Genomic DNA, 57,671 nt, shown 5'->3' on the forward strand with positions numbered 1-57,671 from the left:
CCAGCGCACCATTGAGCAGGATGCCGGCTTTGGCCTGCGCCAGATTGTAGACATTGCTCTAAAGGCCCTCTCCCGGGTGTCAATGATACTACCACGGCTATCATCGGCATCGACCACCTGGGGGCTGTGCTCGCACAACTGGCCGACCGTCGTTTCGAAGTACCTTTCCGCACTGACCAGCAGCAGGTGCGCATCCTGGCCGTGCGCCCCACGTTTGAGAAATATGTGGCCACGGCCTTTGACCAGATACGGCTCAGTGCCGACGGCAACGTGGCCGTTTACCTGCGCTTGCTCACGGCGCTGGCGACCATTGGGCAGCGCGCCCGGACGGAGAGCAGGCGCCAGATCCTGCGCCAGCAAGCCGACCTGATTGCCGAAGCCGCCCGCCGCACCCTGGACACGGATTATGAGCGGAAACAGGTGCGAGAGCGGCTGGCGGATTTAACTCGTCAAGTTGTGGGGAAGAGCCTTTGAAAGTGCGGTTTCGCGTGCTGTATTAGACCATTTCCTGTCTTAAAATGCATGACACAGCTTGTTATCAAGTTGTTATAAATCAATATGTTAATCATTGTTTAAAATGTTGATTACCAGGTAGCACTTTGGGGTATAGGCCCATCTATCCTCCAGAAACGTGGCTGTTGTGGATGGAGCGGGTAGGCTCCGCTTATTTTAACCTTGTCCTTAACTGTGCAGTAAAGAAGAAGGCGGGTTGCTGTTCGGCTGCCTCTACCAGTAACACTTTCTGCGCATGGACGACTCTACCCCCTTTGCTCGCAAGACCCTTACCGTTATCGGTTTGATGGTAGCCGTGCTCGGGCCTTTGGCGCTGCTGCTGTACGCCTTTCCGGTATTATTCCTGGTACTGGCCGGGGTGTTGATAGCCATTTTCCTACGGGGGCTCAGCAGCCGGCTTAGTGCCCGCACCCGCATGTCGGAGGGGTGGGCCCTGGTCTTGGTGCTGGTGGTGCTGGCGGGCCTTATAGCAGGAGTAAGCTGGTGGGCCGGTCCTGCAATTGCCGAGCAGGCCCAACAGTTGAGCCGCGAATTGCCCGGGGCCGTGGCCTCGCTGCGCCAGCAGGTGGCTGCCACCTCCTGGGGCCACGAGTTGCTGGGCCGGCTGCCCGATGCGGATACACTCAGTGATGGAATCTTAGGTAATCAGGGTAGCTGGCTGCATCGCTCCCTGGGCGTGCTTTCCGGGGTGCTGGGCTTTGTTGCCAACCTGTATGTGGTCCTGTTTATCGGACTTTTCATTACGGCGCAGCCCGGGCCCTATAGGGCGGGCCTTGTGCTGCTGGTACCCCGGGCGGGGCGGGCACGGGCGGGGCAAGTGCTGGACCTGCTCAACGAGGCGCTGTTCCGGTGGCTGGGCGGTAAATTGTTTTCCATGGCCGTGGTGGGCTTGCTGACGGCTCTCGGCTTGTGGGCACTTGGAGTACCGCTGCCGATGGCACTGGCACTTTTAGCGGCTTTGTTTTCGTTTGTGCCCAACTTTGGGCCGGTGCTGGCCATGGCTCCGGCCGCCCTGGTGGCCCTGAGCAACGGCCCCGACCAGGCGCTTTATGTGGTAGGCCTTTACGTGGCGGTACAGGCGGTGGAAAGCAATTTGATTACGCCGCTGGTCCAGAAAAGGCTGCTCAGCATTCCGCCCGCTCTCACCCTCATCACCCAAGTGGTGCTGGGGGTGTTCACGGGAGGGCTCGGCCTGGTGCTGGCCACGCCTTTGCTGGTCATTCTCATGGTGTTAACCAAAACGCTCTACATCCACGATGTACTCGGCGACCCGGTGCCCGAGCAGGAAATGTCGGGAGATTAAAGGCGGGTATTCTCAAAACTGAGTCAACCAATCTATACAAACTGGTGCTTCAAACGCAGCGGCCAACCTGCTTTGAGAGGCCCCAATTTAATGAGGCGATAAGGAAAGCAGCTAATTGGTTGGCGCCTGAAATGCCATTCTTTTAATAACAGCCAGGTGGTTTCGCGGCGGCTTGCGGTGCGCTAGCAACCTGGCTTACGTATTCCCGGCGAGCAACCGGTTTTTCGCCTTCCCTGGCGCATTACTTCTTTACCAATGATGATGGAACAAGCCTTCTTTTCTTCCTGGACCAGCATTGCGCGCATTCTGCTCGTTGGGGTAGCGGCCTATGCCGGATTGGTTGTGCTGCTGCGCGTGTCGGGCAAGCGCACACTGACCAAAATGAATGCTTTTGACCTGGTCGTGACGGTAGCCCTCGGCTCTACCCTGGCTACGGTACTGCTCACTAAGAGTGTGGCCCTGACCGACGGCCTGACGGCATTTGCGCTGCTCATTTTTTTGCAATTTGTCCTGACCTGGCTTTCCATTCGCTCCCGGGCTGTGAGCCGGTTGGTGAAGTCGGAGCCCGCACTGCTGGTTTATCAGGGGCAGTTTCTGCCGGCTGCGCTCAAGGAGGAGCGGATAACGGAAGACGAAGTACTGGCAAGCCTGCGGGCTCACGGCCTGGCTAGCATCGCCGATGCCGGGGCGGTGGTGCTGGAGACAAACGGTGAGCTGAGCGTGCTTCGGCACGCGGGCGTGGGCCCGGATTCCGTGTTACGGGGCGTGGCGGGGGCCTGATACGAGCGCCACGCTAGTGCGGCAATCTGGCAGCTCGTGCGAGTTGCTAACTTAAGAAATGGCTTGTTCCTGGGGCGGTATGGCCACCTTGAGCTACGCCTTGGCGTCGGGAGAGGGCAGCGTTGACCGCGCCGGAGGCACGTCACCTTTGCCCGCCGGCCAGCCTTCGCGCTGTTGCCGGCGGTTACCGTCGGTGGCTTCGGTTTGGTCGTGCAGCAGGATTTGGCGGGTGGGAAAGGGCAGGTCGATGCCATTAGCCGACAGTTTGTTCTTAATGGCTTCCAGTACTTTGTCCTGCGCATCCAGCACATCGGCCTGCCGGGGTGGGTCCACCCACCAGCGCGCCCGGATGTTGACCGAGCTTTCAGCCAGATCCATCACCAGCGCTTCCGGAGTAGGGTCATGAAGTACCCCCTTTACCTCCCGCATGGCCTCCAGTATCAGTTCCCGGGCCCGGGCAATGTCGTCGCCGTAGCCAATGCCCACGTCGTACTGCAGGCGGCGCTTGTCATAGGCCGTGTTTACCGTCACAGCATTGGTAAACAGCTCCGCGTTGGGAATAATAACGCGGCGGCCATCGTAGGTTTTAATGGCCGTGGCACGGGTCTGGATATCCTCTACCGTGCCTTCAAAATCCTGATACTTAATCTGGTCGCCAATCCGGAAAGGCTCCGTGAGCAGCAGCAGGATGCCGGCCAGAAAGTTTTGGAAGATGTCCTTGAAGGCAAAGCCGATGGCAATGCCCCCCACGCCCAGCGCGCTGACCAGGCTGGTGGGTGTAAAGCCCGGCAGCACAATGGTCACTGTTACAAGTACACCCAGGAGCAGCGTAGCCACATAGGCCAAGCGGCTGAGCAGCACCCCCAGGTTGTGACTGCTGCTTTTGCCCCGCATAACGCGCTGCACCAGCGCCCGAACACCCCGGGCCAGCAGCATGAACCCCAGAAATACTACGAGGCCGAAGACGATGTTAGGCAGAGCCAGCATCAGGTCGCGGCCAATCTGGTTGAGCTTCTGCCAGGCAAGGGAAAAATCCATAGCGGGAGGGTAAGGGTGAATAAAAGAAAGCATTAGTCGGGCTACTGCCAGCGCAGGAGCCGCCTGAGGGAAGCCCCCCTGCGCCCATTGCCCGGTTGGCAGGAAGCGTTACGCTTAACCGGGTTGCTACTCGTGCCGGGCACATTCTCCCGGCACCGGCGGCAGCTGTATGTACCTTTCCTCAGCCGGTGCAAAGACCAGCAGGCAGGCGTTCATAGCGTAGTGCAAGGATTGATTTATGGTTTTAAGTAAGCAACGCTGGGTGGTGTGAAAGGGTAAATCCTTTTATACCCCCGGCTTCCGGCAAAAGTTGAGCTTTGCCCGCTTAGCAGCGCACTCCCACTATCCTGCTGGTTAAAGACGTTGAAACCATCACTTACCAGCATAAGCGGCGACTGTCTCGGTCTCTTGTTTCCCACGTGGTGCTGGCTGCTTCCAACGGCGCCCGTGCCCTGGAACGGCAAGGGCTACTTATCCGCCTGTGAGTACCATTGCGGCCAGGAGGGTGCCCATCCGGGCACCTTAAACCGTGAGCCGTTTGCTCCACTTAGCAATAGATTTTGTGTTGATGCCGGGCACTTGGACAGCGCTTGTAGTCTTCCTGACCACATTGGATACCATGCCGTACTGCCGCTATGGGGGCACTGCCGTGTAGTATGTGTCCTATAACCCGGCACGGAATTACACACCGGAAAATACATAAGTACTTATTTATACTATGCAAGGAGAAGCACTTACTCCTCAGAAAAGCACTCCGCAGAGCCAATCAGCAAGGCAGTAAAAAATAATTTAGTCTGAACTATGTATATACATCAAATGTATATACATTTATAGCGTCATAAGTAATGGCTTAGGCTTTAGCACTTGCAGGCCTGCCATTGCCTCCCATGTTTTTTCACCCCTAAACCAATCAAATTATGGCCACCATTTGGAAACTAGACCCCGCCCACAGCGAAGTGCAGTTCAAAGTAAAGCACCTGATGATTACCACCGTGACCGGGCACTTCACCACCTTTGATGTGGAAGTTACCACTGAGGGAGATGATTTTAGCCAGGCTTCTTCGATTGTCTTCACGGCGGATGTGGATTCTATCAGCACCAACAATGAGCAGCGCGACACCCACCTGAAATCCGCTGATTTCTTTGATGCCGCCACGCACCGCCAGATTCGGTTTGCGGGCAAGCAGTTCGAAAAGACCGGCGAAGACACGGCAAACCTGCACGGGGACCTCACCATTCGGGGCGTGACCAAGCCGGTGACGGTGAAAGTGGAGCTGGGCGGCATTGTGGTGGACCCCTACGGCCAGACGAAAGCCGGCTTTACGGTAGAAGGTAAAATCAGCCGCAAGGAGTTTGGCCTGACCTGGAATGCCGTGACGGAAGCCGGCTCCGTGGTTGTGAGCGACGATATTAAGCTGCTGGCAGAAATTCAGCTTGTTAAGCAGGCTTAAATTTCTGCCGGCCATTTAGGCCGCCTTTTTTACCGGACCGCTATTATTTCCTGGTGAACCCTAGCTGGTTGACTTAGAGAAAGTAATAGCGGTCCGGCTTTTTATTTCGGATGTACGGCGGAACGCTGAGTACCCTAAGCAGGGGAAGAGTAGCAGGGTAGTAACCCTGAGGCGCTTACCACCCGCTGCTTTCTGCCGTTTGAGGATATGGCGGAACATCCACCCCGCCCACACGGTTTCTAAAGCTTATGCTGAATACAAATCTTAAAACTACCGCCGGGCTGCCGCTGTCAATTCTGGATCTGGCCGCTATCCGGGAAGGGCACACGCCCGCCGATACGTTTCATAACAGCCTGGATCTGGCCCGACACGCCGAGCAGTGGGGCTATAACCGCTACTGGCTGGCCGAGCACCACAACATGGCCAGCATTGCCAGCTCGGCTACTTCCGTCCTAATCGGTTACATAGCTGGTGGCACCTCTACTATTCGGGTAGGCTCGGGTGGTATTATGCTCCCCAATCATGCGCCCCTGATCATTGCGGAGCAGTTTGGCACCTTAGCCACCCTGTACCCTGGCCGCATAGACCTGGGCCTGGGTCGCGCCCCCGGCACCGACCCCTTAACTTCCCGGGCCCTGCGGCGCGACCTGCAGGGTTCCGTGGAAGACTTCCCCAGAACGTGCAGGAGCTGCAGACTTATTTTTCGGCAGAAAACCGCACCAGCAAGGTGCGGGCTATTCCCGGCGAAGGTCTTGATGTTCCCATCTGGCTGCTGGGTTCCAGCACCTACAGCGCTCAGCTGGCCGGCTACCTGGGGTTGCCCTTTGCATTTGCCAGCCATTTTGCGCCCACGCATTTGGAGGCGGCGCTGCACCTGTACCGTGCTAACTTCCGTCCCTCTGAGCACCTGGCGGCGCCTTATGCCGCCGCATGCGTGAATGTAATTGCCGCCGATTCTGATACCGAGGCCAACCGACTGGCAACCTCCTTTTACCAGCTGGCCCTCAACATCATCCGTGGTACTTCCAAACCTCTGCAGCAACCCCTGGAAAGTATGCAGGGCCTCTGGAGTGAGCTGGAAGAGGAGGCGGTAAGTCAGATGATGGCCTATTCGTTTATTGGCGGGCCCGCTACGGTGCAGCAGCAGCTGCAGGCTTTTGTGAAGGGTACGCAGATTGACGAGCTGCTGGCTGTTTCGCACATCTACGACCACACCGCCCGCCTGCATTCCTATGAGCTGCTGGCCAACATGCTGAAACCAGAGCTTGCTCCGCCGGCCGTTACCTCCATATCAGAGAGCTAAAAAGAAGTTTGAAGCAATTTCCAGCCCGCCGTAAAACGCGGCCGAAGCCAGACCATGAAGGTTACTCCGCTTCGGCCGCGTTTTTCATTTTGGATAGGAGGGAGTATGCCCCATCTACCACCAGACGCAAAGAATCGGGGGCCGTGCCATCGGGCAATTTAATCTGGGTGTAGCCATCCTCGCTCAGGCCCGGCTGCACCGGAATCATGTGGAAGCGGCCGGCCGGCGCACCGGGCACAAACACGTAGGAGCCACCCCCAAAACGCACAATTGCCTGGTCGGGTACGGCCGGCACCGTAGCGCGGTTGGTTTCGATAACGGCCCGGACAAAGGTTCCCGGCAGCAATTGGTGGTCTTCCTGGTCTAAGTGGGCATGCACGCGCACCGTGCGCTCGTCACTAATGGCCCGACTGATGAGGTAAATCCGGGCCGTGCGCTCGGTGCCGGCCGTGTCGCTGCTGAGGCTGAAGCGCACCAGCTGGCCTTTCTGCAGCTGGGGCACATCCTTCTCAAACACAGTCAGCTCCACGTGCAGGTGCTCGGGGTCCACTATTTCAAACAGCACATCGGTGGGCGTCACGCTCTGGCCCATGTTTACGTTTACCGTTTTCACAAAGCCACTGACCGGCGCCCGGATAGCCGCGGTGGTCACAATGCGGCCGCCCACGGGCAGGCCGCTTGCCCGGAGCTGCGCCGCCAATGCCGCCGACCGGGCCTGCAGCCCCTGATATTCGGTACGGGCGCGCTGGAAGTTTTTCTGGGGCGCCACCTCTTCGCGGTACAGCTCGGCCTGGCGCTCATACTCCGCTTTGGCATAGCGCAGCTGGCTGGCGGTTTCCAGGTAATCCTGCTGCAGGCGGGCAAAGTCGGGGTTGCGGATGGTGGCCAGCACCTCTCCTTTGCGCACGCGGGTGCCCTGCAAAAGCTGGGTGCGGTCTACAAAGCCCCCAGCGGCGCGCTCACGGAGGCCAGCTGGTCGGGCGGCACGTCCAGTACTCCGTTCACCTTCAGGCCCTGGCCCAATGCCCGTTTGCTGATGTGGCCCAGCTTCACCCCACCCAGCCGCTGCTCCTCGGTAGAGAGAGTTACTTCGGTGGAGGCGGCTTCCTGTTCCCCGCCCAATGCTGCGGCTGCGCCAACCGCAGCCGGCGCCTCCGCCGCGTTGCTGTCTGCTTTTTTCTCTCCGCAGCTGACCAGCATTGTGCCAGCCAGTACCAAGGTTGTTAAGTATTTCATGCCGATGTTCAGGTAAGGAAAACTACTGCGCTGCTCCGCCCAGCAGGTACTCCAGCTCCACCACGGTTTGATTGTGTTGCAACACGAGGTCCAGGTAATTAAGGCGCGCTTGCCGGGCTCTATCCAGGCTCAGCAAATAATCGGAGTAGCTGGTTTCGCCGGCTTTAAAGGCCCGCGTAGCCAGGCGCGTGACTACCGCCGCCTGGGGCAGCCCTACCTGCTCATAAAATAAGAGTCGCTCCTGCTGCTCCTTCCGGCGCATCTGCAACTCCTGCAGCCGGGCCGCTACCTGCGCCCGGAACCGCTGGTAAGTGGCCGATGCCGCTTGTTCCTGCAGGCGGGCGGCTTGTACCCGCGCCTTTTGCGGGCCGCGCAACAGGGGTAGGGCCACGCCCGCATGCACACTATGAAACCGGTCGGCGGGGCCGTAGACGGGGCTGCGCGTGCCATCCGGCTTATCGTAGCTACCCCGCAATGACTGGTTGGTGTAGCCCAGTACTACCTCCGGCAGCCCCCGGGCCTGCTCCAGTTGGGTTTCGGCCCTGCGTTCCGCCAGCTGTTGCTGTAGCACGCGGCCTTCCGGCGTATTCACCAGTGCGGCGGTATCAGTGGGAGGCGGGCTGAGTGGTAAAGGGCGCAGAACAGAATCGGCAATAGCAACGGGCTGGGGTGCCTGCAGCAGGGCCTGCAGCTGGCGTAGCGCTATCTGGTAATCGGTGCGGGCCTGCTGCAGCTGGTTTCTGATTTCGCCTTGTTGCAGCATTGCCGTGGCTGGCTCCAGGCGGGCGCTTTCGCCGGTTTTAAAGCGCAGGCGCGCGGCCCGCAAAAACTCCTGGTACACGCTGTCCTGGCCGAGCAGCACCTGCATACGGGTGCGAGCATAGGCGGCAGCTTCGTAGCTTAGGCGAACTTCGCGGCGGAGCTCGGCCTGCACCTGAGTCAGCTGCAGCTCCCGGCTGCCCACCTGTGCCTGCAGCAGCTGCGCCTGGGAGCGGTAGTAGCCTGGCGGTGACACCGAATGACTAATATTCAGAGAGTTGTCTTTGAAAGGGGAGTTGATTTGACCGTAGCCAGCCTGTAACGAAGTACGTCCTATATCATAGGCCGTGCGCTGCAGGGCCTGATGCGCGGCCAGGGAGCGTTGCGCGGCCTGCACGGTGCCATTGGCCAGCAGGGCTTGCTGCACTGCCTGGGCCGAAGTAAACACCCCGCTTTGCTGGGCGTGAGCTGACGAATCTATCAACAACAGCACGATGGCGGCGCCCAATGGCAATGCTTTATCTGCTTTTGGCCGGGGTGTTTTGCGCTCCGCGCGATGCTCCAGCAGATAGTACAGCACCGGCAAAACCAGCAGGGTGAGCAGCGTAGCCGACACCAGCCCGCCAATAACCACCGTGGCCAGCGGCCGCTGCACCTCGGCCCCCGAGGACTGGGCCAGGGCCATGGGCAGAAAGCCCAACGAAGCTACCGTAGCCGTCATCAGCACCGGGCGCAGACGTGCTTCGGTGCCCAGGCGGATGCGGCGAAGCAGGTTGGTTTCGCCGTCTTCCTTTAAATGGTTGAACTGACCAATCAGCACAATACCATTCAGCACCGCCACCCCAAACAAGGCAATAAAGCCCACCCCCGCTGAAATGGAGAAGGGCATATCCCGCAGCCACAAGGCCACTACCCCGCCAATGGCAGAGAGGGGTATAGCGGAAAAAATAAGTACTGACTGACTGATGGAGCGAAAGGTGAAATACAGCAGCACCAGAATCAGCAGCAGCGCTACCGGCACGGCTACCATCAGCCGGCTGGTGGCGGCGCGCAGATTCTCAAACTGCCCGCCGTAGGTAATGTAGTAGCCCGGGGCCAGCTTCAGCTGCTGGTTTAATACCTCCTGCAACTCCTGCACCACGCTTTCCACATCCCGGCCGCGCACGTTAAAGGCCACCGAAATGTAGCGCCGGGCATCGTCGCGCTGAATCTGGTTGGGGCCTTCGCGCAACTCTACGGTGGCTACCTGCTCCAGCGGCACCTGCTGGCCGGTGGGGGTAGCAATGAAGAGGCGGCGCACGCTGTTAATATCGGTGCGCAGATCCTGCCGCAGCCGCAGCACCAGATCAAAGCGCCTTTCCTGCTCAAACACCTGCCCGGCGGCGTGGCCGGCAAAGGCAGTTTGCACGGTGCGGTTAACGTCTTCCACGTTCAGGCCGAACTGTGCCAGGCGGTTGCGGTCCAGGTCTACCACAATCTGGGGCAGGCCGGTTACCTGCTCCACGTACACATCGGCGGCTCCCGGAACCTGGCGCACCCGGGCGCCGGCCTGGCGGGCATAGTCAGCCAGCTGCTGCAGGTCTTCGCCATAAATTTTCACTACCACGTCCTGCTTGGCCCCGCTGATGAGCTCGTTGAAGCGCATCTGAATGGGCTGCTGGAAGCTGAAGGTGACGCCGGGAATGTTACTCACCGCGGCGGCCATCTTTTCCGTCATTTCGGTTTTGGTCTGGGCCGAAGTCCATTCCGACTTGTCTTTCAGAATCACCAGCATGTCGGCGGCTTCCACGGGCATGGGGTCGGTGGGAATTTCGGCGGAGCCTACTTTGCTTACTACCTCTTTCACCTCCGGAAACGTGCGCTTCAGAATACCGGCCGCCTGCTGCACTTTCTCCACGGTGTAGCTGAGCGAGCTGCCGGGCAGGGTGCGGGTATCCACGGCATAATCTCCTTCCCAAATTTCCGGGATAAACTCGCCGCCCAGGGTTCGAAACAAGAGAAAAGTGCCCAGCAGCAGGGCGGCGGCCACGCTCAATACAATGGTCTTGGCCCGGAGAGCCCAACTCAGCATGGGCTGGTATTGCCGGCCAAAGAAGTCCATCAGGCGGTCAGAAAAGTTGCGCGGGTGCGCGGCCTCCCGGCTCAAAGCCAGCGCCGACATCATGGGCACGTAAGTGAGAGACAGAATAAAGGCCCCCAGAATGGCGAAAGCCACGGTCTGGGCCATGGGCCGGAACATCTTGCCCTCAATGCCGCCCAGGGCCAACAGCGGCAGGTATACAATCAGGATAATAATTTCGCCGAAGGCGGCGGAGGACCGGATGCGGGAGGCTGCCTGGTAGGTTTCCTCATTCATTTCCTCGCCGGTGAGGTGCTCGGTAGCTGCGCTTTTGCGCAGGGCCAGCCGGTGCACAATGGCTTCTACAATAATAACGGCACCGTCCACAATCAGCCCAAAGTCAATAGCGCCCAGGCTCATGAGGTTGCCGCTGACGCCAAACAGGCGCATGAGCGAAATGGCAAACAGCATAGCCAGCGGAATAACGGAAGCCACCACCAGCCCCGCCCGCCAGTTGCCGAGAAACAGTACCAGCACAAAAACCACAATCAGGGCTCCTTCGGCCAGGTTGCGGGTTACGGTGGCAATGGCGCTGTTCACCAGCTTGGTGCGGTCCAGAAAGGGCTCCACCGTAACGCCTTCGGGCAGGCTTTTTTCGATGGAGGCCATGCGCAGCTTCACCGCCTTAATGACTTCATTGGCGTTGGCGCCCTTCAGCATGAGCACCAGGCCGCCGGTTACCTCGCCCTCGTCGTTGCGCGTCATGGCCCCGTAGCGCACGGCAGCTCCTATACCCACCTGCGCCACGTCGCGCACCAGAATGGGCAGCCCGCTGCGGGTGCTGCGCACCACAATGTTGCCGATGTCGGCGGTGGAGGTGGCCAGGCCCTGGGTGCGGATGAAGTAGGCCGTGGGCTTGCGGTCCAGGTAGGCGCCGCCGGTGTTCTGGTTGTTGCGGGCCACGGCCTGGTATACCTCGTCCACGGTTACGTTGAGGGAGCGGAGCCGCTCTGGGTCCAGGGCTACTTCGTACTGCTTCAGCAGCCCGCCAAAGCTGGAAACATCGGCCACACCGGGCGTACCCAGCAGCTGGCGGCGCACTATCCAGTCCTGAATAGTGCGCAGTTCGGTGGGGAGTAGCGCTTTTCGTAGCCGGGCTTGGGGTGCACCAGGTACTGGTAGATTTCGCCCAGACCCGTGCTGACCGGGGCCAGCTCGGGGCGGCCCACGCCGGCCGGAATCTGACTTTCCGCGTCGCGCAGCCGCTCGGCCACCTGCTGGCGGGCCCAGTAAATGTCCACGTTATCGGCAAAGACAATGGTAATAACCGAGAGGCCAAAGCGGGAAAAGGAGCGCACCTGCTCGCGGCCCGGAATGGTGGCTACGCTCTGCTCCACCGGAAAGGAAACCAGCCGCTCAATGTCGCCGGCGGCCAGCGAGGGCGCTACCGTGTACACTATTACCTGATTGTTGGTGATGTCCGGCACCGCGTCAATCGGCAGCTGGCTCAGGGAGTAACTGCCCCAGGCTACCAGCGCCAGCGTGAGCAGCCCAATAAGGAGCTTGTTATGGATGGAGAAATGAATCAGCCTATCAAACATGGCACGGCAATCAACATTAGCCTGATGAAATGGAAAGGCTTTCCGCGGCAGGCCCTGATTCTACCGCAGGTGTTCTGCTGGCGTGGGGTTGTTCCCGGAAAGCATAAACATCAGACCTGCCGTGGCGGCTGCCACTGCGGGCTGCCAGCCGGGCAGAGAGTGGCCGGAACAGTTGCTTCAGTGTAATGAATGGCCGCCAATAGGGGCTTCACCGCCTCACAGTATACGAAAGGAACCGCCGGAAACGCAAAACCCGGACAGCATTGGCATTGGCACAGTGGGGAGCACCAGTTGCTGTGGTCCGATTCTGGTTTAGCTGGGTGCGCCGATAAGGTGAGAGGCCCAGGAACCAGCTGCACTGCTTTTTCCGGGCACGCTGAAGTGGCCAGCACTGCCAGATAAATGGCCAAGCTCAACGCTAAGTACCGCATATGCCAAAGGTAAGCACAGAAGCTATATGCAGTTTCTGATATTACTCATCTGCTCAGATGATATTCGATATCGATATTATGCCAAGCAAATCCTTAACTTCTCCTACACTTACCAAATACTTGTGCCATGGAAACCATCCTTCGTTTTATTGCCTCACCGGCGGGCCGCTGGATTCGCGTAGCCGTGGGCACCTCGCTTATTACTGCCGGGCTTGCCCAGGGTGAGAAAGGCCGGGCCATGGCCGCCCTGGGGCTGGTGCCGCTGGCGGCGGGCGCCTTAGACTTGTGTTTGCTGTCGCCATTGGTGGGGCTGCCCTTTGAAGGGGAGGCGTTGCGCCGCGCGTTAGGCCCCGCTACGCACGCCTGATGAGGATATGCCTGATTCTTGATCAATAGGGAATGTAAAGCGGGTAATACCGGAGTAGGGATTTACTCCTGATTACTTCAACTTGCCACTGAATTCTGCCTTCTGCAACTTGCCTGTAATTTCAGGCCGGAAGTAGGGTGGCAGCGCATTTTTATTCCCTGCATCCCTACTTGCTGACCCGGCTTTCGGCGTCAGGAGGCCAACCCCACCGTTCTACTCATGCTAAAACAACTTTCCCCTTACCGGCTGGCAGGTACCCGATACGGCCAATGGTTTCTGCTGCTTTTCGCCTTTCTGATTTGCAGTGCCGTCAGTGCCGCCGAGCTGAAGTCGCCGAACAAGCAGCTGACGCTGGATTTCTCCTTGCAAAGCGGCGGCATTCCTACTTATAGCCTAACGTATAAAGGTCGCGCCGTAATCAAGCCCAGCAAGCTGGGTTTAGATCTGAAGAACACTACGGCCCTCACCAGCGGCTTTACCCTGGCCGATTCCAAGACTTCCAGCTTCGATGAAACCTGGAAGCCGGTTTGGGGTGAGGTAAAGGAGATTCGGAATAACTACAACGAGCTGGCCGTTACGCTGACGCAGGCTGAAACCGGCCGCACCATTCGCCTGCGCTTCCGCTTGTTTAACGACGGCCTGGGCTTCCGCTACGAATTTCCGCGCCAGCCCAAGCTCGACTATTTCACTATTAAGGAGGAGCGCACCCAGTTTGCCCTGGCCGGCGACCATAAAGCCTTCTGGCTGCCCGGCGACTACGACACGCAGGAGTACAGCACCGTCACCAGCAAGCTCTCGGAAGTGCGCGGGCTGATGAAATCAGCCGTGACCGGCAATGCCTCCCAGACGCCCTTCTCGCCCACGGGCGTGCAGACGCCCCTAATGCTCAAAAGCCAGGACGGGCTCTACATTAACATCCACGAAGCCGCCCTCATCGACTACTCCTGCATGCACCTGGAGCTCGACGATAAGAACATGGTGCTGGAGTCGCACCTCACGCCCGATGCCGTGGGCGACAAGGGCCTGATTCAAACGCCCGCCAACTCTCCCTGGCGCACCATTATTGTGAGCGACAAAGCCGGTGACATCCTGCTCTCTAAGCTGGTACTGAACCTGAACGAGCCCACCAAATACAAGGACACCAGCTGGATTAAGCCGGTGAAGTACGTGGGCGTATGGTGGGAGATGATTACGGGCAAAAGCACGTGGTCCTACACCAACATGGACAACATCAAGCTGGACTCCATCGACTATACCAAGGTGAAGCCCAACGGCACACACGCCGCCAACACGGCCCACGTGAAGGAGTACATTGACTTCGCGGCCAAACACGGCTTTGATGCTGTGCTGGTAGAAGGCTGGAACACGGGCTGGGAAGACTGGTTTGGCAAGCACAAGGACTATGTGTTCGACTTTGTAACGCCCTACCCCGATTTTGATGTGGAGGAACTGCACCGCTACTCCGCCAGCAAAGGCGTGAAAATCATCATGCACCATGAAACCTCGGGCTCGGTGCGCAACTACGAGCGCCACCTGGATTCGGCCTTTCAATTCATGAACAAATACGGCTACAACGCCGTGAAAACCGGCTACGTGGGTGATATTGTACCTCTGGGCCACCACCACTACGACCAGTGGGTGAACAACCACTACCAGTACGTGCTGGAAAAAGCGGCCGAGCATAAGATTATGGTGAACGGGCACGAAGCCGTGCGCCCCACCGGCCTGGCCCGCACCTACCCCAACCTGATTGGCAATGAGGCCGCCCGCGGCACGGAGTACGAATCCTTCGGCGGCAACAACGCCGACCACACCACCATTCTTCCCTTCACCCGCCTCATTGGCGGGCCCATGGACTACACGCCCGGCATCTTCCAGACCAAAGTAAGTGCCTACAACCCGCAGAACAACTCCTTTGTGCACAGCACGCTGGTGCGCCAGCTGGCCCTGTACGTGACGATGTATAGCCCGCTGCAAATGGCCGCTGATTTGCCCGAGACCTACAACAAGTACCTCGATGCCTTCCAGTTCATTAAAGATGTAGCCGTAGACTGGGACGATACGAAAGTACTGGAAGCCGAACCCGGCGACTACATCACCTACGCCCGCAAAGCCAAGGGCAAGAGCAGCTGGTTTGTGGGCAGCACCTGCGACGAGCAGGGCCGCACCTCTAAAATCAGCCTCAACTTCCTGGAGCCCAAGAAGAAGTACGTGGCCACCATTTATGCCGATGCCAAGGACGCGCACTACGAAAAAAACCCGCAGGCCTACACCATCCGCAAAGTTACGGTGACCAACAAGTCCAAACTCACGCAGTACTGCGCGCCGGGTGGTGGCTATGCCATCAGCCTGATAGAAGCTGTCGGCAGCAAATAGCTGATTAACTGACTATAAAACACCGGGCTCCTACTGCTTAGCCCCAGATCAGCACCAAGCTGCCTGTGGTTAAGCGGTAGGAGCCCGGTTCTTTTACAGGCCCCACTGTATAAGTAGCAGGTGATATGGAAGAGCCGGTGCTTAGGCGCCGGCTTTTTTGCGGGTTGATTTTTTGGCCGCAGCCTTGCGCTCCTACAGAACGCGCAGGGTATACTGCTCACCGCTGGACAACAAATCCACTTTCAGGTTTCGGATGTAAAATACTTCCCCGTGCTTTATTTCATACAGCATATTGCCAGTGCATTCGTGGCCATCTACCACCATCCCTCGCTTATTCGTTTGACGATGAAATTGCTTCTAAGCTTTTCTACGACTTGGACAACAAGCGCCTCGAAATTCATTTTACCGGCTGTTGGGAAGTCGCTAATGAGCATTATCATGATGGACCCTGCTGCCTGTTGATTCACCAGTGGAGTGCTGCCTATTGCCAGGAAGAGGTCATAAGCAGTCGGTTTGTCCGGTTGGAAGAGGGCCTGGGCATTGTCCGCTTGGTCCTCACCCTTACTTGGTCTAGCGAGCAGTTGGAAATGTGGGTTATCACGATTGACAACCGCTGCCTGCTACTTCGAGTTGCCAATCCATCCGTCGAAGTGGTGCGCTAACCAAGCGAGTAAAGAAATACCCCCAATTGAAGTGCTGTCCTCGCTAGAATACCAAAATACGAGGTCAGATGCAGTAGGGGCAAAACCAGTCCGATTACGAGAAGTGTCCGCGACCAAGCCTTATGTAAAGGGACAAAACCGCGAAATGAAAAGCTGCAATTCGGTTTTATTTTATCTCTAAAATCATATGTTATCATTCAACCCAAAAAAATCTAGGTTTTAGGAATTAGATTAAATTATTGTATAATTGAGCCACCGCAGTATGTCTGAACATTAGTACATAGTGGAGGTACTTGGCAATATGGAACTCTTTAACATAGATCACAGCAGCACCATTCCCCTGCACGCGCAGGTTGAGGACCTGTTGCGAGACCTGATCAAAATTCCGGAATATCAGGAAGGCAAGCTGCTGCCGAACGAAGTAGCGTTAGCCAAGCAGTTAGGCATCTCTAGGAACACCGTCCGGCAGGCCACCAATAAATTGGTCTTTGAGCGGCTGCTGGTGCGTAAAAAAGGAGTCGGAACAACGGTCGCCAAAAACAATATTATCACCAAGCTGGACAAATGGTCCAGCTTTACCCATGAGATGGGCGAGAAGGGCGTCTCGTTCCGGAACTACCGCATAGATGCCAGTTGGGTGGAGCCCGACAAAGAAGTCCGGCAGTTATTTAATATCGCCCGTCAGAGTAAGGTGTTGAAGATGGAGCGCCTACGTGGGGTCGATACTGGGCCGGTCGTGCTGTTTGTCTCCTACTTTCACCCACGGGTAGGCCTGACGGGGGAGGAGGATTTCACCCAGCCCCTGTATGATTTGCTGGAAAAGCAGTACCATACAGTTGCGGCCGTTTCCAAGGAAGGCATCAGCGCTATTCTGGCGGATGCCGAGCTATCCGAAAAGCTGGAAATAGAGGTGGGCGACCCGGTGCTTTTTCGCAAACGAGTTGTTTGTGACCCTGGCGGGCGGCCCATTGAGTATAACCTGGGCTATTACCGGGCTGACAGCTTTACCTATACCATTGAAATAAAGCGCGAATAATGCGCTTGCAGCTTATTTTAAACCTGGCTGAAACAGCCAGCCAGGTTGCCGCCCGCAATCGATTCCGGCAACAATCGCGCTAGCCTGCTTCAGTATACAGCTCAACCTGATAGGCCACCATTAATGTAGCCATGATTACCATAAATGACAGATGTCCAACTATACATGTATATGTATGAACATATGGACATGATGTATTTCTTACCTTTTAACTTGTGCCTTTCTGATTCCGGTATATGACCACCCTTAGAAACCGACATCTCGCTCTGCAGCTGACTGCAATCATGACCGGCTGCCTGAGTTTGGGCAGGGCAGAAGCTGCTGTTCAACCGAGCCTTCTGCAGGCGCCCGCCGAGCGGGTAATCCAGGGAAAGGTAACGTCCAGCGACGGCAACGAGGCCTTAATTGGGGTAAGCGTCAGCATCAAGGGCACTAACCAGGGCACCACCACCAATGCCGAGGGGCAGTATAAGCTCACCATTCCCGGCGGGGAGGAAACTATGCTTGTTTTCTCCTACCTCAGCTACAATACGCAAGAAGTGCCGGTTAAAAACCAGAGCACGGTGTCGGTCGTGCTGAAGCCCAACGTTCAGCAGCTCTCCCAGGTGGTAGTCATCGGCTACGGCACTACCAAGAAAAGTGACCTGACTGGCTCCGTCGCATCCATCAAATCGGAGGAGCTGCTAGCAACGCCCTCCACCTCTTTCGACCAGGCCCTGCAGGGGCGGGCCGCCGGGGTGCAGGTCACGCAGACCTCGGGTCAGCCGGGTTCCGAGGCCTCAATCCGCATTCGGGGTACCAGCTCAATCAACGCCGGCAACGAGCCTCTCTATGTCATTGACGGGATGCTGGTAAGTAGTGATGCCAATGACATGTCAGTCGGCGTCAACCTGGGCCCCCGCATCAGCGCCCTTTCCACCATCAATCCAAACGACATTGAATCGATTGAGGTGCTGAAGGATGCCTCAGCTACAGCTATTTACGGGGCCCGCGGGGCCAATGGGGTGGTGCTGGTAACCACCAAACGGGGCAAGTCCGGCACGGGCACCGTCACGGTCGATGCCTACCGCGGCACCCAGCAGGTGGCCAACAAGCTGAAGGTGCTGGATGCCACCCAGTTTGCCAATCTGGTGAACGAGGCGAAATTCAACGCCAACCAGACTCCCCTCTACAACAACCCGGCAAGCCTGGGAGCGGGCACCGACTGGCAAAAAGAAATCTTCCGGACGGCTCCCATCGCCAGCTACCAGCTTTCCTTTGCCGGCGGCGATGATAAAACCAAGTACGCCATTACGGGCGGCTATTTCGGTCAGGACGGCATTATCCGCAACTCCGACTTTAAGCGCTTTTCTTTCCGGGCCAACCTGGACCGGGAGCTGAGTCCAAAGCTAACGGTGGGCAACAGTGTGAGCTACGCCCGCATAGCCTCCTCCGGCGTTTTGACGACTACGGAAACGATTGTGCCCGGCGTCACCACCGCCGCGCTGCTGTTCAACCCTATTCTGCCCGTGTATAACGCGGACGGGCCCGGGGGCTACACCTTTGAGAACCGCGGGGGCAGCTACCTGGGCAAGACGCTGGGCAACCCGGTGGCGGACGTCAACGAGTTTAACTCTTACGGCGTCAACTCCCGGATTCTGGGCAACGCCTACGCCCGCTATAAGATCCTGCCGAACCTGGAGGTGCGGACCAGCTTCGGGGTTGACGCGTTTTCCTCGCGGGAAAATGCCTTTGGGCCCAACTTCCTGAAGCGTACCCAGGCCAGCAAAGGGGAGGCCTCCATCGGTACCATCTCGGGGCTGACCTGGCTTAACGAGAACACGCTGACCTACAAGCCCGTGATCAGTGCAAATCACGCGCTTGACTTCCTGCTAGGCTATACCCTGCAGGAGTTCAACAACGAGAGCCTGCTGGTGTACGCTTTTGACTTTCCGGATGCCCGCACCGGCTACCACGACATCTCGGCGGGCCTGCTGCCGCAGAAGCCGTTCAACGGGGAGTCACGATGGAGTATGGTCTCCTACTTGGGCCGGGTTAATTACACGCTCTTTGACCGCTTCCTTTTCACGGCCACCGGCCGCGTTGATGGCTCTTCGAAATTTGCCGCCGGCAAGCAGTACGGCTTTTTTCCCTCGGGGGCGGTAGCCTGGCGCTTGTCCGATGAGGACTTTATCAAGCAGTGGGCCTTCATTTCGGAGCTGAAGCTGCGCACCAGCTACGGCATCATTGGTAACCAAGCCATCCCGCCTTACCAGTCGCTGTCGCTGGTGGGCGCTTATGGCCAAGGCGTCTTCAATGGTACGGAGGTATATACCGGCCGTGAGCCGCTCACCTTCGCCAACAAGAACTTGAAGTGGGAAACCACGGCCCAGTTTGACCTGGGCGCGGATGCCGCTTTCTGGAATAATCGGGTAGCTATTACGGCCGACATCTACCAGAAGAAAACCTCGGACCTGTTGCTATCCACCCCGGTTCCCTACACCTCCGGTTTCAACTCCACGGTCCTGAACGTGGGCAACATCCAGAACCGGGGGTGGAGCTGGATATCCGCACGAACAATGTGAAGGGCAAGCTGGACTGGAGCACGGCCTTAAACTTCTCCATCAACCGGAATGAAGTAACCAACCTGAACAGTGAAACTGATATTTTCCTGGGTGGTGGCACGCTGCTGCGGGTAGGCGAGCCGGTTGGTACCTTCTACGGCTACCAGTTTGATGGGATTTTCCAGTCCGATGAGGAAGCCAGCTCCAGCCCGGTGCTGAAAGGCCAGGAAGCGACTTCCTCCAACCCTGCCTCCCGCGCCCGCGCCGGCGACCGGAAGTACCGCGACCTCAACGGCGACGGCGTCATTGACGAGAAGGACCGCACCATTCTGGGCAGCGCCCAGCCCGATTTCACCTGGGCTTTCACCAATAACTTCTCCTTTTTCAATTTCGACCTGAGCGTTTTCTTCCAGGGTTCGCAGGGCAACCGGATGGCCAACCTCAACCTGTTTGACCTGCAGAATTTCAACGGGCAGAACAACGTGCTGGCCAACGCCGCCCTCGACCGGTGGACGCCCAGCAACTCCAGTAATAAATATCCCCGGGCTCTAGCCTCGGGTAGCCTCGACAACGGCGTGTTTTCCTCCAACATCGTGGAAGACGCCTCCTACCTGCGCCTGAAAAACGTGAGCCTAGGCTACCGGGTGCCGGCTTCCCTGACCCAGAAAGCCCGGGTCAAAAGCCTGCGGATTTACGCCAGTGCCACCAACCTGTGGACGCGCACCAACTACTCCGGCTATGACCCGGAAGCCAACACATTTGGCCAGAACACCGCCGTCATTGGCGTGGACCGTGGTGGCTACCCGCAGGCAAAAACCTACCTGGTGGGCTTAAATATCGGGTTTTGATATCAAGAACGCTCCCTATGAGATTCAACTCTAACTTCATAAGCAAAGCGGGCCTGGCCCTGCTGGTGGTGTTCATGGCCACTTCCTGCCAGGATTTTCTGGAAGAAGACCCCAAGAACTTCGTGGCCGTCACCAACTTCTACAAAAACGGGGATGACGCCGTGGCGGCCGTCAACGCCATTTACGGCTACCTGAACTCCACGAGCACCGGCTCCACGGCTGGGGTCTACCACAGCACCTTCTGGGTGACGGCGGGCCTGGCCTCGGATGAGCTGCTAAACCAGAATGTCTTTTCTCCGGACCTCGACCAGCTGGCTACGTTTTCCCACGGTCCGCAAAACGCGGCGTTGCTGGAAATCTGGGCCATGCATTACAAAGCCATAACCGTGGCCAACATTGCCCTGGAGCGCATTCCAGGCATTGAAATGGAGCCCAACCTCAAGGCCCGGCTGCTCAACGAAGCGCACTTCCTGCGTGGTCTGCTTTACTTCGATATGGTGCGTATGTTTGGCAGTATACCGCTGCTGACCAAGGAGGTGGAGCCCCTGACGCCCCCGGTAGCTACTGCCGACGAGATATACGCCCAGATCATCACGGACCTGAAGGCGGCCGAAGCCCTGCCTGTGAGCTACCCCTCGGGCGACGGCAAGGGCCGAGCCACCCAGGGAGCAGCCAAGGCGCTGCTGTCCAAAGTATACTTAACCCGGAAGGACTGGACCAATGCGGCCCAAAGGGCCAAGGAAGTTATCGACTCCAACAACTATGCGCTGTGGGAAGACTTTGCTGATGTATTTAAGCTTGTCAACCGCAACGGCAAAGAAGCCATTTTCTCAGTCGGTTTCGGCGACCAGGGTGGGGCCATCAGCTTCTGGGAAGTGGGCCAGTTTCAGGTGCGGCTGCTGCCTACAGAGCTGAGCGCCGAGGGCGTGGAGAATGCGCAGGGCTGGCAAGTACCGACGTTGTACCTCTACAATTCCTTTGACTTCAACGACCGGCGCCGGGAGGTAACGTTCCTAACCCAGTATACTAACCGCAGCGGCGTGGTGACGCCCATTCGGCCCTACATCCAGAAATACTGGGACCGGGCCGCCGAGCCCAAAGGAAACGGCAGTGCTAACGATTTTCCGCTGATGCGCTATTCGGAGGTGCTGCTGATATACGCTGAGGCCAGCAATGAGCTGAATGCCTCTGCTGAAGCCCATCAGTACCTCAATATGGTGCGCAAGCGGGCCCGCTTTGATGGTACTACCTACCGTACTACCGTGCCGGACTACGAGAGCCTGACGCAGGAACAGATGCGTGCGGCCATTCTGAAGGAAAGAGCCCTGGAGTTTGTGGGGGAAGGCCACCGCTGGTTTGACCTTGCCCGCACCAAAACCCTGGAAAAGCTGGTGCCGCTGGCTAAGCCCGGCGTGGTGCCCAGCACCAAGCACTACCTCTTCCCGATTCCGCAGCGGGAGCGGGACCTGAATCCAAACCTGCCGCAGAACGGCTATTAAGCGCCTGACCCATGAATGCAGAACACTGCGCTATTACAATGGACCTGGGAGGTACCACCATCAAGCTGGGCTTGGTGCAGGCTGGGCGGCTACTGGCCAGCAGCCAGCTAGCTGCACATTCGGCCCAAGGGCTGGCGGGCCGGCTGCCTTACATCAGGAAGGCGGTTGATGACTTATTAGCGGAGCAGACCATATCCCGCCAGCAGCTGACGGGCGTGGGCGTTGCCATTCCTGGCATCGTGGACAGCGTACAAAAGAAGGTACTGTCCATTGACAAGAAGTATGCTGATGCCCCCGAGCTTGACCTGCCTGCGTGGGCCCGGGAAGCCTGGGGCCTGCCCATTATCTTGGAAAACGACGCCCGCGCCGCGCTGGTGGGGGAGTGGCAGTACGGTGCGGCCCGTGGCCTCGACGACGTGGTGCTAATGACGCTGGGCACCGGTGTGGGCACCTCCGCCATCATCGAAGGCCGGCTGCTGCGGGGTCGTCATTATCAGGCCGGATGCCTCGGCGGGCACTTCACCATCAACGTGCAGGGTGCGGCCTGCAATTGCGGCAATATCGGCTGCGTGGAAGCGGAGTCCTCAAGCTGGAGCCTCGGGGAAAAGGTGAGAACCCACGCTGAGTACCACCGCAGTCAGCTTCGGACGGAGCCGCAGATTGACTTTGCTGCCCTGTTTCGCTGCGCGGAAGCGGGGGATGGCCTGGCCCGGCAGCTGCGCGACCAGTGCCTGGACGTGTGGGCGGCCGGCGCCATCAACCTGATTCATGCCTACGACCCCGAAGTGCTGCTGCTGGGCGGAGGCATTATGGGCAGCGGGGCCTACATCGTGCCCTACCTCCAGGCCAAAATCGATGCCTTCGCCTGGACGCCATGGGGGCGGGTAGAAGTACGGCCCGCGTCCTCTTTTGCCAGTGCTGCCCTGCTGGGAGCCGCCTATTTAGTGACTCATCCAAACTAAGCTGTTTTGAAAAAATCGAACTACGATAAGTATCCTGAGATAAGCATAGAAGGTCATACCTGCGTGGCTGGCTGGGAAGCCATTGCCGAAACTATTGCGTCCCGCATGGCTGAAAAACCCCTGGCGCGGGCCGTAGTAGTGGTCGAGTGCTACCATGGTGTTTATTCCCAGGAGATACTAGCGCAATTCGCCGCGGTACTCCAGCCCGTGCTCACCCTCGATGCCCACGCCACACTCAAATCGGAAAAGCAGATAAACGAGCTGGTCAGGGAATTCGTGACCGACGACCCGGTTTTCGGGTATATGGCGCCGCTGCCATTGCTGGGGTTTTTCGACCCGCAAAAGCAGCAGGCGGCCCAGGCGGAGATGGAGCAGGCCGCACCAGGAGTGATTCTGATTGTTGGTACCGGAGCCAGCTTTCTGACTTCCGCGCCCGACCTGCTCGTGTACGCCGACATGCCGCGCTGGGAGATTCAGCTCCGCTTCCGCCGTGCGGAGGTGGGCAGCCTGGGCGTGCCCAACCGCCAGGAAAGCTTTGCTTACCTCTACAAGCGGGCCTTTTTCGTGGACTGGCGGGTGTGTGACCGGCACAAAAAGACTCTAATGGACCAGTGGGACTATGTGCTGGACACTACTGTGCCCGCAACTCCCAAGCTCATCACTGGTGCCGCCCTGCAGGATGCCTTGCGACAGACCGTCGCCCGGCCCTTCCGGGTAGTGCCCTTCTTCGACCCCGGCCCCTGGGGCGGGCAGTGGCTCAAAGACGTCTGCGACCTGGACCGTACCGAGCATAACTTCGCCTGGGGGTTCGACTGCGTGCCGGAGGAAAACAGCCTGCTTTACCGCTTCGGGGAACACGCCGTGGAGCTACCCGCTCTCGACCTTGTGTTTTCCCACCCCCGGGAGCTGCTGGGCGAAGAGGTGTTCGAGGCCTTCGGGGATGAGTTTCCCATTCGCTTCGACTTCCTGGATACCATGGAGGGCGGCAACCTCAGCCTGCAGGTGCACCCGCTCACAGAGTACATGCGGGAGAAGTTTGGCATGCCCTACACTCAGGATGAGAGCTACTACATGCTCGACGCCAGGGACGACGCCTTCGTATACCTGGGCCTGAAAGAGGACGTGGTGCCCGAGCGCATGATGCAGGAGCTGGAGGCCGCTCAAACCCAGGGTCAGCACTTCGAGGCCGAAGACCACGTGGAGAAGTGGCCCATCAAAAAGCACGACCACGTCCTCATACCAGCCGGCACGGTGCATTGCTCCGGGGCCAACAGCGTGGTGCTGGAAATCAGCGCCACACCCTACATCTTCACCTTCAAGCTCTGGGACTGGAACCGCATGGGCCTCGACGGCAAGCCCCGACCCATTTCCCTGGAGCACGGCAAGCAGGTGATTCAGTGGGACCGGACCACGGAGTGGACCCGGAACAACATCATCAACCAGGTGCAGCCCGTGGCCGCCGGCGACGGGTGGCGCGAGGAGCGCACCGGCCTGGACGAGAATTCCTTCATTGAAACCCGCCGGCACTGGTTCACCAAAACGGTGCCTCACGACACTCAGGGCGTGGTGAACGTGCTGAACCTGGTGGAAGGCGCCGAGGCCATCGTGGAAAGCCCTACCCAGGCCTTCGCGCCCTTCGTGGTGCACTACGCCGAAACGTTTATCGTGCCCGCCGTGGTGGGGGCCTACTCCATCCGGCCCTACGGCGCCGGCCTGGGCCAGGAGTGCGCCACGTTGAAAGCCTCTGTCCGCACCCCGCTCCACTTCAATGCCAAGTATTCCATCCTCAACAACTAGGCTGCCCATGGAAAAGACCGTAAATACCTGGTTTGTGTACCGCATTACAATGGTGGCTGCCGTAGGCGGTCTGCTCTTTGGGTACGATACCGCCGTCATAGCCGGAGCCATTGGCTTTCTGCAGGCCAACTACAACCTCTCTCCGGCCATGATGGGCTGGATAGCCTCCTGCGCTATTGTGGGCTGCATGGTGGGAGCCCTATTTGCGGGTGCGCTCAGCGACCGGGTGGGCCGCAAGAAAGTGCTGATGCTCTCGGCCGTGTTGTTTGCCGTTTCTTCCATCGGCACAGCCATGCCGCCGAACCTGATGTGGTTTGTGGCCTTCCGGCTGGTGGGCGGGCTGGGCATCGGCATTGCCTCCATCCTGGCGCCCATGTACATTACCGAAATTGCCCCGGCGGCCATCCGGGGGCGGCTGGTGTCCATTAATCAGCTCGGTATCGTCACTGGCATCCTGCTCATCTACTTCGTGAATGCCGGCATTGCCGGGCTCTACGACGAGGCCTGGAACGTGAGCACCGGCTGGCGCTGGATGTTCGGCTCGGGCATCATTCCGTCGGTGGTGTTTATGCTGCTGTTGTTTTTTGTGCCCGAAAGCCCCCGCTGGCTGGCCAAGCAGGGTTACGTGGAGGAGCCGTTGGCCATCCTGACCAAAATTAACGGCGCGGAGCAGGCCCTGGTAGAGCTGGCCCAGATTAACAGCGGGCTGTCGGAAGAGGCGGGCGCGGTGGGCGAGCTGTTTGGCCCGGCCCTGCGCAAGCCGCTGACGATTGGGCTGGTGCTGGCCGTGCTGTCGCAGATTACCGGCATCAACGCCATTATGTATTACGCCCCGGAGATATTCAAGTCCACCGGCGACGGGTCCGACTCGGCGCTGCTGCAAACCATCCTGGTAGGCACCGTGAACCTGCTCTTCACCATCGTGGCCATCAAGTACGTGGACAAATGGGGCCGCAAGGGGCTGCTCTTGGTAGGCTCGGCGGGCATGGCCGTGTGTCTGCTCATTATCGGCGGGGCTTTTTACCTGGAGATGGTCCGGGGTTATGTAGTGCTGGTATTTATCCTGGCCTACATTGCCTTTTTCGCGGTTTCGCTGGGGCCGCTGGCCTTTGTCATCATTGCCGAGATATTCCCTACCCGCACCCGGGGCCTAGCCATGTCGCTGTGCCTAGCGGCGCTGTGGGTGTCAGTGTACCTGGTTTCGCAGTTCTTCCCCATCCTGCTGCAGTCCATCGGCAGCGCCTACACTTTCTGGACGTTCATGGTGCTGTCGGCGCTGACGTTCGTCTTTGTGTGGAAGGCCGTGCCGGAAACCAAGGGCCGCACGCTGGAAGAAATTGAGCATTCCTGGGCGGACGAGACGGCTGCCGTGCCGGTGCCGACCCGGGTTGCGCAGGCGCAATAACTTCTGGACTCTAACGCACAATTCACTAGTCGCTTTTTCACTCCATTCCCACTTATAATCATTTCCCCCACCATGAAAAAAAATACCTCCTATTGGTTTTACTGCGTTGCCCTGCTGGCAACGATGCTGGGCACTTCCTGCTCGAAAGATGAGGAATCCACCCCCGAAGGCCCTACCGTGGCGCTTTCCAAAGACGATGTTTCCGGCAAAAGCGGCCAGCAGGTAGAGTCGGTCGTGACGGTAACGGCCCCCGGCAACCTGAAGAGCCTGACCGTCTCCAAGCAGGTCAACCTGCAGAACGACAACACGTTCGGCACCAATGGCACCCAAACAGTTCAGCTATCCGGTACGGAGCAGAAGACCTTTACTTATAACTTCACCTATACCCAGGCGGCCGATGAAGTAGATAAGCTGGTAGGCTTCACCTTCAAAGCCGTGGATGCCAATGGCAAGACAGCTGAAAAGGTGCTGACGGTAAACACGGCCGCTTCCGGTGCCCAGATCCTGGCAACCTACCGCTGGAACCTGAAGTCCAAGCTCCATACCACGCCTAACCCCGACGCGGAAACCATTACGGACTGCGAGAAGGACGATTCCTTCGTTTATAATGAAAATGGCACCATGGCCGTGAACTACGGCACGCAGGCCTGCACCTTCGACGGCTTCAACGTGTACAAAGGCTGGACGCTGAGCGCTGATGAGCAGGTATTCACGCAAACGTACGAGTCGGCCTTCGACCCAAGCAAGGTGACTGTGGAAACCTACAAAGTACTGTCCCTGACCAAGGACCGCCTGGTAATGGAAATCACCCTGGATCTGTCTGTGTTCGGTCCTCCTTACACTTCCAACGAAACGTTCGTCTACACCTTCGACGCCAGCCCGAAATAGGGGCAACCCGCGCCGCGGCCCTGCAAAGTCCCATTCCGGGCTGGTTGTCTGACAATCGGCCTGGGATGGGTACCAGAGGGCGTCGAGCCGGCCAGCGGCTGGCCGGATGCGGGCTTATTTCTCACTTATGTTTTTTAAAGCCATAGTCTGATGTATAGACGTAGTGCGCAACTGAGTGCCCTTGTTCTGCTGCTGGCCGGTACTGCCGCCTGCTCCTCCGATAAGAGCGACTCGCAGAGCAAGGTCCAGCCCCAGCCGGCCAACACTGATATCACTACCCTGAAGTTTACGGTGGAGCCCGCGCCGGAATGGACTGCCCTGTTCAAGCGGACCTCAGGTTGGTTCGGGGCTGACGGCATCTTTGCCATTCCCAAAAACGGCGTCGACTCGCCGGGCTCGGGCAAAAGCACCGAAACGATGTTCATCTTCAGCGACACGATGATTGGCGACATCAAGGACGGCAAGCTGAACCCGGGACAAACCATGATCAACAATTCGGTGGCCGTGCTGAAAGGCGGAGTGCCCTCCACCGACAACATCAAGTTCTACTGGGACAAGGACCCCAATACCGGCAAGCACAAATCCCTGTTTATTCCCAGCACGCCCAACGCCCGCCCGGGCGAGTACTACTGGCTGGGTGATGGTTTTGTAAACACCGCCAAAAACAACGACACCTATATTTTCGGCTACCGGGTGAAAAACACCGAAGCCAAAGTATTCGGCTTCCAGGAGGTAGGCAACGCCCTTATTATCATTCCCGCCGGCAGTGTGCCCCCCTTCAAAGACCAGCGCCAGTTGGATACGCCCTTCTTCCTGCCAGGCAGCGCCCCCGACGATTACGGCTCGTTGGGCGCGGGGATTTTTGTCAATACCAAGGAGGCCGGCGCCCCACAGCCCGACGGCTACGTGTACGTGTACGGTGTGCGGGGCAAAGCCAAGAATGTGGTGCTGGCCCGCGTGCTGCCGGCCGATGTGGAGGACTTCAGCAAATGGCGCTACTGGGACGGCACCAACTGGAACCCTGACCTGGCAAAGCTGGCCAACATCACCGACCATGCTTCCAATGAGCTAAGCGTGACGCCCCTGCCCGATGGGCGCTACGCCATGGTGTTCCAGACGGATGGATTCGGCACTACGGTGGGCCTGCGCCTTGCTCTCCAGCCCCAGGGCCCGTTCGGGCCGCCCATCAAAGTTTGGGACAGCACCGAGGATACCAAGATGGACAAGGACTTTTTCGCCTACAACGCCAAAGTGCACGCCAACCTCTCGGAGCCCGGGGAGCTGCTGATCAGCTACAACGTCAACTCCTTCGACTTCTTCAAGGATATTCTGGAGCAGCCTAACCTGTACCGCCCCCGCTTTATCCGGGTGAAGCTGCAGTAGAGGCCTGCGGCTGTTTCACCTTAATTTCTCCGTTCCCTTTATCATTTAACCTACTCCATGAGGCTTAGTGTTCCGCGTATTGCTTGGTTGCTGGGGTGTCTGCCAGGGGGCCTCGCCACGTTGGCATGGCGTAGTCCTGAGCTGCCTTCCCAAGCCGCGTCAGACTTGCGGGTGGCTAGCATCCTGCAGAGCAACATGGTTATTCAACAGGCCAAACCTTTGGCTCTGTGGGGCACGGCCCCTGCCGGGGATACAGTGGTATTGGCCGCCGACTGGCGGAAAGCCCCAGTCCGGGTGGTGGCTGATGCGGCCGGGCAGTGGCGGGGCAGCTTGCCCGTGCCTGCCGCCAGGCCCCGGGACTTTACCCCGCACACGCTGACAGTGCGCTGCAAAAAGGAAAAGACTACCCTGGAAAACGTGCTGATTGGCGAAGTATGGGTGTGCAGCGGTCAGTCGAACATGGACATGGAGATGAAGCCCGCCCTTCCCTGGCTGCGCGGTGTGGTGGACTACGAGCGGGAAATTAGTGCGGCGGATTACCCGGCCATCCGGCTGATCAACATTGAGAACTCCTTCAAAAAAACGCCGCAGTCCAATGCCAAAGGTACTTGGCTGATTTGCTCACCCCGGACGGTGGGCGACTTCAGTGGCGTGGCCTATTTCTACGGGCGGGAGCTGCAGCAGCGGCTGCAAATACCCATTGGGCTGGTAGTTGCCTCGGTGGGGGGCTCAGCCTGCCAAGCCTGGACTAGCCGGGAGGCCCTCGCAGCCGATCCGCTGCTCAGGGCCCGCTACCTGACGCCCTACGAGCAGAGCTCCCAGGCCGCGGAAAGCCTGGATTCCATTAAGACCCTGGAAAAGCTGTTCGAGGTGCTGGCTCGGCCTACGTTACTCTACAACGCCATGATCCATCCTCTGAAAAACCTTTCTATCCGAGGGTTTTTATGGTACCAGGGTGAGGCCAATAAAAAGGATGGGGCCGATTACACCGCGCTGTGCACCGCCATGCTACGGGGCTGGCGCCGGGATTTCAACCAAGGGGAACTACCGTTCTACTACGTGCAGCTCACGCCCTACAACTGGGAGGAAAAGGACTCCACGGCTACCTACTACGCTCACTTGCGCGAAGCGCAGGAGGCAATGTTGCAGGTCCGCAATACCGGCATGGCTGTGACGATGGATGTGGGCGAAGCCGACAACATCCATCCCCGTAACAAGCAGGCCGTGGGCCTGCGCCTGGCCCGTCTCGCCCTGGCCCGCACCTATGGCCAACCCAAAACGCTTGAGGTAGGGCCCCAGCTGAAAAAGTACACCGTGAAGGGTAGCCAAGTCTACGTGTACTTCGCTCCCCGGAGCCTCGGCACCGGGCTCACCACAACCAACCAACGGGCGCCCCGGCATTTCTATCTGGCCGGCGCGGACCACGTCTTTCACCCTGCCGTAGCGAAAATTGTGCAGGAGCACTTGGTGCTGACCTCGACCCGGGTGCCGAAGCCGGTAGCTGTGCGCTACGCCTTCACCAATTACCCCATTACCAACCTGGCCAACCAACAGGGGCTACCGGCCGTGCCTTTCCGCACGGACGCATGGGACCAGTAAGCCTACGCCTTCCCTTCTCCGACTCCCGAATCCGCAACTACATCAAAGTATGAAACCCTGTACTCCTAGCCGCCACCGGACTGGTGCCGCCCTACTTTTCTCTGCCGTGCTGGTCCTAACTCTCGGCGGATGCGGCCAGCAGCAAACTACCTCTGCCGCCGCAGCAGCAGGTAGTCCGGCTGCCCTGCCCACCCAACAAGTACGGGCCGTAGCGGAACCGCAGTGGGACAAGATGCTGCTGCAGAACAAGGGCTGGCTGGGCGCGGATGGCATTTACAGCGTGGCGCTGAATGGCGTTGAAAAGTCCGGGGAGGCGGGGGGAAAAGGTACATTCCTCTGGTTTAGCGATACCATCATCGGGGCCATCCAGGATGACTCTCTGCAGCCTGACTGGGAGATGGTGCACAACTCTGTAGGCTACCTGCAAGGCAACGTGCCCGACCCGGAGAAAATCAAGTTCCACTGGCGCCAGGATGGCAAGGGCAAAGCTGCATCCATGTTTGAGCCCCGGACCCCTAAATCCCAGCCTGGCAACTACTACTGGCTGGGCGACGGGTTTTTCAACCACCAGAAGGATAGCACTATTTACATCTTTGCCTACCTGATTAAAAGTCTACCGGGGGGCGTGTATCCGTTTGAGGACATCGGCGTTTCCCTCATTGCCCTGCCCAAGGGCAGCCGACCGCCGTTTGCCAACCAGCGGCAGCTGGATACTCCGCTGTTTATTCCGAACAGCAACGGCAAGGGGAAAGTGGTGTTTGGCGTGGCCGTACTGGCTAATACAGTGGGCGCCAAAGCCCCCAAGCCCGACGGCTATATCTATGTGTATGGTGTGCGGGGCGTGAACAAAGAACTACTAGTGGCGCGCGTGCCGGACAAGGCGTTCGAAGACTTCAGCCAGTGGCGCTACTGGGACGGCAGCACCTGGGGCCCGGATGTACACAAGGCCGCCGCTCTAACCAGCCGGGTGTCCAACGAGATGAGCGTCAGCTTTATGGAGGACGGCCGGGTACTGGCATCCTACCAGCTCGATACCAACTCACCCACCATTGCTATCCAGACCGGTCAGACCCCAGCCGGGCCCTTCCAGCCAGCAAAAAAGATGTACGAGACGCCGGAAGTGTACGAGGACCTGGACTTTTACACCTATAACGCCAAAGCCCACCCGCACTTGTCCAAACCAGGGGAATTACTGATCAGCTACAACGTCAACTCTTTCGACTTCATTGCCGACATTCACAAGCACCCACACCACCTCCGCCCCCGGTTTATTTCAGTGAAGTATTAGTGAGGCAGTCACACTGAAACTGATAAGGCAAGTACTCAGCTTCTCCTGCGAATAAATGAAAAACGGAGGTGGTCTAGGAATGACGGGCAGAAGAAAGACAAGTCCTTCTGTTGCCTGTCATTCCTAGACCACTTCCGCTTTCTAATGTGGCCTATGGCCACGCCGTTAAATGCCTATGGCGCCTATGTTGCCTTCCGACTTGGATCTGCCATGTATAAGATACTCCCTTATAACGTTTATTAAACGGACGTGGCTGTTGCAGAACTCCGTTCAACTGGTCTTAGCCGTGGAGATAGCAGTTAGCAAGGGCCCGTACGCTTCCTAGAGCAGTCTGAATGGGCCTTCCAAGCCGGTCCAAACGGTCTACACCACTACTCCGGGAGTTCTGCAACAGCCACGCACGTTTAACGGGTGTTATGTCTCGGCCTATCCCTTTATCACGTTTATGAAACGCTCGTTGCATCGGGGTTCTAACCAAGCGGATTGATTCCGAAGTGCTTACCCTTCCCGCCTTGTCTGGAATAGCCGCTGGCGTGATGGCAATCCGGTGGCACGGACAGGTCAGTCGTAGGGGTTGGAGAGTTTGTTACGGTACTTCCCCGCCTGCCCTAAGCCGCTCCGCAACATAATAGGAAGATCGGCACGCCGGCTACAGGCTCAACAGCTCGCGGAACCGCACCGACTGCTGGCGCGAGACTTCCACGACCTCGGCCCCGCCACGCAGGGTCAGGCGCAGGCTGTGGCTGAACCAGGGCTCGACGCCGGCCACGAAATGCAGATTGATGATCTGCTGGCGGTTGGCCCGGAAAAACTCTTTTGGGTCAAGGCGGGCTTCGAGCTGGGCCAGTGTGCGCGGAATCAGCGGGCGGTGCTGGTCAAAATAGAGCTGGGTGTAGCTGCCGTTGATTTCAAAGAGTCGCACATCGGCCAGGCGCACAAACCAACACCGCTCGCCGTCTTTCACAAATACCTGGTCTTGCCCGGTCAGCAAGGCCGGAGCCGCTGTAGCCGGGGACTGGAGCCTGTTATCCGGGCTTTCCGCCGGCATTTGGGCGCGCACCTTGTCGAGCGCGGCCGCCAGGCGCGCTTCCTGCACCGGCTTGAGCAGATAATCAAGGGCATTGACCTCAAAGGCGCGCAGGGCATGGGCGTCGTAGGCGGTGGTGAACACCACCGGCGGCGCCGCCTCCAGCGAAGCCAACAGCTCGAACCCCGTTTCCCCGGGCATGTGAATGTCGAGCAACAGCAAATCGGGGCGGAGGGCAGCGAGCTGAGCGCGGGCCTCTTCCGCGTGACGGGCTTCGCCGACCACTTCCACATCGGGAAACGCGGCCAGCAGGCGGCGCAACTCGGCGCGGGCTAGGCGCGAATCATCTACGAGCAGCACTCTCATCGGACCAGGGGTAGAATGGTGAAGTCGGAAGACAGTTCCGGCGCCATACGCGTGGACCCGGGCAGGCGTAAGGTGGCCAGTACGGTGTCGGCCGCGGCGGGATCATTGGCCAAGGCAAACGCCGCGGCCGGGCCAAATGCTTGGGCCAGCCGCTCCCGCAGGCTACGCAAGCCCAGACCGCTGCTTTCAGCGGCCTGGGCCGGGTAGTAGCGTCCGGGACTGCGCACCGTCAGGCATAGCCAGCCGTCCGCGTCGAGTTGCGCGGTAAGGGCCACGGAGCCACCTGCCGGCCGCCCGGCCACCCCGTGCTTGATGGCGTTTTCCACCAGCAGCTGCACCGTGAGCGGGGGCAGCGGCACGGCCCGGGTGGCCGGGTCCACGTCGAGGGAATACTGCAGCCGGTCCTCCAGCTGCAAGGCTTCCAGGGCCAGGTAGTCGGCCACAATATCCAGCTCCTGCCCCAGCGGCACCAGGGGCGTAGCGCTGTGCTGCATAACGTAGCGCAATAGCTCCGCTAGGTGGGCCAGGGCTTGGCGGGCGCGCTCGGGGTCTTCGCTCACCAGCGCGCGGATGTTATTAAGCCCGTTGAAGAGAAAATGCGGATTGAGCTGGGCGCGCAGTGTGTTCAGCTCGGCCTCGCGCACGGCGGCCGTCAGCTGCCACTTCTCGATTTCGGCCCGACGTGAGCGGTGCAGGTAGTACCACCCCACGTAGGCTGCCGCCCACAGCGTGAGCAGAATGGCCAGGTTCATGCAATAGCCCAGTTGGGCGGCCCAACCTTGCGGTCCACGGCTCGCTACCGAAAGCGGCAGTGCCAGCTTTGAAACCAGCCCAATCATGACCACACTGCCCACGGCCAATACCGCATTGGCCAGCAGCAGCCGGCCGAGCAGGGCCAGCGGTGGCCGCGCCAGCCACTGACCCCGCCAGATCAGCTGGCGCAGCACGTGGGAGGCACCCAGCGCCGTGGCCGCAATCAGGACGCTCATCACGTCGAATACCCACCGGGGCGTGCTGCTGGTTGGGGGCACAAACGCCCGGTACAGGACCAGGTTGAAAATACCGTACAGCGTCCAGGCCAGGACCTGCGTGCGCCAGTAGTTGCGGCTGGGCTTCGGAGCAGAAAGCATGGACATGGCAGTCAGCAGGTAAAAGCGAATTACTTGCGCCAGATCGGCGCGGCGGCAAGGTTATTTCTTTCCCGCATAGTGGGCCTGCAAAAATGCGTCGGTCTGCTGGAAAAACCAGGCCGTGTCGTCGTACATCAAAAAGTGCTTGCCGGCCGGCGACATTTCGATGCGGTGCTGGGGCAGCTGGGCGTACTGCGCCGCGAAGATGGCGCGCGTCGAGGCCAGCGTGGCCCCATAGGGCTGGTAAGCAGCCCAGCTGCCGAGCACTAAGGCGGGCTGCCGCACGGTGCCCAGGGCAGCGCGCAGATCAGTCGTGTACATCTCGTACATGGCCTGACCCACACTGGCGGGGTCTGAGGCCTGGCCCCAACGGGCCACCAGGCTTTGGTGGGCGGTGTCCGACACCATGCCAGTCGCTAGTTGTCGCTGCTGAGCCACCGACATGTTGCCGGTTTTCATTTGCTGACGCATGCCCTCGGCCATGGGGCGGGCAGTTTCCACGGTGGTAGCCGGGTTTTGAACAGCCGCCAGGAAGGGCAGCGAATCCAGAATCACGAGTGGGCCCACGGCCTCGGGCTGCGTGGTGCTCAGCCACAGGCCCATAAAACCGCCCAGACTGTGCCCGATAATGGCGGGCCGCTCCAGCTTTTGGGTTTTGATGTAAGCCAGCAGTTGGTCGCGCACGGCGGGCAGAAAGCGGGCTGTCGAACTGGCCCAGCGGCCGGCGCCACGCCCCCGAAACCCGCCAGGCTGATCACGTGGCATTGATATCGGCTTTGGTAGCGGGCCACCGTTTCGTCCCAAACGGCTCCGGGGCAGGTCAGGCCGGGAATCAGGAGCACGGGCTGCCCTTTGCCCACCACGCGCACCGTGAAGCTGGGGTGGGCCGCGGGGTTGTCGGTCATGATAGGGGTAGGGGATACAACTGGGGGCGTGGCGGCCACGGCAGGTTGCGCTAGGGCCGCACTCAGCAGCAGGGCAGCAAAAGGACGGCGAAGAGCAGCGTAATTCATGGGGCTGGTTGGGTTAATAGGTAAAGGATGGCACAAACTTAGCCTGGCCCCGTCTGGCGCCCAAGGCAATTCCGGCCAACGGGGATTCCGCCCCGCCAGCGGGCGAAAATCCCGCCGAATTGAAAGGCCTATTCACCCCTGGGCTCCGGCACCTGGCTCCGAGGGGCTCATTTAAGTGACCTGTTTTTTCGCCCATAGCCGGGGTCTGCGCCTTCCACACTAACCCACGTTTCACCGAGGTTAGCCGAAGGACTCAAGTTGGTGTCACCTTTCTTAAACGCTGGGTTGGGAGCTGTTATTAGCCACACCAGAGCTCGAAATAGCGTTGCACTTCCTATTTCGAGGAAGTTTTCTTACTTTGTATTGATGATTCATGAATTATGAATCATTCTATAAAAATGGAAAAACTCCGTGCTCTGCGCCCCCAGGATGTGGTCCTCATGCTGGCCCTGGCGGCGCGAACCGCACCCGTGGCAAAGCAATCAACTGGCCCAGGCCTTGTGCCTAAGTCCGGCCGAGGTATCCTATGCCTTGCGGCGGTGTCAGAATAGTCGCCTGTTGGTTGAAGGCCGCCGGGTTCAGCGGCGCGCCTTCGTCGAGTTTTTGCGGCACGGGCTGCCCTATGTGTTTCCGGCCCATCCCGGCTTTCAGGCGCGGGGCGTGCTGACCGGCCCCAGCGCATCCTTCCTGCAGCCGCAATTTGGGGAAGGCATTGCCTATGTGTGGCCGACGGCCGACGGCGAGGCCTGGGGTGCCGCCGTGACGCCTTTGTATCCGGGCGCCCCAGCGGCCGCCCGGCAGGATCCGACTCTGTATGAGCTGCTGGCCTTAGTCGATACGATTCGGTTAGGGCGGCCGCGGGAAGTGAAACTAGCCGGGGGGCTACTCCAGCAGCGACTCTTAACCTTACCCCAGCGGATGCATGCCTCTTAATCCATCCCGCAATCTGGTTCGGCTACAAGCAGTCGCCCAGGTCTTAGGTCCCTTGCGGGAGCGGGTGGTTTTCGTGGGTGGGCAACCGTGAACCTGTATGCGGCTACCTCTTTGGGTATCCCCGAGCCCCGGGTCACCGACGATGTCGACTGCATTGTGGAAGGGGCGCCTTGGGCTTCTTTTTATCAGCTAGAAGAAGAATTGCGGGCTCTAGGGTTTACCAACGATATGGAAAGTGGAGTAATCTGCCGCTGGCGCTTTGGGCAGCTGGTGGTTGATATGATGCCCACAGAAGGCGATATCTTAGGCTTCATCAATCCCTTGTATCCGGAGGGGTTTGCTCATGCGATTGATTACCAACTGCCAGACAGGACGAGCATCCGGTTCCTGGCACCGGTCTACTTTCTGGCCACGAAGCTAGTCGCCCTGCGCGACCGTGGCTGGGAAGATTTACGGCTGAGCCAAGATCTGGAAGACGTGGTGCATTTGGTGGACAACCGCCCGCAGCTGGCGCAGGAAGTAGCCGCTGCGGATGAAGGGGTGCGACGATATATCCAGCAGCAGATCCGGGAAGTGCTAACCCACCCGGATTTGCTGGAAGCGCTGGAATGGACGCTTCCGGCGGGTTCGGGCTATGAACGCAAGTTTGAAATTGAGCGGCGCCTACAACACGTAGCCGGACTGACCAGCGGGTAGTGTGGTCACCTTGAATAAGAAGGGATAGGTTCCGATAAATTTTACGGAGCGGAACTTACAAGGGCTTTCACTAAAGACCCATAAGTAGCTTTATGGTTAATTGAGCCTACCTATGCCAGCCCTCCTGTTCGAGCAATTTAGGAGTGCTCAGGACGGGTATACCATTTGGCCAGCAGAGTGCTCTACCTTTGGCATTGGATTGCCTGCTTGTGTTTTCGTTTTCAACCCTACCCAGTGCCAAAGTCCTGCTGTCTGCTTTTGTTGCTGTTGATTGCCAGTATGCAGCGGGGCATGGCACAGCCGCTGGGAGGCAGGGCTAGTATGACTCCCCCTTCCATGGGAACGGTGGGGGTGCTGCCGGACCGGAACTACGCTTGGGAGCGTATCCGTACCGATACCACCCTGGCCTTCCAGGCTGCCGACTCACTGCGGCTGGCGCAGGATCATCGGTTTTGGCTGAAACTGACGGTGCGCAATCCAAGCCGCTATACCGCGGCCGTGCAGTTGAACGTACTGCCTAACCTCGACAACACCCTCTTTTATTTCGATGAAGATGCCCGCACCTGGCGCACCCGGCGGGCGGGCGTGGCGGTCGTTACCGATAGCCAGCGGGTAAAGGGCCCCTTACGGCTACTCCTGCCAGGGCAGTCTACTACCCCGGTGTACGTGCTGATACGCCTAAACCAGCGGGCGGCCCTGCCGCCCGCCATTCGGTTGCAGGTGAAACTGGAAAATGAAGCGGAAGCGCGGAGCCGAGATGCATTTTTTCGTATCGCCTGGACTGTGTCCATGGCGGTGCTGGGGCTGCTGCTGCTCACCAACCTGCCTACGTACATTCGCTTTCGCGACCGGACCACCCTCTACTACCTATGTACCCAGGTGGGGGCGATGTTGTACATCACCGCGTTCCGGGCTATTTTAAGATGGTGTGGCCCGCGCCGGTTTTCAGCCAACTGGTATTGGCCTCTGGGCAGAGCTATGGTTACTCGCTCAACAACGTACTGATGCACCTGAGTGTGGTACTCTTGCTCACGGGCTTCGTGCAGATGACCCGGGCTTACCTTCCCACCCAGGCCCGGCTGCCGCGGCTCGATGCCGCGCTACGCTACGCGTTACGCGCCTACGTCGTGTTCACGGCGGTAGTGGGACTGGTGAATATAAGCGGCTTTTTCCTGAACTACTATACCCTGCTGCTGGATAATGTGCTGGTTTTCGGGGTGGTGGGCCTGCTGCTGGCCACCACCGCAGTGGCATACCGGCTGCGGCTGCCACTGGCCCGTACGTACCTGCTGGCCAATGCACTGCCGCTGATCCTGGTAGTGCTCATGGTGGGCTACCACATCGTTTTCGGCTTCGACAACAACGGCAACCTGCTGCTGCCCGACCTGGCTATTGTCTCGCACGCGCTGGGCTTCTCCGCCGCCATTAGCATTCGTCTGCAAAGCGTGCAGCAGACCTTGCTGGCTAAAGTGCGCGAGGCCAATGACCTGGCCCTGAACATCCAGCAAAAAGAATTGCGCCACCGCGAAATCGTGCTGAAAAACCAGCACATCCAGACGGTGCTGCTGGAGATGCAGCATCGGCAGCAGGCCCGTGACCAGCACCGTCAGCAGCTGAGCGCCGACATTCAGCAGCAGGAGGCAAACAACCAGGAGTTGCAACAGCAGCTCGAGGCTAATCAGCGGGAGTTGGCCTCCACCACTCTGTATGTGGAGCAAAAAAGTGCTTTGCTGGCTGAGCTGCAAAAGCAGATTCAGGAGCTCAGCAAGCAGCGCCCGGACACGCAACGGGACCTGACGGGCCTGCAGTCCATCCTGCAAACCAGTCTTTACCTGGATGAGGATTGGAGCAAGTTTAAGCGGCACTTCGAGCAGGTCCATCCCCGCTTTTTTGAGGAACTGCAGGTCCACTATCCCGCCCTCACCAAGCACGAGCAGCGGCTGGCCAGCTACTTCCACATCCAGCTCTCGACCAAGGAAATTGCCGCCTTGCTCAACATCGACCCGGCCAGTGTGCGCCGCGCCAAGACCCGCCTGTACAAGAAGATGGCTGCCGCCGACCTGGCGGCCGGCCGGACACCGCCCGCCGCCGAGCCACTTGTAGGGGAGTAGGGGAAGGCTGTTGCCGCCTATCTGATCAGCCTGGCCGGGCCACCAACCAAGTACCCATTGCTTGATTTTATAGACTAATAATCAAATATATAATCTTGAATTATAAACACTTATAAAAGTGTCTACACTTTGTCTACGGTCTAAATTAGGATGGAGAGCTTCCATGGGCAAACCTTGAGCCTGTCTTAACCCGCTGGTACTTGTGGCGTTGCTGCCCTGGGTGTGGCGCGTCTGACCATAGTGCCCCGCAGCCAGAGGTAGGCCCTCGGCTGCGGGGCCAGCGTCATCTGACCGGTTCATTTTTCTCTTTCGCCCCGGCTGGACTTGTTTTTCTCTGGCCCTGCCTGTCCTCACCATGCTCCCATTCTACCCGCTACACTGGACCGCTCCCGGTCGCTTTGCCCGTCTCGCCCTAGCCTTGCTGCTGGCCTGGATCCCGCTGCTGGCCTGGGCCGGTACCCCTACGCTGCGCCTGGAAGCCACCGTGACAACCGGCGACGTAACGGCCTTCGTCGATCAAGTGGAAATCATCAACGCGGTGACCGGCGCGGTGGTGGCCGGGGCTGTGCCTAACGCTGGCTTTGAGACTTTCACTAGCCTAGATAACGGGAGCTACGGCTACCAGCCCACCGGTGCCACCTGGAACTTTGCCCCTCGCAGCGGCATTACCAGCGACGGTGGGGCCCTAGGAAATCCGACGGCTTCGCCCGATGGCACTCACGCGGCATTTCTGCAGCCGGCTAGTGGCGGCACCAGCCTCAGCCAGACGCTGCCGGAGCTGGCCGCGGGTTACTACCAGGTGCGGGTGCAGCTGGCCCAGCGCAACTTCGGCACGGCCGACCAAGGCGTGCGCCTGCTGGTAGACGGGCGCGACCTGGGCAACAGTGTGCCGGCCAATGACGGCGGGTACCATAGCTTTACCAGCGCCGTGTTTGCCGTGGGGGCGGAGTTGCGCTTTGAGGGTGGAGGTAGTGTTTACCTTCCCGGCTTTGATGTAACCGCCTTTCTGGACCAGCTGGAACTCGTAGATGCCGCAACCGGTGCGGCCGTGCCGGGAATGATTGCTAATCCTGGCTTTGAGACTACCGGCAGTCTGGGCTCCGACCTCTACGGCTACCGCCCCACGGGCACTGGCTGGACGTTTGCCGATGCCAGCGGCATTGCCACCAACGGCAGCGCCTTTAGTAGCCCCACAGCCCCCGACGGCACGCACGTGGGGTTTATCCAAAGTGACAACTTCAACGTAGGCTTCCGCCAGATTCTGGGCGGGGCCTTAGCGGGCAGCTATCAGCTGCGGCTAAAAGCGGCCCAGCGCGTGATGGGCGATGAGCCGGCTAATCAGCAGGTGCTGGTATGGCTTAACAACCAGCTGCTCGCTACCCTGCTCCCCTCCAGCAATGGCACGTTCCAGGACTTCACGGTTGCCTTTACCGTGGCAACGCCTCCCGTGCCGGTCATCAGCAGCTTTACGCCTGGCATCGGCGGCCCCGGCACCTCACTAAGCCTGACCGGGGCCAACCTGAGCGGAACCAGGGCCATTACCTTCCCGGGCGGGGTCGTCGTCAACTCCGGTTTTCGCATGAGTACTGACGGGACCAAAATCACGGATGTGGTGGTACCAGCCGGGGCGCAGTCCGGGCCCCTCACCGCGACCCTGAGTGGGGGCCAGCGTGCGGTCAGCCCTCAGGACTTCACCATTGTGACTCTCCCAACTTTGGCGCAGGTGAGCCCTTACCTGGGCACGCCAGGCACGGTGCTTACCCTAACGGGCACCAACCTCACGGGCACCACTAGCATCAACTTTACCGGCAGTGCCGGGGTAAAAACCGTGACCAGTGGTTTCACGGTAAATGCGGCGGGCACCCAGATAACAGGTATTGTAGTGCCAACCGGAGCCCAGAGCGGCCCCATTACGGCTACCACTGCCACCAGCGGCACGAGCCTGGTCGGCCCGGCCTTGTTTTTTCGGGCCAGAACCGTGGCGGCAGGTTACCAGCACACGGTAGCCGTGCGGGCCGACGGTACGCTTTGGGCCTGGGGATGGAACCATGGCGCCCAGCTCGGGGATGGCACCACCACCAACCGCAACGCGCCGACCCAAATTGGGACGGACAATAACTGGGCCACGGTGTCGGCGGGTTCAGGTACCGCGGCGATACGTACGGACGGGACGCTGTGGGCTTGGGGGGCCGGTTTAGTCGGGGATGGCACCGGCCTGGTACGGCGCTACGTACCCGTGCAGATTGGCACCGCCACCAATTGGGCTACAGTGGATATCGGCGAAGATTATACCGTCGCCCTGCGGGCGGACGGAACGCTCTGGATCTGGGGCAATGGCCCGAGCGGGTACTTTGATGTACCCACGCAGGTGGGGACCGAAACCAACTGGGCTGCCGTAGACGCCGGTCTATATCACGCCGTAGGGGTACGAACGGATGGCACTCTGTGGGCCTGGGGCTTCAATCAATACGGCCAGTTAGGCACCGGCAACGCTAGTAACGCTATCAACCGAGGCCCGACACAGGTCGGCACCGGCACCAATTGGGTGAGTGCCTCCGCTGGTGGACTTCACACCATGGCCATCCAGGCGAATGGAACCTTGTGGGGCTGGGGGCGGAACGAGTATAACCAGTTGGGTACTCCTGCGCTCTTTGATCGTCCCTCACCCATTCAGATTGGGTACGGCGGTAGCACCCGCAAAACCCAGTGGGCGAATGTGGCCGCTGGCAAAGAGTTTACGCTGGCACTGCAGGCGAGTGGGGAGGTTTTGACCTAGGGCTCCAATGAATTAGGACAACTTGGCAGTGCTGGAAGCCGTCCGCCCATGAAACTGCCGGGCAACGCCTGGACCAGCTTAGCAGCGGGTTACTACCACGCGGCGGGGGAGCAGAGCTGCCACGCTGTCTGGGCCTGGGGCGATAACAGCAACGGCCAAATAGGCACCGGTAAGGGTTATATAGATGCGAATATTTATCAGTTCCCGGAGTTAGTAATTGGCCCCGGGCCGGGGCTGATACGTTTCACGCCGGCCAGTGCGGCCGTGGGAGCCACCGTCGTGGCAACTGGTACAGGACTTTCAGGACTTACGGCCCTGAGCGTGAACGGCACCGACGCGCTGGCCAGCGTGACCAACAACTCCGACAACAGCTTCACCTTTGTCGTGCCAGCCGGGGCCACGGCCACAGGTACGACCAGCGTGGATGCTGGTTGCGGCTCGGCCAGCAGTACCGCCTTCACCGTACTACCTTGTCTGACGCCCAACCTGCAAAGTCCGACGTTAACGCTGGCCGGTAGCGGCCAGGGTACCGTGGGGGCTGGTGCCTTCGATGCGGGCAGCACGGCCAGCTGCGGGGCCATTACGTTTGAAGTGCAGAAGCTGCGCACGGGCACGGTGTATGGTACCATGGCCGAACCAGGGCTGCTCTCGCTCACGGCCCCGGCCGGGGCGGTGTTTACATCCGTCGATTTTGCCAGCTTCGGCAACCCTACCGGCAGTGAGGGCAATTATACGCTGGGCAGTTGTAACGCGCCCAATAGCCTTTCCCGCGTCCAGGAGGCGTTGCTGAATCGGGGAGGCACGGTGAATATTTCGGCGAGCAGCGGCTTTTTTAACGGCGACCCCTGCAACGGAACCAGCAAGCAGTTGGCCGTGCGCGCTACCTATACGTATCCGGTTGGCAGTGCCTCCTCCTCCCTGGAATATGCGTGTGCTGACCTGGGTTCCCAGCCCGTGCAGCTGACCCTGACGGATGCCCAGGGAGTCAGTATGACCCGCCCCGTCTCTGTAACGGTGTTATCTCCGCCCACGGCCACCATCACGGGTCTGAACCCGGTGAGTGCGACACCGGGCACCACCGTCATGGCCTCGGGCTCCAACCTGACGGGAGCCACGGCCCTGACGGTGAACGGCGCTTCGGCGGCCATCAGTAACCTGACGGCTACGGGCTTCACCTTTATCGTACCGGCCCAGGCCGCAAGTAGCGGTAACCTTATCCTGAGCCTCCCTTGTACCCAGCTGCTTACCCAGCCCTTTTCTACTACCCCGCTCCCGGTCGAATTGGTGCAGTTCACCGCCACCCTTGCCGGCCCAGAGGCCGTACGCCTAACCTGGATGACGGCTTCGGAGAAGAACAGTGCTTATTTTGAGGTGGAAGCTAGCGCCGACGGTCACACGTATCGACGGGTAGGCCAGGTAGCAGGCCACGGCAACACGACGCACCAGCAAGAGTATCAACTGGTGGACAAGGGCATTCGTCAGTACGCCACCGGACTGGTGTACTATCGCCTGCGCCAGGTAGACCAGGATGGCACGGCCACCCTTTCGCCCGTGCGCACGGTAAAGGTGGCACCGACCAGGGAACTAGCGCTATTTCCCAATCCGACTACTGGATCGGCTACGCTCACCGGGGTGCAGCCGGGCGCACTCGTGACGGTGTTGGATGCCGTGGGCCGGCCGGTGTTTACCCTGCATGCCTCGGCGGCCGGCACGGCGGCGCTGGTGCTCCCCCCGGGCATAGCGTGGGGTCTGTACGTGGTGCGCGTAGGTCCCCAAGCCCTGCCACTAATCGTTTCCCAGTAAGCGCAGCGGGAGGGAAGACAGGAAAGATGCCCCGTTTAAATACTCCCAGCACACTCAGGTAAAATGCAACTTGTATCACCCGGTTTTAGCTTATCAGTGACCATAGAACACGCAAATCCACCGAACGAAGCGGTATACACACGGTATTCTTAGGCGATCCGCTGTTATCTTAAAATGGATAACGAGACACCGGGCTTTGGCTCAAACAAGTTAGGCCCCTGTTCCTTCTTAGAAACAGGGGCCTTATGTATAAAAGCAAGTCAAGGGCAAAGAGGCTTAAGGCAACTTTTGCTCCTTGAACAGGCCACTGACGGAGGTCATGTAGGTGGGTAGATTAAAGTTGCAATGAAAGATGCCCGTCACCGTGCGGTTCTGCGGCTCATAGCTGCTCTCGCCCGTGGCCATGCTCTCCCCCACAAACTGGAGTGGACGCGTACCCCCGTCGTCTTATTGGCTTCCGCCGTCCCCTCGGGTTGGTAAAACTCCACGGTGAGCAGGCTACCGTTTTTTAGATTGCCCTGTAGCTTCAAATGCGCCGTGGTGCCACTGTAGGTGGCATCCAGGATCTTGATGTTGTCGAGCGCATACTTATTCGGTTCATAATCATCCCGCACGATAACGTCAAACTTGATGGGCGCCGGGGGCGCGGGCGCCGGCGTTTGCTTCTTCTCACAGGCGGCGAAGGATAAGGTCAAAAATAGGGTGGCCAGTAAGCCAGTCGAGCGGATAGATCGTATCATGCTACATAGATACCGAAAAGCGGGTTACTATATAGGCGGAAACGGAGAAGATAGGACTTTATCAGGCGTTGGGCTGTTGGTGGGGCCTCCCGGAACACGTTGACGGCGGGCAGTCAAAGCGCCAGGGAGAGGAGACTAGATCCGTTGGAACACGCCGCCAAAAAGCATCCGTCCACGAGTACAGGCAGCAACCTGTCGGCTTATAACATTTATTAAACGGAGGTTCAACAGGTGTTATACCTCAGCCTAATGGCTTATAACATTTATTAAACGTTGGGTTCTTAAGTGCTCTGGGCAGGCTTGGGCACCGTATCATCTATGGTAAGCGGAGAGACAGAAGCTGCTATCGGCTTGAAAAGATAACCCTCTCCTCCCATTTGCTCGACGTGATTTGGGTGAGCCGCGGTTCTTGACTAGGTGGCTAGTATCTTCGTTGCTTATTCCTTCTTATTGCTCGTTATTTTGAAAATTTCTACGCCTTATACCCTCGCTCGGACTACGGCACTCTATCTGGTATCCTGCCTGTTACCCAACCTAGCACTGGCTCAAGCCTTCACGGTTTCCGCCGTAACCCCAACACACAATACCCTAGCCGTTCCCCGAGCTGCTTCCGTTGGGGTGACCTTCTCGCAAGCGGTCGGTAACAGCGCCAGCAGCCTGGCCGGCCTGCAGGTATTCAGTGCCCAGCGCGGGGGTAAACTAGCCGGCACCTCCACGGTGGCCGGGAGTACCCTGACCTTTGACCCGCTTCGGGCGTTTAAGCCCGGCGAACAAATCTCGGTGACCCTGACCTCCGCCCTGAAAAGCACGGCGGGCGCGGCGTTAGCCAAACCCTATGTCTATCAATTTACCGCCGCCGCCACCGGGGGAACCGGGAGCTACACCCGGGCACCGATATCAAGATGGGTCGGGTTGTCTCTGGTGTGACGGCTGCCGACGTCGACCAGGATGGTGATATGGATATGCTATCCGTTGATTCCCGCGAAGGATCGGCAACCGTACGGCTGAACAAGGGTGACGGCACCTTTGTCGACGGTTCCCAAGTAACTGTTGGCAGTGGACCCGGTACCATTGCGGCAGTGGATGTGGATAATGATGGGGACTTAGATGTGCTCACCTCCAATTGGGAAGAAGGCACCATCAGCGTGCGGATGAACAACGGTCAAGGAGTCTTTAGTGGGACCCAGCAGGTAGCGGTCAAACAAAAGCCGAATAGTATAACTACCGGCGATGTCGATGGGGATGGGGATATGGATATGCTGATCCCCAACTGGGGAATGGCCTGTACTGCGGATGGGTGCCCCGTTCCTACCGTCAGTATTCGCCTCAATGATGGTAAGGGTATCTTCTCGGGCAGTCAGAATGTCACGGTTTTAAAAGGGCCAACCGAAGTAGTCGCCGCCGATATCGATAGTGATGGAGACCTAGACTTTGTGGTCAGCTGCCAGGAGGCTATCTCTATTCGTTTCAATGATGGGAAAGGCAACTATTCCTTAGGCAAGGATATGTTACTGGATCCTTCGGTCGGCGCGCCAACTACCTTTGCTAATATCACTTCGACCGATGTCGACGGGGATGGAGACATCGATCTTATCTTACCCGATGGGGAAGAAACAGTGGGCATATATCTCAATAATGGCCAAGGAGAGTTCACCTTAGACTCTCGCATCACGATAGGGCTTGTTGCCCCCTTATGTGTGAAAACCTGCGATGTAGATGGGGATGGGGATCAAGATGTGCTGTGTTCAACTCAATTCGACAACTATATTCACATCCGGCTCAACGATGGCCACGGTCGCTTTAGCGGCACCCAGAAGGAAGTGGTTTGGAAAACGGTCTGCAGCATCGCCAACGCCGATTTGGATGGCGATGGGGATATGGACTTGCTCACCGCTACGTTTGAGAAAAATATCATCAGTGTCCATTACAACAATGGGACGGGAGCCGTGTTAGCCGCCGCTTCGGCGCAACAGCCAGCTGGGGTCTCGCTTTTCCCCAATCCCATGCAGGGCGCTTTACGGGTTCAAGGCCTAGCGTCGCAGGCTACCCTGATCGTTCGGAATGCCGTCGGCCAGCAGGTGTATGCGGCTCAGGCGAACCAGAAAGGAGAGGCCATTTTGTCCCTGGAAGCCGCACCAGCGGGCGTGTACTTCGTGCAGGCCGGCAACCAGGTGTATCGCTTCCTGAAGGAGTAAGCGGCTGGTCGCGGGGTACTAGTGAGGGCGACAGCCCGGGGCAGCTACCGAAAGGTTAATACCGGCCGGCGACCCATTATACAAGCCCTGCTTTCCCCTTTCTGGAACGCTCCTGGAAGAGTGGTGACTGCAGAGCGGATAGGTTCCGATAAAGTTTACTGGTCGGAATCAATCAGGCAGTATCTGATAAGGGCTGATCTCACCCCACCTTAGTACCGATAATGCTGGCTTACGGCAACTCCGATTGGGGCCGGTCAGCAGGGGCCACGCCCCAGGTGGGGCTGGGCCGGCGGCCCATCTTGAACAACAGGGTGCCGCCCTGTAGCAGGTCCTGGTGCGTGATGTAGGACTTGGGGTAAGGCTGGCCGTTGCGCGAAACCTGCTGAATGTACTGGTTGGTCCGGCTATTGTTTTTTGCCTTAATCGTCAGCATTTTGCCGTTGGCCAGGGTGATTCGGGCCTGGCTGACCGAGGGGCTGCCAAACACGTAGGACCCATTGGCCGGATTCACGGGGTAGAATCCCAGGGCGGAGAAGACGTGCCAGGCCGACATCTGGCCCACGTCTTCGTTGCCGATGATGCCGTCGGGCCGGGTGGTATAGAAATTATCGGTGATGAAGCGGACCTGGCTGGCCGTTTTCCAGGGCTGGCCCACGTAGTTGTAGAGGTAGGTGATGTGGTGACTGGGCTCATTGCCGTGCGCGTACATGCCAATCAGCCCCGATATGTCGTTGGAAGCTTGGGCACCCATGTCGCCGTGCACCACGAACAGAGAATCCAGCTTTTGGCTGAACCGCTGCTCGCCGCCGAGAATGCCAATCAGGCCTTCCACGTCGTGGGGCACCAGCCAGGTATATTGCCAGGGGTTGCCCTCGGTAAAGTCGCTTTTTTCGTGCACCGATGTGAACGGGTTGAAGGGGGTACGCCATTCGTGCGCTGCCACGCGGCCCCGCATAAAGCCGGTCTGCCGGTCGAAATAATTCGCGTAGTTTTTGGCACGCTTACTAAAGTAGGCATAGTCGTCCGTTTTGCCCATCGCCCGCGCCATCTGCGCAATGCACCAGTCGTCGATGGCGTATTCCAGGCCTTTGGAAACGCTTTCGGCCTCGCTGTTGGCGGGGATATAGCCCAGCGCTTTTACCGCTTGCAGGCCCGACTCGTCGCGCATGGCGGTGGCGCGCACAGCCTCGTAAGCCAAGGCCGCGTCGAAGCCCCTGAAGCCTTTGAGGTAGGCATCGGCCACCACGGGCACGGCGCTATAGCCCACCATGCAGTTGGTCTCGTTGCCCATCAGGTGCCACACGGGCAGCTTGCCCTGCTGCTGGTAGATGGCCAGCATGCTGCTGATCATGTCATTGACGCGCGCGGGCTGCAACAAAGTGAAAAGGGGGTGGGCCGCCCGGTACGTGTCCCAGAGTGAGAAGGTGGTCAGGTTGGTGAAGCCGGGGTTTTGGTGTACTTGCTGGTCGGTGCCCCGGTAGTCGCCATTGTGGTCGTTGAAAACCGAGGGCGCCATCATGGTGTGGTAGAGGGCCGTGTAAAAGGTTGTCAGTCGGGATTCGTTGGCCTGCACCTGCACCTTCTGCAGCTCCTGGTTCCAGGCGGCATCGGCCTGGGCCACGACTTTATCGAAGTTCCAATGCGGAATCTCAGCGCGGATATTAGCCAGCGCCCCCGCAGTGCTGACCGGCGAAATACCCACTTTCAGCTGCACTTTTTCGCCCGCCTGCGTGGCAAAGGTCAGCACGCCCTTGAGCCGGTTTCCGGTGGTGGCGGGCAGGGTGTTGCCCAGCGTATCGAGCACCTGCAGGCTGGTAAAATGCTGGATGGGCTTTGAGCACACCGCCGCGAAGTAGAGGCGCTGGTCCACGGCCCAGCCCTTCGAGTAGCGGTAGCCAACGAGGGTGCTGTCGTTGAGCTGCTCGAGGTGCGTATCCGTGGCTAAATCCCAGCCGATGCCCTGCTGCAGGTCTACAATCAGGTGGGCCGCGTCGGATTTAGGGAAGGTGTACCGGTGAAAGCCCACCCGCTCGGTTGCCGTCAGCTCGGCCTGGATGTCGTAGCGTTTCAGGCGCACGGCGTAGTAGCCGGGACGGACGTGTTCTTCCCGGTGCGAAAACCGCGACACAAAGCCCTGGTCCGGGTGTTGCAGCGTGCCTTTGCGGACGAGCACCGGGCCGGTGGTCGGCATCACCGCCACGTCGCCAAGGTCGCCGATGCCGGTCCCGCTCAGGTGGGTGTGGGAGAAGCCGACGATGGTAGAATCGGAATAATGATACCCGAGCACCAGTCCCAGCCTTCGGACAGGTTTACCGGCCCCAGCTGCACGGCGCCAAAAGGCACGTTGGCGCCCAGAAAAACGTGCCCGTGAAATCCCGTCCCTATGTACGGGTCGACGTACCGGGTCAGGCTGGTGGTTTGGCGGCTGGTGGTCCCGGGCCGGGTGCTGGCGCAGGCCGCCAAAGCCGCCATGCCGCAGGCAAGGGCGACGGCTTGAACAAGAAATCGAGTAGGGTGGGGCAGCATGAAAAAACGTTCTTTTAAATTACTTAGCCCGCTCTATCTGGCCCCGCTGGGCACCGGCTGCTTTTATTCGTTCCAGCCCCCAGCGATTTGATGGGGCAGAGGGCGGCGCTGCCGGGAATGGAAGGTGGCCTGAGCTGGCATTCGATTAGCTGTCGGCGGGGAAATGACGCCCGGCTGTCATCCCGGCCCGCGGTTAAGGACCCGCCCAGGCTGGCAGGAGCCTAGTTGCTTCGTCAATTCCGCCACGATGGCCGCATCGGTTTCCCAAACCGGGGTATCAAACACCGATGCCTGCGCTGAAGGCCCCGGGACAACCAGTCTTTTCGCACTGGCATGAAACTCGTGCGCTCCTGTTTGCTGCGCTACTTCCGGAATGATGGCGGGCGTAATGCCTGCGCCCGGCATCACGCAGATGCGCCCGCCCGCCTGCTGTACCAAAGCGGCCAGCTGCTTTTGTCCGGCCAGGGCAGTACGTTGCCCCCCGGAAGTCAGGACGCGCTGGCAACCCAGGCCAATCACATCTTCCAGAGCCCGAAACTGGTCCGCGCAGGCATCGAAGGCCCGGTGAAAAGTGACTTGCATGCCCTGGGCCGCCGCCATTAGGGTCCGGCAGCACGTCAGGTCCGGGCGGCCCGCCCGGTCGAGGGCTCCAAGAACCACCCCCGCGCAGCCCAGCTCCTGGCATTGGCGGATATCGGCTACCATGATGGCCTGCTCTTCGGCATCGTAGCAGAAATGGCCGGGCCGTGGGCGAATTAGCACGAATACGGGAATAGAGAGCTGGCTAAGCACGCGTTGGATGGTGCCATACGAGGGCTTAATCCCACCCTGCTCCAGGTTCTGGCACAGCTCAATGCGGTCGGCACCCCCGGCTTGGGCTGCCAGGGCCGACTGCACCGAGCCCGCGCAGATTTCCAGCCGGCGCGTATTCACTTTAACAGGTATTCGCTTTGGATAAGCTGTTGCTGGTTAGCCGCATCGCACACGGCATAGCTGAAGCCTTTCTGCAAGGCAAACGCCCCGTGCTCGCCCCCGGCGCTGATGGCAATAAAGCACACCTGAATGTCGCGGGCTTGCGCGCCTTTGATTTTGGCAATGCGCTCCACGGCCGCTTTGCATGCGGCCTTCGGCGACAGCCCCTGGCGCATCAGCTCCACAACCGTGTGGGCACCCGCCATCCGAATTACGTCTTCGCCCTGCCCCGTCGCGGCAGCCGCTCCCACGGCGTTGTCGACGAACAGGCCCGCGCCAATCAGGGGCGAGTCGCCGAGGCGCCCGCGCATCTTGAAGCCCATGCCGCTGGTGGTGCAGCTGCCACTAAGGTTACCCTGCGCGTCCTGGGCCAGCATGGCAATGGTATCGTGATTGTTGGCGCCGCCCACCGGGTCGGTCGGCTTTTTCTGGTTGCCGGTGTTTTCAATGTTGACCACCGGTTGGTACTGACTGGTCTTCAGCCACTCACGGTAGGCCTTTTCGGCATCCGGGCTGAGCTTTTGGGGTTCCAGCGGGAAGCCCTGGGCCACTGCAAACTGCTGCGCCCCTTCACCCACCAGCATAACGTGCGGCGTGCGCTCCATGACGCGCCGGGCCACGCTGATGGGGTGCTTGATGCGCTCCAGTGCCGCCACGCTGCCGCAGTTGAACTTGTCGTCCATGATGCAGGCGTCCAGCGTCACGATGCCGTCGCGGTCGGGGTTGCCACCCAGGCCAACACAGCAGTTCTGCGAAGCTTCAGTTACCATCACGCCCGCTTCTACGGCATCGAGTGCCCGACCGCTTTTGCTAAGAATATGCCACGCCCCCAGGTTGGCGGCCAGGCCCGCATCCCAGGTAGAGATAACAAGCGGCTTGCCCGTGGCGGCCAGCGGGGACGGGTTAGGTGCGCCAAGCGAGCGGCCGGCGGAGAGCAGGGCCAGCGCGGCGGAAGAGGAGGTAAGAAACTTGCGGCGAGTAGGCATCAGTAAGCAGTCTATGGTTCGGCCCTTAAAGGAAGTGTTTTTTGAGGGTAGTATCACCGCGGGCCAGTTTTCCGGGGCATGGCTTTGGGTGGCCAGGCAAAAATGGCCTTAAGAGGAATTATACGGCGAGTAGCCGCCGCCGTAACCGGGGTTTTGTAAGAGGCAATATTCCGCGAATTCTGGCGCCGCATCCCGCAGCACAACAATATAGCGTTATAGCCTTTTCGGGCGATGATCTTACCGCGAACGGAGGCAAATCAATGATTTGTTGTCGCGAGCAGCGAGGCCAAACACTCTTACCTTCGACGGCGGCAGGGCCCCAGGCCTAACTGTAATTATTGCTGAGGCTGATGCCGCGCATTATATTCTCCTTCTTCACGGGGCCCGATAAATCTGACCTAGGAGACCTTGGTTATTTAAGATCATAAGGACTGATAAGGTTTACTTATCGTTCCTTATCTTAGTGAGCGGAAAAGTCGTTACTTTTCGCTCTGCTACTCCTTATATATATGGCTACCGAAAGTCAGCTCCCCGTAATTCCGTCTCCGCCCGCTGCCCAGGTGCCCGACCACCTGGTAAAATCTACCGCCCGCTACGTGGAGTCCGGCCTGCGCGGGGCGGCCAACACGGTGCGCGCCTACGCCGGGGACTGGAAGCGTTTCTCGACCTGGTGCGAATTGCATCAGCTCGCGGCGCTGCCGGCCCCGGTAGAAGCGCTGGTCGGATTTCTGACAGAGCTGGCCGATGCGGGGAAAAAGTTTGCGACGATTGAGCGGCACGCGGCGGCCATCGCCAAGGCCCACGAGTTGGCGGGTGTGGAGTCGCCCACGGCCGACAAAAAACTCAAGGTGCTGCTGCGTGGCATTGCCCGCGAAATCAAGACGCGCCAAAAGCAGGCGCCCGCGTTTTCGCTCGAATCGTTTAAGCGCACGATCAAGAGTATCGATGTGAGCGTGCCCGCCGGACTTCGCAATCGGGCGCTGCTGCTGCTGGGCTTTACCGGCGCGTTTCGCCGCTCCGAACTCGAAGCGCTCAACATGGAAGACCTGGCCTTCGATGACGACGGCCTGGTGGTGACGCTGCCTCAGAGTAAAACCAACCAGCTGGGTCAGGCTGAGGAAAAGGCCATTTTCTACTCACCGGATTCTGCCTTATGCCCTATCCGCTCACTTCAGGCATGGCTGCGGGTTCTGGAGCGCACCGAGGGACCAGTGTTTGTATCGCTGCGCAAGAACAACCAGGTGACCTCCCGGCGCATGACCACCAAGTACACCAACCTGATTGTGCAGCAGTACCTGGGTCCGCAGTACACGGCCCACTCCTTGCGCGCCTCGTTTGTGACGGTGTCCAAACTCAACGGCGCCGACGACTCCAAGGTCATGAACCAGACCAAGCACAAGACGAGCGCCATGATTCGGCGCTACACCCGCCTGGACAATGTGCGTCAGCACAACTCAGCCAAGGAGCTTGGGCTCTAGCCCGGCAAGTCCACTTCAGCTGGGCAAATCAGGACGGCAAAATGCTACCTTGGAAATCCGGCCAAAAAGACGGTTTTTTGACCCAAACTAAGTACCGACAATTCAGTGTTATCGGTACTAATATCAGGCATTGGAGGCACGCTATTCAGGAACCCGAGGAGCTGCTTTGCAGGAACGTGCTGGGCCTGGGGTCTGGGAAGGATTCTTTTCTATTCCCGCGCCAGCAACGCAAACAACGGCTCGTTCACGTAATAATTAGCCGTCATCCGGCGATACTTCACCAGCACGCCATCGGCGGCGAGCTGGTTGAGGTAGCTCGCCGCCGTAGGGCGGCTCACATCCAGTTCCTGCTGCACAAACTCAATGCGGGTATAGGGATGCCGGAAGAGGTGATTGAGCAGGTCCTGGCTATAGAATTTGTAGGCCCGCAGCTGCTGCTTGGTGTGCTGCATCAGCTGGCGCATTTCGCCGATCAGCACGATGCTTTCCCGGGCGGTTTGCTCCACGCCATCCAGTAAGTATAGAATCCAGTCCTCCCACGCCCCCGTGTCGCGCACCGCTTGCAGGTGATGGTAGTAGGCAGCCTTATGCCGGATAAGGTACCGACTCAGATACAGCACCGGCAGGTCAAGGAGACCTTTTAGAACCAGGTAGAGGATATTAAGGATGCGGCCCGTCCGGCCATTGCCATCATAGAAAGGGTGAATACTCTCAAACTGAAAATGCAGCACCGCCATTTTAACCAGTGGATCTACCTCGCTGAGCGTGTCGTCGTTGAGATACGCTTCAAAATTTCCCATCAGCGCCATAATCGTGTCATTATCCTGGGGCGGGGTGTAGACGATTTCTCCCCGCTGGTTTTTCAGGGTAGTGCCCGGCAAGCGCCGGTAGCCGCCGTTGTTTTGCTCCAGCTCCTGTTGAATAAGGGCGAGGTGATTGACGCTCAAGAAGCCATATTGCTGCACCAGCCCGAGGCCCAGGCGTAAAGCCGCCGTGTAGCGCTGGACTTCCTTAGCAGCCTGACTTTCTCCAAGCTGCAGCTCCGCCTGGTATAATTCATCATGGGTAGTGATGATATTTTCTACGGCCGAGCTATCCTTAGCTTCCTGCAGCGGCAGGGTATCGAGCAGAATCCCTTCATTAGGAATAGCGGCGGCGATGCCTTTGAGTTCGGCGAGTGCCCGATGGGCGGCGGCGAGTTTTTTCAGAACGGGCCGCGTTTCCAGTTCTTGGGAAGGGGGTAAGAAAGTAGGTTGCCAAGGCATGGGCAGGAAGCTAAAATGGCATCAAACGAAAGATGCTTTGTAAAGAAAAGCCTATTTTCTTTACAAAGCATCTTTCGTTCTGTAAAGAAAAGCGTACTTTCTTTACAGATCTTCGCAAGTCCAGCGGACTATGAAGTCCTATGTTCTAACGGATTTCTTAGAGTCCGCCGAAACGGATTCTGCCTGCGCCGCCTACCAGCCAATTCCGTAATCCTCGCCGTGGTTGCTGGAGCCACCCCAGAGGCTGCCGTGCTGCCAGTCAAAGTAGATGGCATTGATGGGCCCGCTGGTGCGGTCGTCAAAGCTCATGGTGTAGCCCAGCTTTTTAAGCTCTTCCCGCACCGGTTCGGGGGTGCTTTCGTTGAGCAGGATCTGGCCGGGCTTGGGTTTGCGGTCCTCGGTCTTAGTGCCGCCCAGGGAAAGCAACAGCTGATTGGTGTTGAAGTTGGCGGCCTCGGAGGCCTGCTGCACGCTCATACCGAACTCCACCACGTTCAGGAAAAACTGCAGCAGGTTCTGGTCCTGAGTGTCCCCGCCCTGCACGCCAAACGCGAGAAAGGGCTTGCCGTCCTTCAGCGCCAGGGAGGGCGTTAAGGTCACGCGGGGCCGCTTGCCGGGGGCCACCACGTTAAACGGGTTCAGGGCCGGGTCCAGCACAAAGCTCTGCATGCGCTGGCTCATGCCCACCCCGGTGTTGCCCGCAATGCAGGCCGGCAGCCAGCCGCCGCTGGGCGTAATGGATACCACCCAGCCTTCCTCGTCGGCGGCCTCCACGGTGGTGGTACCCCGCCACAGGCGGTCCTGGTACTCGGCGGGCGCCGAGTGGTTGCCCACATCGTGCTTGGGGGCGAAGTTACGCTTGGTGGTGTCCAACTCAAAGCCCCGGGCTTTGAGCAGCTTCCGGTACGGGTTTTTCCGGCCTTCAAACGGGTACGGGTCCCCGGGGCCAATGCCAGGGTCATTTTTCTGGTATTGAATCAGGCGGGCCCGCTGCCGGGCGTAGACCTTGCTGAGCAGCCCCTGGATAGGTTCAGCCGGAGCTACGTGCGAATCGCCGTAGTAAAAGTCGCGGTCAGCAAACGAGAGGCTCATGGCCTGGTACACCGTGTGGATGTACTTGGTGCTGTTGTAGCCCATGCCCTTCAAATCAAAGTTTTCCAGGATGTTGAGCGCCTGCAGCATGGCGGGTCCCTGGGTCCATTGCTGCAGCTTGTACACCTCCACGCCTTTGTAGTTAACCGTGAGCGGCTCCTCTTCCAGTGGCTTCCAGCGGGCCAGGTCCTGCATCGTGATCAGGCCACCCTGCTCTTTCGAGCCGCGAACAAATTCCTGGGCAATGTCGCCGGTATAGAAACGGTCGTAGGCGGCCATAATGGCCTCTTTCCGGCTTTTGCCCTGCTTCAGGGCCGCTTTCTCCGCCTCCACCAGCTTCGCAAGTGTTTGCAGCAGGTCCCGCTGCACAAAGATTTCACCGGCCTCGGGCGCTTCCCGCTCCTGGCCGGGGTGGGTCAGCAACACCTTTTTGCTGTAGGGCCACTGCTTGATCAGGGCTTTGTTTTTCTCGATGCTGTTGGCCGTCTGCGCTTCGATGGGGTAGCCGGCGGCCATTTCCAGGGCCGGGGCCAGCACCTGCGCCAAGCTCAGGGTGCCATAGTTAGCCAGCATGTGCATCAGCCCGCCCGGGGTGCCGGGCGTGGTGGCGGCCAGCGGGCCGTACTCCGGCGGGAAATTATAGCCTTTGTCTTTGAAGAACTCGCACGTGGCCCCCGTCGGTGCCACGCCCATAGCGTTGAGGGCTATGACCTTTTTGGTTTTCGGGTTATAGATCAGCGCCTGCGTTTCCCCGCCCCAGCTCAGCACATCCCACATGGTGCAGGTCGCGGCCAGCATGGCGCAGGCCGCATCGACTGCGTTGCCGCCCTTTTGAAACGTCATGGCTCCGGCCGTCGCCGCCAGGGGCTTGCCCGTTATCGCCATCCAGTGCTTGCCGTGCAGCGGGGGTTTCTGAGTCTGCTGGGCAAGTCCGGACAGCGGAAAGGCCATGAGGGCCAGCAGGGCAGAGATAAGTTTCATAAGCAGGAACGTGTGGGAAGGTAAAGGGAGGGTGGTGGGTAGGGTGCTTAACCTGCTGGGGGCATGAGAGTATACGGTATTCCCATACATGCCTTTTGCATATTTGCTTTTAGGAAGACCCGGGCTTGCGGGCTTGTCACCAGCAGCTCCCTAAATTAGGGGGATCAACGCGAATCCTACCTATTTCTTCTCACCATGGAACAAGCTCCCCTTGACCCCATCGGGCCGGCCCCGGGTCCCCGCCCCTTCGCGCAGACCTTCCTGCACGGCACCAAAGCCGATTTGCAAGTGGGTGAGCTGATTCAGGTGGGCTATGCTTCCAACTTTGGTCCCGGCCTGCCTTTGTCTCACAGTTACCTGACCGCCACGCTGGATGCCGCCATCTGGGGCGCTGAGCTCGCCGCGGGCGAAGGGCGGCCCCGGATTTACCTGGTCGAGCCGACCGGCCCGATTGAGGATGACCGAATGTTACCGACCAAAAGTTTCCCGGTAATCCCACCCTCTCCTATCGCTCCCAACAGCCCTTAAAGGTAGTGGGCGAAGTAACCACCTGGCATGGCCACGCGGCCCACCAGGTGCAGGCGATGAAAGACCACCTGGCCCGCCTCAAAGCGCAAGGGCGGGATACGATAGTGAATTGAACCGCGTCGCCTAATGCTACTGACTCGTCCGTTACGGCCAGCACGCTCTCCAGTATCCCTCCCTACCCGAATCCACGCCTAAGTCAAGTCAACTGGAAAAGGATAAGGTACCCCAAGGAAGGCCGGGCGGTTTGGCAGAAGGAAGTAAGGAGCGGTAGTTTTGGTAACTTCCCCTCGCAACAGACTTCTCCACCATGCCCCGTGCCCTGGTACTACGACTAAATCGTTTGCTGCTGCAGCGGCTTCCGTCCCTGGGCCTCGGGCTGCTTTTCCTAGGGCTGGCCGTTTTGCTGAGCGACTGTACGCCGCCGACGCCGAAGGCCCGGTATCGGATAGGGTTTTCCCAGTGCACCACCGGCGACGCCTGGCGACAGGCCATGCTGGAGGGCATGAAAAAGGAGCTCACCTTTCATCCGGGGGTGAGCTTCCGCATGAAGGATGCCCACGATAACAGCCGCCTCCAGCAGCAGCAGATTCAGGAATTTCTGCGGGAAGGTATTGACCTGCTAATTGTGTCCGCGAACGAAGCCGAACCGATTACCCCCATCGTGGAGGAGGTGTTTAATCGGGGAATTCCGGTGGTTATTCTGGATAGGCGCACTACTTCTAAATTGTATACCGCTTACGTGGGGGCAATAACCTGGAAGTAGGCCGGGCGGCCGGCAGCTATGTCGGTAATCTGCTGCGGGGCCGGGGCCAGGTACTGGAAGTATTGGGTGCCCCCGGTGCCTCCCCGGCCGTAGATCGGCACGCCGGCTTTGTGCAGGCCCTGGCCAGTTATCCTGGCGTACAGCTCCAGGCGCAGGTGCACGGCGACTGGAAGCGCCCCTCCGTCATGCAGCGCCTCCCCCAAGTACTCCGCCAGCATCCCGATATCGACCTGATCTTTGCCCATAATGACCGGATGGCCCTGGGCGCCTACCAGGTGTGTAAAAGCCTGGGGCTGGACCACCGGATTCGGGTAATTGGGGTGGATGGGCTGCCAGGCAACCAGGGCGGCATTCAGTTTGTGCAGGATGGGGTACTCACGGCTACGTTATTGTATCCCCCTGGTGGGGAGGAGGCCATCCGCACGGCAATGCGGATTCTGCGCGGCCAGCCCTACGAGAAGGAAAACATTCTGGGCACCATGGTCATTGACTCGACGAACGTGCATACCATGAAAATGCAAACGGAGAAGCTGGCCAGTCAGCAACTCGACATCCAGCAGCAACAGCAGCTGCTGCGCCGGCAGCGGGCCACCTATTCCAGCCAGCAAACCGTGCTCTACACGCTGGCGGCCGCCTTGCTGGGCGCCGCTGTGCTGGGGCTGATTGCCTTCCGTGCGTTCCAGGCCAACCGCCGCATCAACCAGCAGCTGGAGCTGCAGAACCAGGAGATTCTTTCCCAGCGCAACCAGATTCAGGACTTTGCCGAGCGGGCCCGCGTGGAGACGGAAGCCAAGCTGCGCTTCTTCACCAACTTCTCCCATGAGCTGCGCACGCCCCTCACCCTTATTTTGGGTCCGGTGGAGGAAATGCTCACCAGCAGCCCCGACCTGCCCCCCGCCCACCGCCACGACCTGGGCCTGGTGCGCCGCAACGCCCAGCGGCTGCTGCAGCTGGTCAACCAGCTCATGGATTTCCGACGCATTGACGTGGGTAAAATGCCCGTGCGGGCTACGGAAGGCAACCTGGTAGCCTTTATCCGGGAAATAATGGATGTGTTTGAGCGCCCGGCCCGGAAACGCGGCATCACCCTGCGCTTTCTGCCCGCTGAGCCCGTGGTGCAGCTGTGGTTCGACGTCAATATTCTGGACAAGGTTTTCTTTAAC

General features: G+C 59.2%; 38 protein-coding genes and 6 pseudogenes (2 of these 44 cut by a window edge). 30 read left to right on the plus strand and 14 right to left on the minus strand.

Going from position 1 to position 57,671, the window contains the following annotated elements; all coding sequences use genetic code 11:
- The 3 genes and pseudogenes from PK28_RS17630 to PK28_RS17640 form a co-directional block, all read left to right on the plus strand.
- Nucleotides 1–474, plus strand: a pseudogene (locus PK28_RS17630) (DUF2254 domain-containing protein) (it extends 797 nt beyond the left edge of the window).
- A 274-nt stretch (nucleotides 475–748) separates the two neighbouring features.
- Nucleotides 749–1,816 carry an AI-2E family transporter gene (locus PK28_RS17635; RefSeq protein ID WP_044518025.1) on the plus strand — a complete coding sequence of 356 codons (1,068 nt, stop codon included), beginning with the start codon at nucleotides 749–751 and terminating at the stop codon, nucleotides 1,814–1,816.
- A gap of 261 nt (nucleotides 1,817–2,077) precedes the next feature.
- On the plus strand, nucleotides 2,078–2,596 hold the full coding sequence (locus tag PK28_RS17640) for a DUF421 domain-containing protein (RefSeq protein ID WP_044518173.1): 519 nt from the start codon (nucleotides 2,078–2,080) through the stop codon (nucleotides 2,594–2,596).
- 93 nt (nucleotides 2,597–2,689) lie between these two features.
- Here PK28_RS17640 and PK28_RS17645 read toward each other — a convergent pair whose 3' ends face one another.
- A complete protein-coding gene (locus tag PK28_RS17645) occupies nucleotides 2,690–3,634 on the minus strand; it encodes a mechanosensitive ion channel family protein (protein WP_044518028.1) in 945 nt (314 codons plus the stop codon).
- Between the two features lie 917 nt (nucleotides 3,635–4,551).
- Between PK28_RS17645 and PK28_RS17650 the strand changes: the two genes are divergently transcribed.
- Nucleotides 4,552–5,085 (plus strand): YceI family protein, encoded by a 534-nt coding sequence (locus tag PK28_RS17650; protein ID WP_044518031.1) that lies wholly within the window; start codon nucleotides 4,552–4,554, stop codon nucleotides 5,083–5,085.
- 248 nt (nucleotides 5,086–5,333) lie between these two features.
- Nucleotides 5,334–6,274 (plus strand): annotated as a pseudogene (locus PK28_RS17655) (LLM class flavin-dependent oxidoreductase); the annotation flags it as partial.
- A gap of 175 nt (nucleotides 6,275–6,449) precedes the next feature.
- Here PK28_RS17655 and PK28_RS17660 read toward each other — a convergent pair.
- From PK28_RS17660 to PK28_RS17665, 3 genes and pseudogenes are all read right to left on the minus strand, one after another.
- Entirely contained in the window at nucleotides 6,450–7,310 is an 861-nt protein-coding gene (locus PK28_RS17660) for an efflux RND transporter periplasmic adaptor subunit (protein WP_048826564.1), read from the minus strand.
- A gap of 14 nt (nucleotides 7,311–7,324) precedes the next feature.
- On the minus strand, nucleotides 7,325–7,624 hold the full coding sequence (locus PK28_RS20805; RefSeq protein WP_197070537.1) for a hypothetical protein: 300 nt from the start codon (nucleotides 7,622–7,624) through the stop codon (nucleotides 7,325–7,327).
- A gap of 22 nt (nucleotides 7,625–7,646) precedes the next feature.
- Nucleotides 7,647–12,043 (minus strand): annotated as a pseudogene (locus tag PK28_RS17665) (CusA/CzcA family heavy metal efflux RND transporter).
- A gap of 558 nt (nucleotides 12,044–12,601) precedes the next feature.
- Between PK28_RS17665 and PK28_RS17670 the strand changes: the two are divergent.
- From PK28_RS17670 to PK28_RS17730, 14 genes are all read left to right on the plus strand, one after another.
- The gene (locus PK28_RS17670; protein ID WP_044518034.1) at nucleotides 12,602–12,841 is read left to right on the plus strand and encodes a DUF2892 domain-containing protein; all 240 of its coding nucleotides are present in this window, start codon (nucleotides 12,602–12,604) and stop codon (nucleotides 12,839–12,841) included.
- A gap of 219 nt (nucleotides 12,842–13,060) precedes the next feature.
- Entirely contained in the window at nucleotides 13,061–15,217 is a 2,157-nt protein-coding gene (locus PK28_RS17675) for a glycoside hydrolase family 97 protein (protein ID WP_044518037.1), read from the plus strand.
- Between the two features lie 374 nt (nucleotides 15,218–15,591).
- Complete coding sequence (locus PK28_RS17680; protein ID WP_156126555.1) at nucleotides 15,592–15,879, plus strand: hypothetical protein; 288 nt, start codon at nucleotides 15,592–15,594, stop codon at nucleotides 15,877–15,879.
- A 301-nt stretch (nucleotides 15,880–16,180) separates the two neighbouring features.
- Nucleotides 16,181–16,915, plus strand: coding sequence for a GntR family transcriptional regulator (locus PK28_RS17685; RefSeq protein ID WP_044518175.1), 735 nt, complete (start codon nucleotides 16,181–16,183; stop codon nucleotides 16,913–16,915).
- A gap of 284 nt (nucleotides 16,916–17,199) precedes the next feature.
- A complete protein-coding gene (locus tag PK28_RS17690; protein WP_048826568.1) occupies nucleotides 17,200–19,479 on the plus strand; it encodes a SusC/RagA family TonB-linked outer membrane protein in 2,280 nt (759 codons plus the stop codon).
- Nucleotides 19,449–20,306 carry a SusC/RagA family TonB-linked outer membrane protein gene (locus tag PK28_RS19355; RefSeq protein WP_048826570.1) on the plus strand — a complete coding sequence of 286 codons (858 nt, stop codon included), beginning with the start codon at nucleotides 19,449–19,451 and terminating at the stop codon, nucleotides 20,304–20,306. The genes PK28_RS17690 and PK28_RS19355 overlap by 31 nt, the downstream gene beginning before the upstream one ends.
- Before the next feature lie 17 nt (nucleotides 20,307–20,323).
- Nucleotides 20,324–21,805: a RagB/SusD family nutrient uptake outer membrane protein gene (locus tag PK28_RS17695; RefSeq protein ID WP_044518041.1), complete on the plus strand. Its 1,482-nt coding sequence runs from the start codon at nucleotides 20,324–20,326 to the stop codon at nucleotides 21,803–21,805.
- Nucleotides 21,806–21,816: 11 nt separating this feature from the next.
- Nucleotides 21,817–22,767, plus strand: a complete 951-nt coding sequence (locus PK28_RS17700) for an ROK family protein (protein ID WP_044518044.1) — start codon at nucleotides 21,817–21,819, stop codon at nucleotides 22,765–22,767.
- A 6-nt stretch (nucleotides 22,768–22,773) separates the two neighbouring features.
- Nucleotides 22,774–24,564, plus strand: coding sequence for a class I mannose-6-phosphate isomerase (locus tag PK28_RS17705; protein ID WP_044518047.1), 1,791 nt, complete (start codon nucleotides 22,774–22,776; stop codon nucleotides 24,562–24,564).
- Between the two features lie 7 nt (nucleotides 24,565–24,571).
- Nucleotides 24,572–25,969 carry a sugar porter family MFS transporter gene (locus tag PK28_RS17710; protein ID WP_052430619.1) on the plus strand — a complete coding sequence of 466 codons (1,398 nt, stop codon included), beginning with the start codon at nucleotides 24,572–24,574 and terminating at the stop codon, nucleotides 25,967–25,969.
- A 72-nt stretch (nucleotides 25,970–26,041) separates the two neighbouring features.
- Nucleotides 26,042–26,857 carry a hypothetical protein gene (locus PK28_RS17715; protein ID WP_044518052.1) on the plus strand — a complete coding sequence of 272 codons (816 nt, stop codon included), beginning with the start codon at nucleotides 26,042–26,044 and terminating at the stop codon, nucleotides 26,855–26,857.
- Nucleotides 26,858–27,007: 150 nt separating this feature from the next.
- Nucleotides 27,008–28,240 carry a DUF5005 domain-containing protein gene (locus PK28_RS17720; protein ID WP_044518054.1) on the plus strand — a complete coding sequence of 411 codons (1,233 nt, stop codon included), beginning with the start codon at nucleotides 27,008–27,010 and terminating at the stop codon, nucleotides 28,238–28,240.
- Nucleotides 28,241–28,435: 195 nt separating this feature from the next.
- Nucleotides 28,436–29,839: a sialate O-acetylesterase gene (locus PK28_RS17725; RefSeq protein ID WP_231576259.1), complete on the plus strand. Its 1,404-nt coding sequence runs from the start codon at nucleotides 28,436–28,438 to the stop codon at nucleotides 29,837–29,839.
- A gap of 106 nt (nucleotides 29,840–29,945) precedes the next feature.
- Nucleotides 29,946–31,127 (plus strand): DUF5005 domain-containing protein, encoded by a 1,182-nt coding sequence (locus tag PK28_RS17730; protein WP_197070531.1) that lies wholly within the window; start codon nucleotides 29,946–29,948, stop codon nucleotides 31,125–31,127.
- 649 nt (nucleotides 31,128–31,776) lie between these two features.
- Here the strand turns inward: PK28_RS17730 and PK28_RS17735 are convergent.
- The 4 genes from PK28_RS17735 to PK28_RS20810 are packed head-to-tail and all read right to left on the minus strand — an operon-like array spanning nucleotide 31,777 to nucleotide 34,663.
- Nucleotides 31,777–32,520, minus strand: a complete 744-nt coding sequence (locus PK28_RS17735; protein WP_044518059.1) for a LytR/AlgR family response regulator transcription factor — start codon at nucleotides 32,518–32,520, stop codon at nucleotides 31,777–31,779.
- Nucleotides 32,517–33,656 carry a sensor histidine kinase gene (locus PK28_RS17740; protein WP_048826576.1) on the minus strand — a complete coding sequence of 380 codons (1,140 nt, stop codon included), beginning with the start codon at nucleotides 33,654–33,656 and terminating at the stop codon, nucleotides 32,517–32,519. Before PK28_RS17740 ends, PK28_RS17735 begins: the two co-directional genes overlap by 4 nt.
- Before the next feature lie 54 nt (nucleotides 33,657–33,710).
- Complete coding sequence (locus PK28_RS17745) at nucleotides 33,711–34,334, minus strand: alpha/beta fold hydrolase (protein ID WP_197070532.1); 624 nt, start codon at nucleotides 34,332–34,334, stop codon at nucleotides 33,711–33,713.
- On the minus strand, nucleotides 34,238–34,663 hold the full coding sequence (locus PK28_RS20810; protein ID WP_197070533.1) for an alpha/beta fold hydrolase: 426 nt from the start codon (nucleotides 34,661–34,663) through the stop codon (nucleotides 34,238–34,240). Before PK28_RS20810 ends, PK28_RS17745 begins: the two co-directional genes overlap by 97 nt.
- A 603-nt stretch (nucleotides 34,664–35,266) precedes the next feature.
- Between PK28_RS20810 and PK28_RS17750 the strand changes: the two genes are divergently transcribed.
- From PK28_RS17750 to PK28_RS19365, 6 genes are all read left to right on the plus strand, one after another.
- Entirely contained in the window at nucleotides 35,267–35,596 is a 330-nt protein-coding gene (locus tag PK28_RS17750; RefSeq protein ID WP_156126556.1) for a hypothetical protein, read from the plus strand.
- A gap of 87 nt (nucleotides 35,597–35,683) precedes the next feature.
- Nucleotides 35,684–36,292: a nucleotidyl transferase AbiEii/AbiGii toxin family protein gene (locus PK28_RS17755; protein WP_048826582.1), complete on the plus strand. Its 609-nt coding sequence runs from the start codon at nucleotides 35,684–35,686 to the stop codon at nucleotides 36,290–36,292.
- A gap of 321 nt (nucleotides 36,293–36,613) precedes the next feature.
- Nucleotides 36,614–37,297, plus strand: a complete 684-nt coding sequence (locus PK28_RS17760) for a 7TM-DISM domain-containing protein (protein WP_156126558.1) — start codon at nucleotides 36,614–36,616, stop codon at nucleotides 37,295–37,297.
- Nucleotides 37,252–38,403, plus strand: coding sequence for a hypothetical protein (locus tag PK28_RS17765; protein ID WP_156126560.1), 1,152 nt, complete (start codon nucleotides 37,252–37,254; stop codon nucleotides 38,401–38,403). Before PK28_RS17760 ends, PK28_RS17765 begins: the two co-directional genes overlap by 46 nt.
- A 355-nt stretch (nucleotides 38,404–38,758) precedes the next feature.
- Entirely contained in the window at nucleotides 38,759–41,179 is a 2,421-nt protein-coding gene (locus PK28_RS19360; RefSeq protein ID WP_082017253.1) for an RCC1 domain-containing protein, read from the plus strand.
- Nucleotides 41,180–41,227: 48 nt separating this feature from the next.
- Complete coding sequence (locus PK28_RS19365) at nucleotides 41,228–42,982, plus strand: IPT/TIG domain-containing protein (RefSeq protein WP_048826584.1); 1,755 nt, start codon at nucleotides 41,228–41,230, stop codon at nucleotides 42,980–42,982.
- Nucleotides 42,983–43,341: 359 nt separating this feature from the next.
- Here PK28_RS19365 and PK28_RS17780 read toward each other — a convergent pair whose 3' ends face one another.
- The gene (locus tag PK28_RS17780; protein WP_044518066.1) at nucleotides 43,342–43,722 is read right to left on the minus strand and encodes a hypothetical protein; all 381 of its coding nucleotides are present in this window, start codon (nucleotides 43,720–43,722) and stop codon (nucleotides 43,342–43,344) included.
- Between the two features lie 417 nt (nucleotides 43,723–44,139).
- Here PK28_RS17780 and PK28_RS20015 point away from each other — a divergent pair, with 417 nt between their 5' ends.
- On the plus strand, nucleotides 44,140–44,649 hold the full coding sequence (locus PK28_RS20015) for an Ig-like domain-containing domain (protein ID WP_082017254.1): 510 nt from the start codon (nucleotides 44,140–44,142) through the stop codon (nucleotides 44,647–44,649).
- Entirely contained in the window at nucleotides 44,646–45,917 is a 1,272-nt protein-coding gene (locus PK28_RS17790) for a T9SS type A sorting domain-containing protein (RefSeq protein WP_044518072.1), read from the plus strand. Before PK28_RS20015 ends, PK28_RS17790 begins: the two co-directional genes overlap by 4 nt.
- Nucleotides 45,918–46,146: 229 nt before the next feature.
- On the opposite strand, the pseudogene PK28_RS17795 reads toward PK28_RS17790, so the two are convergent.
- The 3 genes and pseudogenes from PK28_RS17795 to PK28_RS17805 form a co-directional block, all read right to left on the minus strand.
- A pseudogene (locus PK28_RS17795) lies at nucleotides 46,147–48,443 on the minus strand (GH92 family glycosyl hydrolase).
- A gap of 177 nt (nucleotides 48,444–48,620) precedes the next feature.
- Nucleotides 48,621–49,376, minus strand: coding sequence for a copper homeostasis protein CutC (locus PK28_RS17800; protein ID WP_052430620.1), 756 nt, complete (start codon nucleotides 49,374–49,376; stop codon nucleotides 48,621–48,623).
- The gene (locus PK28_RS17805; protein ID WP_044518074.1) at nucleotides 49,373–50,401 is read right to left on the minus strand and encodes a glycosylasparaginase; all 1,029 of its coding nucleotides are present in this window, start codon (nucleotides 50,399–50,401) and stop codon (nucleotides 49,373–49,375) included. The genes PK28_RS17800 and PK28_RS17805 overlap by 4 nt, the downstream gene beginning before the upstream one ends.
- Nucleotides 50,402–50,910: 509 nt before the next feature.
- Between PK28_RS17805 and PK28_RS17810 the strand changes: the two genes are divergently transcribed.
- Nucleotides 50,911–51,879: a tyrosine-type recombinase/integrase gene (locus PK28_RS17810; protein WP_044518076.1), complete on the plus strand. Its 969-nt coding sequence runs from the start codon at nucleotides 50,911–50,913 to the stop codon at nucleotides 51,877–51,879.
- Between the two features lie 209 nt (nucleotides 51,880–52,088).
- Here the strand turns inward: PK28_RS17810 and PK28_RS17815 are convergent, their stop codons facing one another.
- The gene (locus tag PK28_RS17815) at nucleotides 52,089–53,144 is read right to left on the minus strand and encodes a Fic family protein (protein ID WP_044518083.1); all 1,056 of its coding nucleotides are present in this window, start codon (nucleotides 53,142–53,144) and stop codon (nucleotides 52,089–52,091) included.
- 192 nt (nucleotides 53,145–53,336) lie between these two features.
- The gene (locus PK28_RS17820) at nucleotides 53,337–55,217 is read right to left on the minus strand and encodes a gamma-glutamyltransferase family protein (RefSeq protein ID WP_044518086.1); all 1,881 of its coding nucleotides are present in this window, start codon (nucleotides 55,215–55,217) and stop codon (nucleotides 53,337–53,339) included.
- Between the two features lie 195 nt (nucleotides 55,218–55,412).
- On the opposite strand from PK28_RS17820, the pseudogene arr reads away from it, so the two are divergent.
- A pseudogene (gene arr / locus PK28_RS17825) lies at nucleotides 55,413–55,858 on the plus strand (NAD(+)--rifampin ADP-ribosyltransferase).
- 389 nt (nucleotides 55,859–56,247) lie between these two features.
- A pseudogene (locus tag PK28_RS17830) lies at nucleotides 56,248–57,671 on the plus strand (substrate-binding domain-containing protein) (its annotated part continues 705 nt past the right edge of the window); the annotation flags it as partial.

The sequence above is a fragment of the Hymenobacter sp. DG25B genome (assembly GCF_000801315.1).
In the GTDB taxonomy this organism is placed as follows: Bacteria; Bacteroidota; Bacteroidia; order Cytophagales; family Hymenobacteraceae; genus Hymenobacter.

Excerpts from the sequence above, each read along its gene's own strand:
- PK28_RS17635 (WP_044518025.1), top strand. The coding sequence starts at position 749 with ATGGACGACTCTACCCCCTTTGCTCGCAAGACCCTTACCGTTATCGGT.
- PK28_RS17640 (WP_044518173.1), top strand. The coding sequence starts at position 2,078 with ATGGAACAAGCCTTCTTTTCTTCCTGGACCAGCATTGCGCGCATTCTG.
- PK28_RS17645 (WP_044518028.1), bottom strand. The coding sequence starts at position 3,634 with ATGGATTTTTCCCTTGCCTGGCAGAAGCTCAACCAGATTGGCCGCGAC.
- PK28_RS17650 (WP_044518031.1), top strand. The coding sequence starts at position 4,552 with ATGGCCACCATTTGGAAACTAGACCCCGCCCACAGCGAAGTGCAGTTC.
- PK28_RS20805 (WP_197070537.1), bottom strand. The coding sequence starts at position 7,624 with ATGAAATACTTAACAACCTTGGTACTGGCTGGCACAATGCTGGTCAGC.
- PK28_RS17670 (WP_044518034.1), top strand. The coding sequence starts at position 12,602 with ATGGAAACCATCCTTCGTTTTATTGCCTCACCGGCGGGCCGCTGGATT.
- PK28_RS17675 (WP_044518037.1), top strand. The coding sequence starts at position 13,061 with ATGCTAAAACAACTTTCCCCTTACCGGCTGGCAGGTACCCGATACGGC.
- PK28_RS17685 (WP_044518175.1), top strand. The coding sequence starts at position 16,181 with ATGGAACTCTTTAACATAGATCACAGCAGCACCATTCCCCTGCACGCG.
- PK28_RS17690 (WP_048826568.1), top strand. The coding sequence starts at position 17,200 with ATGACCGGCTGCCTGAGTTTGGGCAGGGCAGAAGCTGCTGTTCAACCG.
- PK28_RS17695 (WP_044518041.1), top strand. The coding sequence starts at position 20,324 with ATGAGATTCAACTCTAACTTCATAAGCAAAGCGGGCCTGGCCCTGCTG.
- PK28_RS17700 (WP_044518044.1), top strand. The coding sequence starts at position 21,817 with ATGAATGCAGAACACTGCGCTATTACAATGGACCTGGGAGGTACCACC.
- PK28_RS17710 (WP_052430619.1), top strand. The coding sequence starts at position 24,572 with ATGGAAAAGACCGTAAATACCTGGTTTGTGTACCGCATTACAATGGTG.
- PK28_RS17715 (WP_044518052.1), top strand. The coding sequence starts at position 26,042 with ATGAAAAAAAATACCTCCTATTGGTTTTACTGCGTTGCCCTGCTGGCA.
- PK28_RS17720 (WP_044518054.1), top strand. The coding sequence starts at position 27,008 with ATGTATAGACGTAGTGCGCAACTGAGTGCCCTTGTTCTGCTGCTGGCC.
- PK28_RS17725 (WP_231576259.1), top strand. The coding sequence starts at position 28,436 with ATGGTTATTCAACAGGCCAAACCTTTGGCTCTGTGGGGCACGGCCCCT.
- PK28_RS17735 (WP_044518059.1), bottom strand. The coding sequence starts at position 32,520 with ATGAGAGTGCTGCTCGTAGATGATTCGCGCCTAGCCCGCGCCGAGTTG.
- PK28_RS17740 (WP_048826576.1), bottom strand. The coding sequence starts at position 33,656 with ATGTCCATGCTTTCTGCTCCGAAGCCCAGCCGCAACTACTGGCGCACG.
- PK28_RS20810 (WP_197070533.1), bottom strand. The coding sequence starts at position 34,663 with ATGAATTACGCTGCTCTTCGCCGTCCTTTTGCTGCCCTGCTGCTGAGT.
- PK28_RS17760 (WP_156126558.1), top strand. The coding sequence starts at position 36,614 with ATGACTCCCCCTTCCATGGGAACGGTGGGGGTGCTGCCGGACCGGAAC.
- PK28_RS19360 (WP_082017253.1), top strand. The coding sequence starts at position 38,759 with ATGCTCCCATTCTACCCGCTACACTGGACCGCTCCCGGTCGCTTTGCC.
- PK28_RS19365 (WP_048826584.1), top strand. The coding sequence starts at position 41,228 with ATGAAACTGCCGGGCAACGCCTGGACCAGCTTAGCAGCGGGTTACTAC.
- PK28_RS17780 (WP_044518066.1), bottom strand. The coding sequence starts at position 43,722 with ATGATACGATCTATCCGCTCGACTGGCTTACTGGCCACCCTATTTTTG.
- PK28_RS17805 (WP_044518074.1), bottom strand. The coding sequence starts at position 50,401 with ATGCCTACTCGCCGCAAGTTTCTTACCTCCTCTTCCGCCGCGCTGGCC.
- PK28_RS17810 (WP_044518076.1), top strand. The coding sequence starts at position 50,911 with ATGGCTACCGAAAGTCAGCTCCCCGTAATTCCGTCTCCGCCCGCTGCC.
- PK28_RS17815 (WP_044518083.1), bottom strand. The coding sequence starts at position 53,144 with ATGCCTTGGCAACCTACTTTCTTACCCCCTTCCCAAGAACTGGAAACG.
- PK28_RS17820 (WP_044518086.1), bottom strand. The coding sequence starts at position 55,217 with ATGAAACTTATCTCTGCCCTGCTGGCCCTCATGGCCTTTCCGCTGTCC.